Source organism: Rhodanobacter sp. OK091, from assembly GCF_900142825.1.
GTDB lineage: Bacteria > Pseudomonadota > Gammaproteobacteria > Xanthomonadales > Rhodanobacteraceae > Rhodanobacter.
In genome coordinates this window covers 225412-283082 of sequence record NZ_FRCH01000002.1, presented here as the reverse complement: position 1 = coordinate 283082, position 57671 = coordinate 225412, and the positions used below count along the sequence as shown (strand labels likewise).

The 57671-nt window shown below is 63.8% G+C and carries 45 protein-coding genes and 1 tRNA gene (2 of these 46 only partly in view); 19 read left to right on the top strand and 27 right to left on the bottom strand.

Annotation, left to right across the window (positions count from 1 at the left end):
- Together BUA26_RS10855 and BUA26_RS10850 are read left to right on the top strand one after the other, a co-directional pair.
- Positions 1-125: the 3' portion of an efflux RND transporter periplasmic adaptor subunit gene (locus tag BUA26_RS10855; protein WP_072760654.1), read on the top strand. 1072 nt of this gene lie to the left of the window's left edge; only the last 125 of its 1197 coding nucleotides appear in the window; the start codon falls outside the window, past its left edge; the stop codon is at positions 123-125.
- 13 nt (positions 126-138) lie between these two features.
- Positions 139-3315, top strand: a complete 3177-nt coding sequence (locus BUA26_RS10850) for a multidrug efflux RND transporter permease subunit (protein ID WP_072760653.1) — start codon at positions 139-141, stop codon at positions 3313-3315.
- A gap of 186 nt (positions 3316-3501) precedes the next feature.
- Here the strand turns inward: BUA26_RS10850 and BUA26_RS10845 are convergent, their stop codons facing one another.
- Positions 3502-4662: an acyl-CoA dehydrogenase family protein gene (locus BUA26_RS10845; protein WP_072760651.1), complete on the bottom strand. Its 1161-nt coding sequence runs from the start codon at positions 4660-4662 to the stop codon at positions 3502-3504.
- Positions 4663-4794: 132 nt separating this feature from the next.
- On the opposite strand from BUA26_RS10845, the gene BUA26_RS10840 reads away from it, so the two are divergent.
- From BUA26_RS10840 to metH, 3 genes are read left to right on the top strand one after another with little or no spacing between them, the layout of a single operon-like run.
- Positions 4795-5724 carry an ArsR/SmtB family transcription factor gene (locus BUA26_RS10840; RefSeq protein ID WP_072760649.1) on the top strand — a complete coding sequence of 310 codons (930 nt, stop codon included), beginning with the start codon at positions 4795-4797 and terminating at the stop codon, positions 5722-5724.
- Between the two features lie 44 nt (positions 5725-5768).
- Positions 5769-6863: a homocysteine S-methyltransferase family protein gene (locus BUA26_RS10835; protein ID WP_072760648.1), complete on the top strand. Its 1095-nt coding sequence runs from the start codon at positions 5769-5771 to the stop codon at positions 6861-6863.
- Between the two features lies 1 nt (position 6864).
- The gene (gene metH, locus BUA26_RS10830) at positions 6865-9555 is read left to right on the top strand and encodes a methionine synthase (protein ID WP_083572978.1); all 2691 of its coding nucleotides are present in this window, start codon (positions 6865-6867) and stop codon (positions 9553-9555) included.
- Between the two features lie 125 nt (positions 9556-9680).
- Here metH and BUA26_RS10825 read toward each other — a convergent pair whose 3' ends face one another.
- A complete protein-coding gene (locus BUA26_RS10825) occupies positions 9681-10022 on the bottom strand; it encodes a lipid-A-disaccharide synthase N-terminal domain-containing protein (protein ID WP_072760644.1) in 342 nt (113 codons plus the stop codon).
- A gap of 161 nt (positions 10023-10183) precedes the next feature.
- Between BUA26_RS10825 and BUA26_RS10820 the strand changes: the two genes are divergently transcribed.
- Positions 10184-10258 (top strand) — tRNA-Val (locus BUA26_RS10820).
- Positions 10259-10377: 119 nt separating this feature from the next.
- On the opposite strand, the gene BUA26_RS10815 is transcribed toward BUA26_RS10820, so the two are convergent.
- The 3 genes from BUA26_RS10815 to BUA26_RS10805 all read right to left on the bottom strand — a co-directional run bounded on the left by BUA26_RS10815 (position 10378) and on the right by BUA26_RS10805 (position 14223).
- On the bottom strand, positions 10378-12132 hold the full coding sequence (locus BUA26_RS10815; RefSeq protein ID WP_072760642.1) for an ABC transporter ATP-binding protein: 1755 nt from the start codon (positions 12130-12132) through the stop codon (positions 10378-10380).
- Between the two features lie 197 nt (positions 12133-12329).
- Complete coding sequence (locus BUA26_RS10810) at positions 12330-12941, bottom strand: peroxiredoxin (protein ID WP_072760641.1); 612 nt, start codon at positions 12939-12941, stop codon at positions 12330-12332.
- Between the two features lie 259 nt (positions 12942-13200).
- The gene (locus tag BUA26_RS10805; RefSeq protein WP_072760639.1) at positions 13201-14223 is read right to left on the bottom strand and encodes a phosphoenolpyruvate carboxykinase (ATP); all 1023 of its coding nucleotides are present in this window, start codon (positions 14221-14223) and stop codon (positions 13201-13203) included.
- A 344-nt stretch (positions 14224-14567) separates the two neighbouring features.
- On the opposite strand from BUA26_RS10805, the gene BUA26_RS10800 reads away from it, so the two are divergent.
- The 6 genes from BUA26_RS10800 (at position 14568) to BUA26_RS10775 (ending at position 21011) form a co-directional block, all read left to right on the top strand.
- Positions 14568-16082 (top strand): B12-binding domain-containing radical SAM protein, encoded by a 1515-nt coding sequence (locus BUA26_RS10800; RefSeq protein ID WP_072760637.1) that lies wholly within the window; start codon positions 14568-14570, stop codon positions 16080-16082.
- Positions 16057-17280: a nucleotidyltransferase family protein gene (locus tag BUA26_RS10795; protein WP_072760635.1), complete on the top strand. Its 1224-nt coding sequence runs from the start codon at positions 16057-16059 to the stop codon at positions 17278-17280. Before BUA26_RS10800 ends, BUA26_RS10795 begins: the two co-directional genes overlap by 26 nt.
- Before the next feature lie 67 nt (positions 17281-17347).
- A complete protein-coding gene (locus BUA26_RS10790) occupies positions 17348-18277 on the top strand; it encodes a class I SAM-dependent methyltransferase (RefSeq protein WP_255368275.1) in 930 nt (309 codons plus the stop codon).
- Between the two features lie 83 nt (positions 18278-18360).
- The gene (locus BUA26_RS10785; RefSeq protein WP_255368274.1) at positions 18361-19059 is read left to right on the top strand and encodes a class I SAM-dependent methyltransferase; all 699 of its coding nucleotides are present in this window, start codon (positions 18361-18363) and stop codon (positions 19057-19059) included.
- A gap of 1 nt (position 19060) precedes the next feature.
- Positions 19061-19984 (top strand): flavin reductase, encoded by a 924-nt coding sequence (locus tag BUA26_RS10780; RefSeq protein WP_072760631.1) that lies wholly within the window; start codon positions 19061-19063, stop codon positions 19982-19984.
- Between the two features lie 97 nt (positions 19985-20081).
- Complete coding sequence (locus BUA26_RS10775; RefSeq protein ID WP_072760629.1) at positions 20082-21011, top strand: glycosyltransferase family 2 protein; 930 nt, start codon at positions 20082-20084, stop codon at positions 21009-21011.
- A gap of 163 nt (positions 21012-21174) precedes the next feature.
- On the opposite strand, the gene BUA26_RS10770 is transcribed toward BUA26_RS10775, so the two are convergent.
- The 15 genes from BUA26_RS10770 to BUA26_RS10700 all read right to left on the bottom strand — a co-directional run bounded on the left by BUA26_RS10770 (position 21175) and on the right by BUA26_RS10700 (position 36354).
- On the bottom strand, positions 21175-22284 hold the full coding sequence (locus BUA26_RS10770) for a glycosyltransferase family 4 protein (protein ID WP_072760627.1): 1110 nt from the start codon (positions 22282-22284) through the stop codon (positions 21175-21177).
- Positions 22281-23417 (bottom strand): glycosyltransferase family 4 protein, encoded by a 1137-nt coding sequence (locus tag BUA26_RS10765; protein WP_143154255.1) that lies wholly within the window; start codon positions 23415-23417, stop codon positions 22281-22283. The genes BUA26_RS10770 and BUA26_RS10765 overlap by 4 nt, the downstream gene beginning before the upstream one ends.
- Before the next feature lie 2 nt (positions 23418-23419).
- The gene (locus tag BUA26_RS10760; protein WP_255368273.1) at positions 23420-24946 is read right to left on the bottom strand and encodes a B12-binding domain-containing radical SAM protein; all 1527 of its coding nucleotides are present in this window, start codon (positions 24944-24946) and stop codon (positions 23420-23422) included.
- 24 nt (positions 24947-24970) lie between these two features.
- A complete protein-coding gene (locus tag BUA26_RS10755) occupies positions 24971-25669 on the bottom strand; it encodes a class I SAM-dependent methyltransferase (RefSeq protein WP_072760624.1) in 699 nt (232 codons plus the stop codon).
- Complete coding sequence (locus BUA26_RS10750; protein WP_255368373.1) at positions 25669-26874, bottom strand: amidohydrolase family protein; 1206 nt, start codon at positions 26872-26874, stop codon at positions 25669-25671. The genes BUA26_RS10755 and BUA26_RS10750 overlap by 1 nt, the downstream gene beginning before the upstream one ends.
- Before the next feature lie 25 nt (positions 26875-26899).
- The gene (locus BUA26_RS10745; RefSeq protein ID WP_083572977.1) at positions 26900-27784 is read right to left on the bottom strand and encodes a class I SAM-dependent methyltransferase; all 885 of its coding nucleotides are present in this window, start codon (positions 27782-27784) and stop codon (positions 26900-26902) included.
- A 208-nt stretch (positions 27785-27992) separates the two neighbouring features.
- Positions 27993-28835, bottom strand: coding sequence for a Wzz/FepE/Etk N-terminal domain-containing protein (locus BUA26_RS10740; protein ID WP_072760621.1), 843 nt, complete (start codon positions 28833-28835; stop codon positions 27993-27995).
- Positions 28836-28872: 37 nt separating this feature from the next.
- Positions 28873-30036, bottom strand: coding sequence for a hypothetical protein (locus tag BUA26_RS10735; protein ID WP_072760619.1), 1164 nt, complete (start codon positions 30034-30036; stop codon positions 28873-28875).
- On the bottom strand, positions 30033-30983 hold the full coding sequence (locus tag BUA26_RS10730) for a glycosyltransferase family 2 protein (RefSeq protein ID WP_072760617.1): 951 nt from the start codon (positions 30981-30983) through the stop codon (positions 30033-30035). Before BUA26_RS10730 ends, BUA26_RS10735 begins: the two co-directional genes overlap by 4 nt.
- On the bottom strand, positions 30983-32233 hold the full coding sequence (locus tag BUA26_RS10725) for an O-antigen translocase (RefSeq protein ID WP_072760615.1): 1251 nt from the start codon (positions 32231-32233) through the stop codon (positions 30983-30985). The genes BUA26_RS10730 and BUA26_RS10725 overlap by 1 nt, the downstream gene beginning before the upstream one ends.
- A complete protein-coding gene (locus tag BUA26_RS10720) occupies positions 32230-33342 on the bottom strand; it encodes a DegT/DnrJ/EryC1/StrS family aminotransferase (protein WP_143154291.1) in 1113 nt (370 codons plus the stop codon). The genes BUA26_RS10725 and BUA26_RS10720 overlap by 4 nt, the downstream gene beginning before the upstream one ends.
- A gap of 44 nt (positions 33343-33386) precedes the next feature.
- Complete coding sequence (locus tag BUA26_RS10715) at positions 33387-34319, bottom strand: GNAT family N-acetyltransferase (RefSeq protein ID WP_072760611.1); 933 nt, start codon at positions 34317-34319, stop codon at positions 33387-33389.
- Positions 34306-35259: a glycoside hydrolase family protein gene (locus tag BUA26_RS10710; RefSeq protein WP_072760609.1), complete on the bottom strand. Its 954-nt coding sequence runs from the start codon at positions 35257-35259 to the stop codon at positions 34306-34308. Before BUA26_RS10710 ends, BUA26_RS10715 begins: the two co-directional genes overlap by 14 nt.
- 7 nt (positions 35260-35266) lie before the next feature.
- Positions 35267-35932 carry an acetyltransferase gene (locus BUA26_RS10705; protein ID WP_072760607.1) on the bottom strand — a complete coding sequence of 222 codons (666 nt, stop codon included), beginning with the start codon at positions 35930-35932 and terminating at the stop codon, positions 35267-35269.
- On the bottom strand, positions 35917-36354 hold the full coding sequence (locus tag BUA26_RS10700; protein ID WP_072760605.1) for a sugar 3,4-ketoisomerase: 438 nt from the start codon (positions 36352-36354) through the stop codon (positions 35917-35919). The genes BUA26_RS10705 and BUA26_RS10700 overlap by 16 nt, the downstream gene beginning before the upstream one ends.
- 673 nt (positions 36355-37027) lie before the next feature.
- Between BUA26_RS10700 and BUA26_RS10695 the strand changes: the two genes are divergently transcribed.
- The 4 genes from BUA26_RS10695 to BUA26_RS10680 all read left to right on the top strand — a co-directional run bounded on the left by BUA26_RS10695 (position 37028) and on the right by BUA26_RS10680 (position 40573).
- Positions 37028-37921: a TorF family putative porin gene (locus tag BUA26_RS10695; RefSeq protein ID WP_143154254.1), complete on the top strand. Its 894-nt coding sequence runs from the start codon at positions 37028-37030 to the stop codon at positions 37919-37921.
- A gap of 77 nt (positions 37922-37998) precedes the next feature.
- Positions 37999-38586 carry an RNA polymerase sigma factor gene (locus BUA26_RS10690; RefSeq protein WP_072760601.1) on the top strand — a complete coding sequence of 196 codons (588 nt, stop codon included), beginning with the start codon at positions 37999-38001 and terminating at the stop codon, positions 38584-38586.
- Positions 38583-39215: a hypothetical protein gene (locus BUA26_RS10685; protein WP_072760600.1), complete on the top strand. Its 633-nt coding sequence runs from the start codon at positions 38583-38585 to the stop codon at positions 39213-39215. The genes BUA26_RS10690 and BUA26_RS10685 overlap by 4 nt, the downstream gene beginning before the upstream one ends.
- The gene (locus tag BUA26_RS10680) at positions 39212-40573 is read left to right on the top strand and encodes a S8 family serine peptidase (protein WP_072760598.1); all 1362 of its coding nucleotides are present in this window, start codon (positions 39212-39214) and stop codon (positions 40571-40573) included. Before BUA26_RS10685 ends, BUA26_RS10680 begins: the two co-directional genes overlap by 4 nt.
- 15 nt (positions 40574-40588) lie before the next feature.
- Here BUA26_RS10680 and BUA26_RS10675 read toward each other — a convergent pair whose 3' ends face one another.
- The 4 genes from BUA26_RS10675 to BUA26_RS10660 form a co-directional block, all read right to left on the bottom strand.
- Positions 40589-41875: an RNA polymerase sigma factor gene (locus tag BUA26_RS10675; protein ID WP_072760596.1), complete on the bottom strand. Its 1287-nt coding sequence runs from the start codon at positions 41873-41875 to the stop codon at positions 40589-40591.
- A gap of 59 nt (positions 41876-41934) precedes the next feature.
- Positions 41935-42462: an SRPBCC family protein gene (locus BUA26_RS10670; RefSeq protein WP_072760594.1), complete on the bottom strand. Its 528-nt coding sequence runs from the start codon at positions 42460-42462 to the stop codon at positions 41935-41937.
- 77 nt (positions 42463-42539) lie between these two features.
- Complete coding sequence (locus BUA26_RS10665) at positions 42540-42953, bottom strand: VOC family protein (RefSeq protein ID WP_072761537.1); 414 nt, start codon at positions 42951-42953, stop codon at positions 42540-42542.
- Between the two features lie 43 nt (positions 42954-42996).
- Entirely contained in the window at positions 42997-43416 is a 420-nt protein-coding gene (locus BUA26_RS10660; protein ID WP_072760592.1) for a YciI family protein, read from the bottom strand.
- A gap of 167 nt (positions 43417-43583) precedes the next feature.
- Here BUA26_RS10660 and recC point away from each other — a divergent pair, with 167 nt between their 5' ends.
- Genes recC through recD form a run of 3 tightly spaced genes read left to right on the top strand, consistent with a single transcriptional unit; the run spans position 43584 to position 52563 of the window.
- Positions 43584-47033: an exodeoxyribonuclease V subunit gamma gene (recC, locus tag BUA26_RS10655; RefSeq protein WP_072760590.1), complete on the top strand. Its 3450-nt coding sequence runs from the start codon at positions 43584-43586 to the stop codon at positions 47031-47033.
- Positions 47030-50632 (top strand): UvrD-helicase domain-containing protein, encoded by a 3603-nt coding sequence (locus BUA26_RS10650; protein WP_072760588.1) that lies wholly within the window; start codon positions 47030-47032, stop codon positions 50630-50632. Before recC ends, BUA26_RS10650 begins: the two co-directional genes overlap by 4 nt.
- Positions 50629-52563: an exodeoxyribonuclease V subunit alpha gene (gene recD, locus BUA26_RS10645; RefSeq protein ID WP_072760587.1), complete on the top strand. Its 1935-nt coding sequence runs from the start codon at positions 50629-50631 to the stop codon at positions 52561-52563. The genes BUA26_RS10650 and recD overlap by 4 nt, the downstream gene beginning before the upstream one ends.
- A gap of 27 nt (positions 52564-52590) precedes the next feature.
- Here the strand turns inward: recD and BUA26_RS10640 are convergent, their stop codons facing one another.
- The 3 genes from BUA26_RS10640 to BUA26_RS10630 all read right to left on the bottom strand — a co-directional run.
- A complete protein-coding gene (locus tag BUA26_RS10640) occupies positions 52591-53157 on the bottom strand; it encodes a type IV pilin protein (protein ID WP_255368272.1) in 567 nt (188 codons plus the stop codon).
- Positions 53154-57257, bottom strand: a complete 4104-nt coding sequence (locus BUA26_RS10635; RefSeq protein WP_072760585.1) for a pilus assembly protein — start codon at positions 57255-57257, stop codon at positions 53154-53156. The genes BUA26_RS10640 and BUA26_RS10635 overlap by 4 nt, the downstream gene beginning before the upstream one ends.
- A gap of 71 nt (positions 57258-57328) precedes the next feature.
- A protein-coding gene (locus tag BUA26_RS10630) for a pilus assembly PilX family protein (RefSeq protein ID WP_083572976.1) crosses the window boundary here: on the bottom strand, positions 57329-57671 show its 3' portion. It continues 263 nt past the right edge of the window; the window shows 343 of its 606 coding nt (coding positions 264-606); the start codon falls outside the window, past its right edge; it ends in the stop codon at positions 57329-57331.

The following is a 57671-nucleotide window of genomic DNA, read 5'->3' as shown; positions in this document are numbered from 1 at the left end:
GCATCCAGAACGTGAAGGCCGGCACGCCGGCCAAGGCCAGCCCCTGGCATGCCGCGCCCGTCGGCGGATCGTCCTCGGCGAATGCCCCGGGCGCTTCCGCAAGCCCCTCCTCTGGCGGCAAGTAACGGAGCCCAGACCATGCCGAGTTTCTTCATCGATCGCCCGATCTTCGCCTGGGTGGTCGCCATCCTGATCTCGCTGGGTGGCGTACTGGCCATCCTCAACCTGGGCGTGGAGTCGTATCCGACGATCGCCCCGCCGTCGGTGACGGTGTCCGCCAGCTATCCCGGCGCCAGCGCCGACACCACCGAAAAAACCGTCACCCAGGTGATCGAGCAGCAGCTCACCGGCATCGACCATCTGCTGTACTTCAACTCGTCCTCCAGCTCCAACGGCCGCGCCAGCATCACGCTGACCTTCGAGAACGGCACCAATCCCGACATCGCCCAGGTGCAGGTGCAGAACAAGGTCGCCCTGGCCACGCCGCGCCTGCCGTCCGATGTGACCCAGCAAGGCGTGGTGGTGGCCAAGGCCAACGCCGGATTCCTGATGGTGGTGGCGCTGAAATCGGACAACCCGGGCATCGACCGCGACCGCCTCAACGACATCGTCGGCTCGCAGGTGCTCGATCAGATCTCGCGCGTGCCCGGCGTCGGCAGCACCCAGCAGTTCGGTGCCGAATACGCGATGCGGATCTGGTTGAACCCGGACAAGCTGCAAGGTTACGGATTATCGGCCAGCCAGGTGCTGGCCGCGATCCGGGCGCAGAACGTGCAGTTCGCCGCTGGTTCGATGGGCGCCGATCCGGCCCCGGCCGGCCAGGCCTTCAGCGCCACCGTGTCGACCGAGGGCCGCTTCACCACACCCGCACAGTTCGCCGGCATCATCCTGCGCGCGAATGCGGACGGTACCACCGTCACCCTCGGCGACGTGGCGCGGACCAGCTTCGGTCCGAACAACTACGGCTTCGATACCCAGTGGGACGGCAAACCGATCGGCGCATTCGCGATCCAGCTGCTGCCCGGCGCGAATGCGCTGGACGTGGCCACGGCGGTGCGCAGCAAGATGGACGAACTGGCGCCCAGCTTTCCGCAGGGCGTGAGCTGGTTCAGCCCGTACGACAGCACCAGTTTCGTCAAGATCTCGATCAGCGAAGTGGTGCACACGCTGGTCGAGGCGATCATCCTGGTGTTCCTGGTGATGCTGCTGTTCCTGCAGAACATCCGCGCCACCATCATCCCGACCCTGGTGATTCCGGTCGCCCTGCTCGGTACGTTCCTGGGCATGCTGGTGCTCGGCTTCACCATCAACCAGCTGACCTTGTTCGGCATGGTGCTGGCGATCGGCATCGTGGTGGATGACGCGATCGTGGTGATCGAGAACGTCGAACGCATCATGACCGAGGAAAATCTGTCGCCGAAGGAGGCCACCCGCAAGGCGATGGGGCAGATCACCGGTGCGGTGGTGGCGATCACCGTGGTACTGGCGGCGGTATTCGTGCCGTCGTCGCTGCAACCCGGCGCCACCGGCGTGATCTACAAGCAGTTCGCGTTGACCATTGCGGTGTCGATGGGTTTCTCGGCGTTCCTCGCGCTGTCGTTCACGCCGGCGCTGTGCGCCAGCTTCCTGCAGCCGGAGCACGGCAAGAAAAAGAACATCCTGTTCCGCAAGTTCAACGAGCTCTTCACCTGGACCACGCATACCTATACCGGCCACATCGGCAGTGCCGTACGCCATGCACCGCGCTGGATGCTGGCCTTCGTGCTGATCGCGACGCTCGGTGGTTTCCTGTTCACGCGCCTGCCCGGCAGCTTCCTGCCGGAAGAAGACCAGGGTTATGCGCTGTCGGTGATCCAGTTGCCTCCAGGTGCCACCAAACAGCGCACCAGCGCCGTGATGGCCCAGATGCGCGACATCCTCCGCAAGGACAGCGCGGTGGAAGGCGTGCTGCAGGTCACCGGCTTCAGCTTCATCGGCTCGGGCGAGAATGCCGGCATGGCCTTCATCAAGCTCAAGGACTGGGCCGAGCGTGACGTGACCGCCGCGCAGTTCATCCAGCGCGCGAACGGCGAGATGCAGCAGGTGCACGACGCACGCATCTTCGTGGCCAACATCCCCACGGTGCAGGGGCTGGGTCAGTTCGGCGGTTTCGACATGTATCTGCAGGACCGTGGCGGTGCCGGCCGCGACGCACTCACCCAGGCACGCAACACACTGCTGGGCAAGGCTGGCCAGAATACGCTGCTGACCGGCGTACGCCCGAACTCGCTGGAAGATTCGCCGCAGGTGCATCTCGACGTGGATCGTGTGCAAGCGCAGGCGATGGGTCTGCAGGTCGGTGACATCTACAACGCGATCGGCCTGATGCTAGCCCCCATCTACGTCAACGACTTCACCTACGGCGGCCGCGTCAAACGCGTCATCATGCAAGCCGATGCACCTTACCGGTTGGGCCCGGAGGCCTTGCAGCACATCTTCACGCCCGCTCCCTTGGCCAGCGGCAGCACGACGCCGCAGATGATCCCGCTGTCCAACGTGGTGCGCACTAGCTGGAACGTCGCTTCGCCGTCGCTGACCCGCTACAACGGCTACTCGGCGGTCGAAATCGTCGGCTCGCCGGCGCTGGGACACGCCTCGGGCGAAGCAATGAGCCAGATGGAAAAGATCGTCACCAATGACTTGCCGAAAGGTTTCGGTTTCGACTGGACCGGCCAGTCCTATCAGGAAATCCTTTCCGGCAATGCCGCCACGCTGCTGATGGTGCTGTCGATCGTGATCGTGTTCCTGGCTTTGGCGGCGCTCTACGAGAGCTGGTCGATTCCGGTCTCGGTGCTGCTGGTGGTGCCGCTGGGCCTGCTCGGCACGGTGGTGTTCACCTTGCTGCGCGGCCTGCCCGACGACATCTACTTCAAGATCGGCCTGATCACGGTGATCGGCCTGGCCGCCAAGAACGCGATCCTGATCGTTGAGTTCGCCGTGACCGAGCAGAAGGCCGGACGCACTTTGCGCGATGCCACGGTCGATGCAGCTCGACTGCGGTTGCGGCCGATCCTGATGACCTCGCTGGCCTTCATCCTCGGCGTGTTCCCGCTATTCATCTCCAGCGGCGCCGGCGCCAATGCGCGCCATGCAATCGGCACCGGCGTGATCGGCGGCATGCTGTTCGCCACCTTCCTCGGCGTGCTGCTGATCCCGGTGTTCTACGTGGTGGTGCGGCGCCTGCTCGGCGACAAGATGGACGGCGATGTACCGCCGGCCGCGCAAAGCCGCAACGGCATGCAGTCGTTCGATTCGGATCCGCGCCGCGGAGCGTGAAAAAGCAGAAGTGAGTGGAGAGGAGTGAGAAAAGAGAGAAGGCACGCTCCCCTCCACTTCCCTGTGCGACATAAGCAAAAGGCCCCGACGCAAGTCGGGGCCTTTATGTTTTGCTTCACGCTGATGAAGAGGTTCGACGTGCGAGCTGTCTCTCGTTTCTCACTCCTCTCCACTCACTCCTGCTTCTCAGCGTAAACCGGTCTCCGCACGCGCGATAACCAGGCGCTGAATCTCGCTGGTACCTTCGTAGATCTCGGTGATCTTGGCATCGCGGAAGTAGCGCTCCAACGGCATCTCCTTCGAATAGCCCATGCCGCCGTGGATCTGCACGGCCTGGTGGCTGATCCACATCGCCGCTTCCGACGCCGTGAGCTTGGCCACCGCCGCCTCGGTGCCGAAGCGGCCGCCGTGCTTTTCGGTTTCGCCCTTGGTCCACGCAGCGCGCAAGGTCAGCAGGGTCGCCGCATCCAGCTTGCACTTCATGTCGGCGATCTTCGACTGGGTCATCTGGAAGGTGCCGATCGGCGCGCCAAACGCCTTGCGATCGCGCGACCACTGCAGCGTAGCCTCGTACGCGGCGCGGGCGATGCCCACCGCCTGCGAGGCGATACCGATGCGGCCGGCGTCGAGCACGCCCATCGCGATCGAGAAACCCTTGCCTTCCGCGCCCAGCAGGTTTTCCTTCGGCAACACGTATTCGGTGAACTCGATTTCGCAGGTGGCCGAAGCGCGGATGCCCAGCTTCGGCTCGATCTTGCCCGTGTGGAAGCCCGGGAGCTGGGTGTCGACGATGAAGGCCGACACGCCCTTGGCGCCGATGCCCGGCGTAGTGATGGCGAACAGGATGATGTAGCGCGCCACCGGGCCGGAGGTGATCCAGCTCTTCTTGCCGTTGATCACCCAGTCGCCGTCCGCGTTCTTGCTGGCACGGGTATGCATGGCCGAAGCGTCGGAGCCGGACTGCGGTTCGGTCAGCGCATACGCGCCGATCGCTTCGCCGGTCGCGATCGCGCGCACGTACTTCTGCTTCTGCTCCTCGTTGCCATGCTTGAGGATGCCGTTGCAGAACAGCGAGTTGTTCACCGACATGATGGTCGCGGTGGCCGCATCGGCCGCGGCGATCTCGATCATCGCCAGCACGTAGGCGATCGGATCCATGCCGGCGCCGCCGTACTCGTGCGGCACTTCGATGCCCATCAGGCCGAGCTGGCCCATCTCGCGGATGTTGTCCAGCGGAAACTCGCCCCTGGCGTCCAGTTCCGCCGCCACCGGCATGATGCGCTTCTGCGCGAAATCGCGGGCGATCGACTGGATCGACAGCTGGTCTTCGGTGAAACGGAAATCCACGGGATGCTCCTGAAGGCAATCAAGCCGGTAATTTTAGCGGGAAATGGCGCGCAGGCTTGCCGGTGCGCGCTTGACGTGCCGCAAAGGCCGGCCTAGCCTATACATCTTTGTATCGCGATACAGGGATAACCAATGGATCTGGCCACCGCCTCCAGCGTACTCCGGCTGCTGGCCGACCCTACCCGGGTGCGCCTGCTGGCGCTGCTCGAACACGAAGAACTCACCGTGGCCGAGCTTGCCGCGGTGCTGCATCTGGCGCAGCCGCGCGTGTCCACGCACCTGGCCAAGCTGAAGGAAGCCGGTCTGGTGCGCGACCGCCGCGCCGGCGTGTCGGCTTATTACCGCGCCAACAACGAGGGCGACGCCGCCCAGCACAGCCTGCTCGGCTCGCTACGCGAGAGCATCGACGACGCCTTGCTGCGCGAGGACAGCGCACGCCTGCCCGGCGTGCTGGCGAACCGCGCGCGCGAAGAAGGCTGGGCCGATACCGTAGCCGGCGACATGGAGCGCCACTATTCGCCCGGCCGCACCTGGGAGACGCTGGCGCGATCGCTGCTGCAATTGCTGGGCACCGGCGACGTGCTGGATATCGCCTCCGGCGACGGCATCACCGCCGAGCTGCTGGCCCCACACGCGCACTCCATCGTCTGCGTCGATTCAAGCGATCGCGTGGTCGAGGCCGCGACCAAGCGGCTCAAGTCGTTCGCCAACGTGCAGGTGCGTCAGGGCGACATGCATGCATTGGACCTGGGCGAGCAGCGTTTCGACCTGGTGCTGATGCTGCACGCGCTGACCTACGCCGAGCATCCGGCGAAGGCCGTGGCCGAAGCCGCGCGACTGCTGCGCCCCGGTGGCCGCCTGCTCGCGGTGACGCTGGGCAAGCACGACCATCGTGCCGTGGTGGAACCGTTCGATCATCGCAATCTCGGCTTCAGCGGCGAACAGCTCGACGGCTACGCGCGTACCGCCGGCCTCGACGTATTGAGTTGCAACCGGCTCAGCCGCGAACGCAAGGCGCCGCATTTCGAAGTGATCAGCCTGCTGGCGCGCAAGCCTGCTTGAACGCCGCTCTCCCCACGGAGAGATGCTTAACCGAAGGAAGTGAAATGAGTACCCTGCCCTGGCTCCACCCCGAACGCGTCGCCCTGCTGGAACAGGCGCTGCATCGGCGCATCCTGATCCTCGACGGTGGCATGGGCACCATGCTGCAGGCGCATGAGCTGGACGAAGGTGGTTTTCGCGGCGAGCGCTTCGAGCATGGCCACGACGGCCATGCGCAGACCCACGACAACCATGCCCACCCCGGCGGCTGCGACCTCAAGGGCAACAACGACCTGCTCACGCTGACCAAGCCGGAGATCATCCGCGGCGTGCACGATGCTTACCTGGAAGCCGGCGCCGACCTGATCGAGACCAACACGTTCAACTCGACCCGGATCAGCCAGGCCGACTACCAGCTGCAGCATCTGGCGCACGAGTTGAACCTGGAAGGCGCCCGCCTCGCCCGCGCCGCCTGCGACGCGATGACCGCAAAAACTCCGCACCAGCCGCGCTTCGTGATCGGCGTGCTCGGCCCGACCAGCCGCACCGCCTCGCTGTCGCCGGACGTCAACGACCCGGGTTTCCGCAATGTCACGTTCGAGGAGCTGGCGGAGAACTACACCGAATCCGCCAACGGCCTGATCGACGGCGGCGCCGACGTAATCATGGTCGAGACGATCTTCGACACCTTGAATGCCAAGGCCGCACTGTTCGCGCTGAGCGAGCTGTTCCACCAGCGCGGCGCACGGATGCCGGTGATGATCTCCGGCACCATCACCGACCGTTCCGGGCGCACGTTGTCGGGGCAGACCGCCGAGGCGTTCTATTACTCGGTGCGCCATGCGCGGCCGTTGTCGGTGGGTTTCAACTGCGCGCTCGGCGCCGACGATCTGCGTCCGCATATCCAGACGCTGTCGAACCTCGCCGAGAGTTATGTCAGCACCCATCCGAACGCCGGCCTGCCGAATGCGTTCGGCGAATACGACGAGACGCCCGAGCACATGGCCGAGGTGATCAAGGGCTTTGCCCGCGACGGCCTGCTGAACCTGGTCGGTGGTTGCTGCGGTACCACACCGGCACATATCAAGGCGATCGCCGAGGCAGTTCGCCATTTCGCACCGCGTGCGTTGCCATCCGCCGATCAAGCGGAGGCTGCATAACATGGCACGCCACACGCGTCTGTCCGGCCTCGAACCGCTGGTCATCACGCCCGATCTGCTGTTCATCAACGTCGGTGAACGCACCAATGTCACCGGCTCGGCGCAGTTCAAGAAACTGATCAAGGAAGACCGCTACGACGAAGCCGTCGAAGTCGCCCGCCAGCAGGTCGCCAATGGCGCGCAGGTCATCGACATCAACATGGACGAGGGCTTGATCGACTCCGAGGCGGCGATGACCCGCTTCATCAACCTGATCTCGTCCGAACCCGATATCGCCCGCGTGCCGTTCATGATCGACTCGTCCAAGTGGACGGTGATCGAGGCCGGCCTGCGCTGCCTGCAAGGCAAGGGCATCGTCAACTCGATCTCGATGAAGGAAGGCGAAGCCGCGTTCCTCGAGCAGGCGCGCAAGGTGCAGCAATACGGCGCCGCCGCCGTGGTCATGGCGTTCGACGAACAAGGCCAGGCGGATACCTGCGAACGCAAAGTGGAAATCTGCTCGCGCGCGTACGAGTTGCTGACGGAGAAACTCGACTTCCTGCCTGAAGACATCATCTTCGACCCCAACATCTTCGCGATCGCGACCGGCATCGAGGAACACAACAACTACGCGGTGGATTTCATCGAAGCCACCCGCGAGCTGAAAAAGCGCTTTCCCGACTGCCACATCTCCGGCGGCGTCTCCAACGTGTCGTTCTCGTTCCGCGGCAACAACATCGTGCGCGAGGCGATCCACTCGGTATTCCTGTACCACGCGATCCGCGCCGGCATGGACATGGGCATCGTCAACGCAGGCGCGCTGACGATCATGGACGATATCGACCCGCCGCTGCGCGAGCGCGTCGAGGACGTGGTGCTGAATCGCCGCGACGATGCCACCGAGCGCCTGCTGGAGATCGCCGACAACTACAAGGGCAAGCGCGGCGAAGCGGTGGTCGAAACGCTGGCCTGGCGCGAGAAGCCCGTGCGCGAACGACTCAGCCACGCGCTGGTGCATGGCATCGACCAGTATGTGGTCGAGGACACCGAAGAGGCACGCCAGCTGTCGACGCGCCCGCTAGACGTGATCGAAGGCCCGCTGATGGACGGCATGAATGTGGTCGGCGATCTGTTCGGCGCCGGCAAGATGTTCCTGCCGCAGGTGGTGAAATCCGCCCGCGTGATGAAGAAGGCGGTGGCCTACCTGCTGCCGTACATCGAGGCGGAAAAGCTGCGCACCGGCGACACCGGCAAGAACAACGGCAAGATCATCATGGCCACGGTCAAGGGCGATGTGCACGACATCGGCAAGAACATCGTCGGCGTGGTGCTCCGCTGCAACAACTTCGAGGTGATCGACCTGGGCGTGATGGTGCCGGCACAGAAGATCCTGGAAACCGCGATCGCCGAGAAGGCCGACATGATCGGCCTGTCCGGCCTGATCACGCCGTCGCTGGAGGAAATGAGCCAGGTCGCGCGCGAGATGCAGCGGCAGGACTTTCATATCCCGCTGCTGATCGGCGGCGCCACCACGTCGCGCGCGCACACCGCGCTGAAGATCGAGCCGCACTACAAGGCCGGCACGGTGTGGGTGAAGGACGCCTCGCGTGCGGTCGGCGTGGCGCAATCGCTGGTCAGCAAGGATCTGGTCGAGGATTTCCTCGCCAAGGTGCGCGCCGACTACGCCGACGTGCGCGAACGTCATCGCAACCGTGGTCCCGGCAAGCAACTGGTGCCGCTGGAGAAAGCCCGTGCGCAACGCTTCCGCTGCGACTGGGCCGCCTACGAGCCGCCGCAGCCGAACCAGCCCGGCGTCACCGTATTCGACGATTACGACCTCGCCACGATCCGCCCCTACATCGACTGGACACCGTTCTTCCAGGCGTGGGAACTGGCCGGCCACTACCCGGCCATCCTCACCGACGAAGTCGTCGGCACCCAGGCCAGCGAGCTGTTCCGCGATGCCCAGACCATGCTGGACAAGGTCATTGCCGAGAAGTGGTTGACCGCCCGCGCCGTGATCGGCCTGTGGCCGGCGGCCAATGTCGGCGACGACGTGGAGGTATATACCGATACCGCCCGCACGGAACGGCTCGCCGTACTGCACAGCCTGCGCCAGCAAGCCGATAAGCCGATCGAACGGCCGAACCTGTGTCTCGCCGATTTCGTCACGCCCAGCGAGTTCGGCAAGCCCGACTGGATCGGCGGCTTCGCGGTCACCGCCGGCATCGGCATCGAGGAGCACCTGGCCCGCTTCCAAGCCGACTACGACGACTACTCCTCGATCATTCTCAAGGCTTTGGCCGACCGCCTCGCCGAGGCGTTCGCCGAACACATGCACGAACGCGTGCGCCGCGAGCTCTGGGGCTTCGTGCCGGACGAAGTGCTGGGCAACGACGAGCTGATCGCCGAAAAATACCGCGGTATCCGCCCTGCGCCCGGCTATCCCGCCTGCCCCGACCACACCGAGAAAACCACCTTGTTCGCCCTGCTCGACGCCACCCGCAACACCGGCATCGAACTCACCGAGGGTTTCTCGATGTACCCCGCCGCGGCCGTCTCCGGTTGGTACTACTCGCATCCGGACAGCCAGTACTTCGTGGTTGGCCGACTCGGCAAGGAACAGGTCGAGGACTACGCCAGACGCAAGGGCTGGACCCTGGCCGAAGCCGAACGTTGGCTGGCGTCCAACCTCGACTACGAGCCTGAATAACCGCGCATAAAACCCGTACGCACAAACCCTGTAGGAGCCCGCTGGCGGACGATGCCCTGGTTCTGATGGTTGGACAGATTCAGAGCAGCAACATCGCCCACCAGCGGGCTCCTACAATCATCTGCTCACGCAATCGTGTCGCCGGTGACGCTGTTCTTGTGATGGCGCAGATGCACGATCAGGTTGTAGACCGAGACGAAGGCCGGAAAGAAATTCGAGATGATGCCCACCGAATCGTTCTTGCCGACGGTGAAATAAGCCAACAACAATGCACTGCCCAGCACCGACAGCCACCAGAACGACAGTGGCATCACCACCCGCTTATGCTTGCGCGTGTAGTACAGCTGCACGAACCAGCGGCTGGTGAACATCACCGAGCCGAGCAGGCCCACGATCTTCCACGGTGTCAGCTGGAAATTCTGCAGCGCATGCAGGATGTGGGCGAATTGGGTGCTGAGAAAGTCCATGGTCGGGCGCTTTGGCGTTAGAAGAGCGGCGAGTTTACAACCCTTCACACGCACCACCATCCGCCAGCTGGCGACCCGTCGGTGCGCCCTGCCCATAGGGGCAAGCCCGTGTCAGCCATTGACCCGCCCCGCTTCTCCCCCTAGAATCTCGCGCTCACGGCGGGCGGTTAGCTCAGCGGTAGAGCACTGCCTTCACACGGCAGGTGTCACAAGTTCGATCCTTGTACCGCCCACCAACGACATACCAAGTCAGAAGCCATCCTCAGGGGTGGCTTCTTTCTTTTGCGTCTGAACAACGTTCACGCATGCCCCCTTCGTGCGCACGCCATGCATCCAGCCGGAAGCAAAAGCCGGCCTAGGACTTGGCCCGATCCGGTACGCCGAACAAAGGTGCCACGCGTCGAGGGTCAGCGTTCCCCGCAATCGTCGTGACGAGGTTGTTGCCGATGTTCAGGCATTGGTCCGCGATCGCTGCCACGCCGGCTCGGTGCGACACCACGATCAGGATCGTCTGCGGAAGGCGGCGCTTCAGCGCCGTGAGAACCATGATCTCGGAGGCGGCATCAAGCGCGCTGGTCGCCTCGTCCAGCAAGGCGAGGAAAGGCTGCCGCAGGATGACCTGGGCCAGCAGCAGCCGCTGCAACTCGCCGCCGGAAAGCCGACTCGAAGAGCTGTGCAGTGTCGTGTCGAGTCCGTGTTGCGACCCGGCCAGCCGCTTGTCCAGGCCGACGTCGGCCAGCACGCTTTGCAACATCTCATCCGTGGCTTCGGGCGCGGCCCACAACAGGCACTCGCGTACCGAATGCTGCCAGGGCCGGATATTCTGGCTGACGTAGGCGCCGTGCCGCACGAGCTCGCGGTACTCGTCAAAACTGATAGATCGCTCGCCTGCGCGTGCCGCAAAAGCCTCGGGCGTCATCATGCCCGCCAGAACATCGACCAGGCTGCTCTTGCCGATGCCGGAGTCACCGGAAACCAAGGTCAGCTCACCGGGCACCAGAACCAGGTCGCCGACATCGAGACCGCAGGCTGGCGGCATCAGCCGCATCCGCTCGATATGCAGCGCACCGCCAGAAATCGCTGCGTGCGATGGTTCCGCGGATGACCGGGCCGAATCCAGTTGCATGTAGCGCTGCCACAGTTCGAAGGCCGGCGCGGCCGAACGCAGCTGCTGAAAACTTTGCCGGGTCGACATCAGATAAGGCAGCAGGCGCCCTAGCAACAGGCACACCGCAATCAGCGACGACTGGTCGATGCCGCGCCAGCGATGGGCGAGCACGAACAGCGCCGCGATCCCCGCCGCCGCCAGCAGCTCCAGCATCAGCCGTCCGGAAGCCACCAGCTCCAGTTGACGCCGGTAGCCGTGGCACAGCCGGGCGGAAATGGCGGCGTAACTGGCTTTCTCCACGTCCTCTTTCTCGAACGAGCGGATATGGCGCAGGCGCCGAGGAAAATCTTCGCTATGCCAGAACAGTCGCGTCATGTCCGCGACGTACTGGCGAGCGACCAGCGATTGCTCACGCCCATAGGCACGTGACGCCAGCAGTCCAAGACCTGCGAGCAGCGGCGCCGCCAGCATCAAGGGTGGCGATACCCAGAACGCGAAACCGAGACTGACGGCAGCAGTGACGCCGGCGATCAGCAATTGCTGCAGGGCGTTGAAACCCTGCACGATGAGCTCGACGGTATGGATGAGGACATTGGCGATTTCCGCGGACGTCGAATTCGCCAGCGACCTCAACGGAGCGTCGACCAGGCGCGCATGCACCCGGCGGCGCAGGCTCATGCCGTAACGACCTACCAGGCGCGCTCCCAAGCGTGCTGCCTGCCAACGCAACAGAGCGAAGGCAACCATCGCGGCGGCGAAGATGGCCGCCTGCATTTCGACGCTGCGGCCTGCGTCGAACAGCACACTGCCAAACGGCAGCGTGTGCCCCGGCTGCACCAGCGGCACCAGTAGCACCGTCGCGAGACTGCCGGAAAACGCTACTGCAAGCGACAGCACCACATACAGCGCCGTTTCGGCCAGCTCGACGCGCGTAAGCGTGCGCACCAGCGAACGCAGCAGATCGTGGGTTCGATCAGGCGCTGGCGACGGCTCGCCCGACATCTTCACGGACTCGCGTTGCTGGCCGGCAGCATGGGCCGCGGCTTCGATGACACGTCATGGCGATTCAGAACGGCGTTACTCCCGGGCCGGATTTCCCATGCCGGTAAGTGCGGCCGGCACAGGAAAAGGTTGCGCGACGCTGCGCAGCTTCGCCCGCTCCCCGGAGCGAAGCAGGCCCGGGGACACGGAGCACCGGGTTACGGCGTCTTGCCTTCCTTCAGGCCTTGCACGATGGCCAACGACCGTTTTACATGCTCGTCCGGGCGAAGATGATCCGACTCCGAGGAAAGCGTAGCGACGATCTTGCCGTTGCTGGCGATGACGAAGGTCGTGCGCGGGATAAAGGCATGGTCGATCGCCACACCACGCACATCGTTCATGCCCGGCTGTGCTGCGACGGCTTTCAGATCATAGGAGAGCGCGACCTTGACGTCGGCATCGGAGGCTACCGGAAACTTGCCGGCGCAGTACTTCGGGTCCGATGAAAAGGCATTGAGTCGCTCGATGCTGTCGGCCGACACACCGATGATGGTCGCGCCTGCCGCATCGAATTTGTCCCGATTGACCGCAAAAGTGTGCGCTTCGAGATCGCAGCCTCCTGTATAGGCCGAGGGGTAGAAGTACACCACCACGGGCCCTTTCTTGAGGGCATCGGCAAGAGAGAAAGTGAAACCCTTACCTGCCAGGCTTGCCTTGGCCGTGAATACGGGGGCCGCGACACCTGGTCCGAGTGCGGCAAAAGCCGGCACCGCCGAAGCCAGCGCCACCAGCGCACCCAGTGCGATCGATCCTGCAAGACGCTTTTTCATTTTCTGTGACCCTCATGGAAGAGCATCGACCCGGCATGGAATACATCCGTGCTTCGGTCCGCTGCCCGTTTGACGTTGAACTGCCCCGGATTTTCCGGGGATCCCGACACTTGCGAAATCATGGAGCGCCCACGAAAAATGTAAAGCGCCGGCGACCACGCCACTGGCTCCGATGCTCCCGGCTTATTCGCCGCAGACATGCCCAGCGTTACCTGCCCGATACAGTGCAGCCCTGTGACGTGGCGACCGACCAGCCACATCAGTCGAGAAGCCGGCGCAGCGCGTCGACGGAATCCCGTGGGTGACGCCCGCGGCACAACTGGTAGGCACCCGCCAGCATCAGCCGCTGCTCGAAGCGATGCCAGCCCGGCTGCGTGGTCGCATACGACTGACTGGCAGACAGCCGTGCGGCGAATTCGTCGCCGGAGACGGGACTCAACAGAACATCGGGATCGTCGGCCGCCTGCCTGGAAACAAACACCACGCCGACCAGTTCCAGGGGACCGGCCGCGAGCCCGCCATGGTGCTGTCGCAAATCGGCCTCGAACTTCTCCACACCGCTGCGGCGACGGATGATGGGAGCCTGGCTGATCCAGCGCCGGGTTTCATCGTCGTCGACGAAATGCAGCGCATCGGGCCGCACGTGCAGGTAATTGGCGACGCCGGTGGCGAGCAGGCTTTCGGGCTGCACGAAGACCGCGTCCTCGGCGAGAAAGTCCAGACCTTGCAACAGGCTTTGCAGGACCAGAGTCGATTTGCCTGAGCCGCTGGCCCCCAGCAACAAGATGCCGCGCCCCTGCCTGCCGATGCAGGCGCCATGCAACGGGATCAGGCCCAGTCCGCGCGTCGCCAGGGTGAAGACGGCAAATTCGATGAGTTCATAGCGCAGATGGTAAGGGTGGCTGAGCATGTCCTCCGAAGCCACCACCAGGGCCCGGTGCTGCTCCGGCGCAAGGACCACGTAGTTCGAGGCATCCATGACGCCGCAAAGCAGGCCGGCACCCGACTGGGTCTGCACGGGCGGCGGTTCGGCGACACACGGCGATGCCTGACGGGGCACGAGGCGCAGCTCGACGCGGAACTCCGGCACGGCCATCGGCAGCCGGTGCGGCGGCAGTCCGGCATAGGCGACCTCGACCAGATGCAGCAGCGCCTCGCTGCTGCTTTCGAACCGAAAGCGTCCGCCCAAGATATCCCTGCACACGGAAAAATGATGGCCGGACTGCTCGCAAAAGGGGTCCGCACCGGCGTTTTGAACGCCCGCGCCATCGTCTTCGATCAAAAGTTTCAGCCGTCTTGATGGCACAGCATACGCCGCAGGAATCCCCGTAGGTTGGCCCGTGGGTGCGGTCCAGACAGGAAAAGGTTGCGTCGACTCATCCCGGACAAACGTTCGCGGCGCAGGCGATTCGGAGAATCTGTCGGATGTCGCTGCAGCGCGTCGACAGGCACCTGCGGACGGCTCCCGCGCCGTACGACATCCAAATATTTTGCCGCAGGAGGCAACCGAAGATGCGTGCCGTGGCACTCACGCCCCGGCAGCATGGAATGTCGGAGTCGGCACGCCGGCAATACCGACGCCGATGCGCTGCCGCTTGTCTCCACGGCTTACGAGGCCTCTTCGAGATGCTTAAGATTCAGGTCGGCCACTCCTATTTTCTGAGTTACGACCCGAAACAGTGGGAGCGCGGCAAGCCCTATCCGCCGCTGGCCACCATCCAGATTGCGGCGCTCCTGAGGCAGATGGGGCATGAGGTCGCACTGTTCGACGCGATGCTTGCCGACGGCGTCGAGGACTATCAAGCGTCGCTGCAGGCCGCACGACCGGACGTGGTGGTCATCTACGAGGACAACTTCAACTACCTGACCAAGATGTGCCTGGGCCGCATGCGCGAAGCGGCCTGCCAGATGATCGCCGAGGCACGCGCCGGCGGCGCGCGCGTGATCGTCGCGGGCTCCGACGCTTCCGACCACCCGGATGCCTTTCTCGCGGCAGGCGCCGATGCCGTGCTGATCGGCGAAGGCATTGCGGCGCTGGTCGCATTGATCGGACGGCTGGAACGGGATTCGAATATCGACGCGCAGGACTGGGTATCCGGCATCGCCGGCGTCGCCACGACAATGAACGGGCAAACGCAACTGACCCGAGTCGGCGTGATGCCGCCGGATCCACGGACGATGGGCCGCCCTGCCTGGGATCTGGTCGACATCGAACGCTATCGGACGATGTGGCATGAGCGGCACGGCTATTTCAGCCTCAACATGGCGGCGTCGCGAGGCTGCCCGTTCCGCTGCAACTGGTGCGCCAAACCGATCTGGGGCAACCACTACAACCAGCGCAGTGCCGAAGACGTCGCGGCCGAGATGACCTACCTGAAGCAGATGTTCAAGCCCGATCACATCTGGCTGGCGGACGACATCTTCGGCTTCCACGTCGACTGGGTGACGGAGTTCGGTGCGCACCTTCGCGCCGCCGACGGGCCGATCCCGTTCACCATCCAGACCCGCGCCGACCTGATCAGCGAGCGGATGGCCACCGCCCTGGAACACGCCGGATGCGCGGAGGCCTGGCTTGGCGCGGAGAGCGGCAGCCAGCGCGTGCTGGACGCGATGAACAAGGGCACCAAAGTCGCGGACCTTATCGCGGCCCGCGCGCGGCTGGGCGAGCACGGCATCCGCGTGGGCTTCTTCATCCAGCTGGGCTATCTGGGCGAGCAGCTGGCCGATCTGCTGGCGACTCGCGAACTGATCGCGCAAGCCGTTCCGGATGACATCGGCGTCAGCGTTTCCTATCCGCTGCCGGGCACGAAATTCTACGAACAGGTCAAGACGCAGCTTGGCGCGAAGACGCATTGGCAGGACAGCGGCGACCTGGCCATGATGTTCCGCGGCGCCTACGACTCGGACTTCTACCGTCACGTGCGGGATCTGCTGCACGAGCAGGTCACGCTGCAGCAATCGAAGGCTGCCGAATCGTCGGCGCATCACAGCGAAGTCGCTGCGGCGCTCGATGCGCGATGGGATGCGCTGATCGCCAACGAACATGCGCATCGCAACGAAGACGCGACCACGTTGCCACCTGCGACCACCCCAGCCAATGTAGCGACGGCCCGCCATGTTGCCACCGCTCAAAATCGTTAAGGCCGGCTTGCGCCGCACTACCGAAGCGCTGGCGGTGGAACTGGCGCTGGGGCGGCCGGGGGGATCGACGCCGGAATGGAGCGATCTCGAATGGCAGCTGGCATCGGCCGCCGCCGCCGCACACGGCGTGTCGCCGTTGCTGAGCCGATTTTCCACCTGGCAGAACCCGGAGTGGCAGTTGTTTCTCGCGAGTCAGCACGAGCATGTCGAGCTTCGCCATCGACGCATTGCGTCGCTGCTGAAGCGCATCGACGCCGGTGCACGCGCCGCCGGGCTGGCCATCGTTCCGCTGAAGGGTTCCGCATTGCACGCTCTGGGAGTTTACGCGCCGGGCGACCGGCCGATGGCCGACATCGATCTGCTGGTTCGCGAAAACGATGCCGAGCCCGCGATCAAGCTGCTGCTGGGACTCGGCTATGTGGAGTCGTTCGCGCAGTGGAAGCATCGGGTCTTCAAGCCGGCAGAGGGCGCGCCCGTCGCGGGTCTCGGCGAGCACCGCGACACGCCGGTCAATATCGAGTTGCACACCCGCATCCAGGAACGGCTGCCGGTCTCCACCGTCGACATCACCGAACGGATCTATCCGCGGGAGCCGCGACCGGGTTTGAATGACTACCCGTCCACCGGCGCCTTGATGAATCATCTGCTGCTGCATACCGCAGGCAACATCTGCAACCGCAGCCTGCGACTGCTGCACCTGCATGACATCTCGTTGCTGGCGACGCGCATGGTCGCCAGCGACTGGGACGTCTTGTGGGACGAGCATGCAACTGCTCCCCCTTGGTGGGCGCTGCCGCCGCTGCGCCTGCTTGCGCGCTATTACAGGAATGCCGTTCCCGAAGCTGTGTTCGAGCGGATCGAGCGCGACTGCCCTCCCCTGTTGCGGACCATGTCGCACCGCCAGACCCTGACCCAACTTTCGTGTTCCGAACTGTGGCTTCACGCACTCTCCGGCATCGAATGGTCCCGCTCCGTCCGCGAAGCCGGGCGCTACGTCAGGAATCGTGTCAGGCCGTCGAAAGAAGCCATCCAGGAACGCGCCGACATGGTGCGGACGCAGTTGTGGCTGCAGGGACAAAGCTGGGTCAAACAGAACCAGGGCCGACGCATCCTGACCTTGCTCACCCGACAGGTTCCGCGGATGGACACTTTGTACGTGGTGCGCGCGGCGTTGGAAGTTCCGGCTTCCGCGACTTAGCACCCGCCGGCAAATAATTCGGCACGCATCGGGAGAGAGACGGGCGATGGGCGCGCAGCACACTGGCATGGCCGCCGACAATTTATCGCTGTCAGGCATCCGGCTGCGGTGCCCTCGGTGCGGAACCGGTATCGACGCCGTGGATTGCCCGGCTTGCAAGTTCTCCATCGTGATCAACGACGGTATCGCCCATGCGCTGCCGCCGGAGTCGATCGCGCACCATGCCCGCTTCATGGAGGATTACGAGCGGATAAGAGAGTCGGAAGGCCGCGGCAGCGAAAGCGAAGACTTCTATCTCGAACTCCCCTACCGGGATACGTCGGGAAGGCACCGCGAGCAGTGGCAAATCAGGGCCCGCAGCTACGATTACCTCGTTCGACATCTGCTGGATGGCACCGATCGCGGCAGCCGGATTCTGGACCTCGGTGCGGGCAATGGCTGGATGAGCTTTCGCCTGGCGCTGGCAGGGTATCGGCCTTATGCGGTGGATCTGCTGGCCAATGATCACGACGGACTGGGGGCTGCCCGGCATTATCAGACGCGCCTGCCGAACCTCTTTCCGCGTTTCCAGGCTGAGATTCGCCGTCTTCCCTTCGCGGACGGACAGTTCGACGCGGCCATATTCAATGCTTCCTTTCACTACGCCGAAGACTACGAGGCAAGCCTGCGCGAAGCGATGCGCTGTGTGAGAGCGGGCGGCGTGGTGATCATCAGCGATACGCCGTGGTACGCACGGGAGGAAAGCGGAAAGCAGATGCTCGCCGAGCGTCGCGCGGCTTTCCAGCGAACTCATGGCGTAGCTGCCGATTCCATCGCCGCTCTTGGATACCTTACCGACAAACGTTTGCGCAGGATGGAAGACGCGCTATCGATCCATTGGGACGTGCATCGTCCGTGGTATGGGCTGAGATGGGCCATGCGCCCTCTTGTGGCGACATTACGTGGCCGGCGAGAACCTTCGAAGTTTCGACTGTACGTCGCTCGCAAAGGCGCGTGATCGCGGTGAAGGCAGCGAAATGAAGCGTGCCTTTACCTGATCAGCATCTTCAGATGGATACCGGAAAATTGTGCAGTTGAGTAATGACCCGACACCGGGGATTCGGTGGTAGAACATCAGACAGCGAGTCTGTCAGCAAGGTGGTCGACGACGTGCATACCGGAGAGCAGTACCACAAATTCATTCTGGCCTCGCCGCGGGACCGGGTGGTGCGCGACAGGTTTCAGAAGATGGCGCTGGATCTTTTGCCCGCGGGAGCAGACGTGCTCGATTTTGGTGCTGGAACCGGCATCGATGCAAAGGCCTATGCCGCTAGCGGACACCCGACTTTCGTGTATGAACCTGCGGAAGCGATGCGCGAGTATCTGCTGCAGTACTGCCGCGACGAAATCGCCCGCGGAACCCTGATCGCGGTGGCGTCGCCGCTCACCTGCAAGGTGCAGGCAGTCACGGCGAACTTTGCGGTCCTGAATCATTTCGCGGATCACGCATTGCTGTTTGAAGAGTTGTCGCAAGTGGTCCACCAGGGCGGTTTTGTCCTGGCCAACATGCTCAATCCCTATTACCTCGGCGATGCGCGTTACGGCTGGTGGCGGGCGAACGTCATGAATCTTGTGCGCCGTGGTCATTACGCCATCGTCAGCGAAAGCAGCATCCATCGCTTCGCGCCACGTGTCGTGGTGCGAGCGGCAGCACCGTATTTCCGGCTGGAACGCCTCATTCCGCGTGGCTTCGGATGGGCTACCGATCTCTACATGTTTTTGCTATTTCGGCGGATCTGAGATGTGGAAGAATTTGATAAGGCCGTACGTGCGTCCACTGCCGCAATGGTCCACGGTTGCCGTGGCTCCCCCGCAGCAGGCGGTCACCGCCACCTTGCATTGGGATGGCAAATCGGAAGATGTCACGGCGGATCACACCGTGGCTTCGCTCGTGCCACTCGTGATCGCGACCAGTCTCGATGCTGGCCAACATCCTGTACTCGAGTATCGCGATAGTGCTACGGGAAGGCTTCTCGGCGTTTTGCATCTGGTGAAGACGGCGTCCATCGCCACCGAAAAGACATCGCTCACGCTCTACGACGTCGCGGCGGGCGAACACCGCTGTCTCGGCTGGCCGCTGCGCCCGTGGAACGCGTGGCTGCAGAACCGCCTCATGCTGAAAAATCGCTCGCCGCACCACTTCGCTCCGGAGCCTGTCGCGGTACAGCAGCTCATGATCGCCTATCTATGTCCGCGACCGGTCGTCCTGGTCTCCGTCGACACGCCAGACCACCGAAATATCTTTCCGATGGATTTGATCGGCCCGCTGGAACGAAGCGGATTTTTTTCGTTGGCGCTACGGAGCACCAATGTGTCCCTACCGGTCATGCGCGAAACGCGCCGGGTCGCACTGTCCGACATGCCGGCGACAATGAAGGAGGTGGTTTACAAACTTGCCGAGCATCACCGGCAGCCGCTCAAGGACTGGACTGCGCTTCCGTTTCTTGTTCGACCATCGCAGACATTCGAGATTCCGGTGGTGACGGCGGCCCTGCGTATCCAGGAGCTTGCCATCGAGCACAGCCAGGAGATCGGTTCGCACGTTTTTTTCCTGTGTCGTGTCGTCTCCGAAGAAAATCTTGCCGAGAGTGACCAACTGCATCACACGGCAGGCTTTCATCAGGCTTATCGCCGCAGGCGAGGAACGCCGTTTGCGGAAATGTAATGCTCCGGTTCATCACCGACTTCACTGCAGAACAGACTTGGCTGGCAAGGGGCACTATGCGCGAGCGGAATCACGCGGATCATCGACGACGGAAGCCATGAACGAGCGCTCGATTGGAGGAACGCCGGTGGTTTCGGTCGTCCTGCCGACCTACAACCGATTGCCGCTGCTGCGCCAGGCTATTGCATCGGTAGTCGGACAAACATTCGGCGACTGGGAGCTCATCGTCGCAGACGACGGTTCCACCGACGACACGCGTGGTTATCTCGAAGCGATCGATGATCCACGCGTCCGGCCACTCTGGATGGAGCACCGCGGCGATCTCACTTCAGCACGCAGCGCCGGCCTCAAGCACGCGCGCAGCGAGTGGGTGGCATTTCTTGATTCGGACGACTTGTGGCTGCCCGGAAAACTGGAATTGCAACTGCATCGGCTCGCCGCGCAGCCTGAATGCAGGTGGAGCTACACGGGATACTCGCTGATTGACACGGAAGGGACCTCGCTGCCGGAGCGGTCGGACCTTCTGCCTCGGCCGATTTCCGGGTACATCCTCGAACCATTGCTTCGGTTAGATGTCTCGACACCGGTCCCGACCATGCTCGTGCAGCGATCGCTGATCGAGGAGATCGGCGGGTTCGACGAAACCATCCCCATCCATTCCGACTACGACTTCGCGCTGCGACTCGCTGCACGTAGCGAAGTCCTCGCGTTACCCGATATCTTGACTCTGGTTCGCGAGCACCCGGACAGAACCACCGCGCGCTTGCGCCTCGCGGAACTTTACGCCGATCAGGAGCGCGTATTCCGCAAAGCCGCGGCGGCCACGGCGGACCGGAAAATACAGGTGCTGTGCCTGCACCAGTGCGCGATGCAACTGGCGGGACAGGCGGCGGCATTGTCGCGGGAAAGGTCACACGGAGCCGCGTTCGCGGCACTGGTCCGCGCCGGTCGCATCGCACCCTTCAAAGGAGCGGTCTGGAGAACTGCAGTGGGATGCGCATTGCGGGCGTTGGGAGTGTTCACATAAAGACGTGAATCACGATCAGGCTGGGTGCCGCATCGCCGCCCGGTGCAACGCACCGGCAGGCGTGTGGATCATGCGGGGCGATATGCTGGCGCCGCCCTTCGCGGACGACACGTTCGACCTAGTGGGTCGTCAATGCCTGCCAGTCGGGTTCGACATGCTCGCTTCACCGTGCCGCGAGAGAGGTGTGCTGAGGATACAAAGCCTGGAACGCCTGAACGGTGCAATCGGCGTCCTCCAGCATCGCGCGACGCTGCGCTGCCCTGGCCAGTCGGAGCCGCAGTTCCTCATCGGCAAGCATTCGATGGATGGCGTTCGCCAATGCATCCCAGTCTCTGACGGGCACGGCCAGAGCCGCCGAAGGCGACCACTCCGCGAAATGCCCGACCGCGGTACCGACCGCAGGCACGCCTGCGACCGCGGCTTCCAGCAGAACCAGCGGGCCAGCCTCGTGCAACGAGGACATCACCAGTAGATCGGCCGACTCCATGATCGGGCGCAATTCGCGCTGTGTCTTGAATCCATGAAACCGCACATGGTGTTCCAGTCCAAGCTGGCGAGCCAGCCGTTGCATCTCGCCCTGCAACGTGTCCTCGCCGACGATGTCCATCTCAAAATCCAGCCCCATGTCGACCAGGGCTGCCAGCGCCCGCAGCAGCGTCGGCTGATCCTTGACGCGGTTGAGGCTGGCGACGTGGAGCAGCCGTGCCTGCTTGGCACTTCGTTCGCGCGGCGCAAGCGGTGGCCATGCCCGCAGATCGACACCCAGCGGCACGCGCTGCGCCTCGACGCCGAGCGCCTGAAGCGAATCGATGATCGGCGCACTGGCCGCCGTGATGACATCGGCACCGCGCAGCACTACTGCCTCGCGCAGTCGCCCTTTCCATTTCCGTCGCCCGCCGTAATCGATCTCGTGCAACGCCACCAGCTCGCCGCCGGCGACATGCACCAGGCTCGGCAGCCGCAGCAGCTTTGCCGCGGCGACAGCGACCAGGCTGCAGGAACCGGAGAAGATGGCATGGACCAGATCGAACGGTGCGCGACGATGCTCGGTGCGGATCGTCGCTATCGCGCGCAGCCGGGTCCAGCCGTGGCCGATGTTGTGCACGGTGGCGCCCGCTAGCTGCCAGCGGTCTGCTGCCGCTTCCTGGTGCAGCGCGAAGACATGCACTTCGTGCTTCCGCGCCAGCCGCTCGATCAGCGCCAGCAGCACCGGGATCACGCGAAACTCGCCGGTGCGATCCACACCGCCTGGGACCACCAGCGCGAGCTTCACGATACCTTCCGCCGCCGGTCGTCGCGGACCTGCGCATACGCGTCAGCCCACTGGCGGCCAACGGCTGCGAACGACAGCTTGGCGTCGAAGTGCGCACGCACCTGCGTCGACGACAGCCGGCTGGCCGCGGCATCGACCAGCGCCTCGGCCAGCCGCTCCGCGTCGCCGCACGGCCACAAGCGGCCGACACGACTGTCGCCGATCAGCGCGCGGAAAGATGGGATATCCGTGACCACCGGCGTTACGCCGCAAGCCAGCGCCTCCAGCACGACGTAGCCGCAGCTCTCGGCGACGCTGCCCGAGACGAACAGGTCCGCAGCGCGCATCAGTGTCTCGACGCGCGCATGCGTAACTTTGCCCAGCAGGTGCACGCGCCCGGCGAGCTGCGGATCGCGCGCGATGCGAGCTCGCACCTCGTCGAGCAGCGGCGCGCTGCCGAAGGCACACCACAGCTGCGTGCCAGGCAGGTGCAGCGCCGCCCGGGCCACGCCGTCGAGCACGGTCATCGGCTCTTTGCCGGGGCTGAGATGCCCCACCCACAATACGCAGGGATCGCCGTGAAGCCCCGTCTCCGCGCGGGCATCGGCGCGACTGCCCGCGGTGAAGCGACTGCTGGATTCGGGAATCGCAAAGAGCCGCGCGTGCGGCCCGAACAAACCTGCATGGGTGAACGGTCGCGCCAGCTCGGGTGCGGTGAAGGCGACACCGGAAATGGCCGCGTACCAGCGCCGCCACTGCGGCCGTCGCCACCAGCGCGGCGGCCGGTCGGCGTGGTCCTGGGCAAGAATCGGCAACTGTGGCAGGCATTGCGAGACGGCGAAGGCATCTTCGATAAAGCCCAGGCCATGCGCATGCACCACGTCGGCCTTGATGTCGGCGAGCAGGCTGGCGAAACGGCGGCCCCGGTTCTTCGCCACTTCCAATCCTCTGATATCGATGAAGTGGTAGTCGATGCCGTTGCGCGTAATCAGGTCTTCGCGCGCCGCCGCCTGGATCACCGAAACCCGGGTTCCGGAACTGGCCGCCACCTCCGCGATGTCCACCAGCGAGTGCCATTGCTCGAGAACCTGCTCATGCGCGAGGCCTGCGGGTGCAGGAAGGAAGTTGATCTGCGCGACGTGCAAGGTCGCCATCGCTACGCTCCCGTGATTTGCGGCTTGCGCAGTTGCACGAACCGATTGGCGATGTCGAGTTCCCACGGATGGTCGTAGCGCCGGTGGCGATATCGCCACGACGCCATCGCGCTCAAGCTGCGCTTGGCCCAGCGGGGCGAGCGCATGTCCTGCACCGTGGGATAGCGGCAGCGCAGTACGGTGACGAAGTCGTAGATGCGCTGGCGCAGCTTGTCCGTAAGCCAGGGAGCATCGGCATGGCAGGCATAGTCCACCCAGCGACGCTGCGTCCACTCGTCCGGCGTGGAGGGAAAGACCACCGGATTCCCGTGAATGTCGAGCAATGGCGCGGAAGGATGCTTGCCGCGATCCTTTTCGTGCTTGCTGCCCTCCGGCAGCGGCGTGTAGATGTAGGTGATGATTTCCGAAGCCGGGTTGATACGCTTCAGCTCGCGGATGAACTCGAACGTCAGCTCGGTTTCCTCTTCGGTATTCACCGGCGGCGCGAGCATGAACGAGAACTCCGGAATGACACCATGGCGCTGGCACAGCTTGGCCACAGCCAGTGTCTGATCCGGACGCGTGCCCTTGCGGATTTCCTTGAGCATCGCGCCGCTTGGTGACTCGGCGCCTATATAAGCCATCCGCAGTTTGCTTTTCCGCACCAACTCCCAGGTGCTTTCGGAAAGCTTGAGCAGGGCATCGGCGCGCGCGAAGCACCACCAGGGCATTTCGAGCCTGGCCATGATCTCGAGCATCGGGATCATGTCCTGTTCGCGGTCGAAGAAGTTGTGATCGTAGAAAAGGATGGAGTCGGCACCCAGTTCGTACTTGAGGTAGCCCAGTTCGCGCTCCAGGCGTTCGGTCGGCGGCAGCGACGTCGCCCCGCCGAACATGGCGGCCACCCCGCAGAACGTGCAGCGGAAGCGGCATCCGATCGATGCCTGGTGCACGGCAGTACGGCGCCCGAGAAAGGTGCTCGCCAGGTACTTGTCCGGATCGCCCAGCTTTTCATAAGGCAGCACCAGCGCGGGATCGCCGCGCTGAAAGCTGCGATTGGGGTTGTGCACGATCTCGCCGTCGCGACGCCAGGACAAACCGCCGATCCTGGCCAACGCCTCGCGATCGCCACCACGGCCCAGCACCGAGACCAGCTCGGCCAGGCTTTCCTCGCCCTGCCCCCGCACCGCGTAGTCCACATAGGGCGCCGCCAGCGTGGTATCGGTATAGAGCGTGGGAAAGTAACCGCCCCAGATGATCGGCATCGACGGGTAATGCTGGCGAATCGCCTTGGACACGGCAATCGCCGGCGCCACCTGCGGGCCACCCATGATGCCGATGCCGACGGCGTCGTAGTGCTGTTTCTCTGCGGCCGCCAGGGTCGCGGCCACGAGATCCCGATCGATGTTGCCGTCCACGATGTGGCTGTCCCCGAAGCGATCCAGCGCCGCGGCCAGATTCAGCAGCGACAGCGGAAAGCGCGGACGCGTGGTAACGGTCGGGTTGACCAGCAGCGTACTGGGACGATGAGGCATGGGACGGTGAGTCATGGGACGTCTTCAGGTAGACATGGATCAGGCCAGGCGCCGCAGCTGGAACACCAGCGCGACGGGAACCTCCAGCGCCGTGCGGTCGAAGTGCGCGCTGTCGGGAATGCCGGTCGGATCGAGCATCGGCTCCACCACCTGCTCGATGCGCAACCCAAGCGTCTGGCAGGCCGCGTGCCAGTGGCTATAGAGGTGCTGCGTATGCCGCACGGCGTAATGCCGGTCGCCGGATTTGAAATCGCGCAGCCAACCCAGCGCATGCCCGATCGGATGCACGTCGCTGCACAACAGTGTGCCGCCGGGCCGGGTCACCCGGCGCAGCTCGGCCAGCGGCTGTTCCAGGTTCTCGAGATGCCCGATGACCAGACCGCAGATCGTCAGATTCGCCCACCCATCCGGCACCGGCAGCGCCGTCAGGCTGCCCTGTATGAGGTCGACTTCGGCGCCGGATTGGAACGTGGCCAGCTCGGAGCCCGCGCGCTCCAGCATCTGCGGCGAAATATCCACGCCGATAACCCGCGCCGCGCCGCGTCGCAGCGCATGCAACATGTAGCGTCCGCTACCGCAGCCGGCGTCGAGTACCGCCTGCCCCTGCAGCCCGGAGGGCATCAGCGCCAGCATGGCGCGCTCCTCGGCCTGCATGACCGGATTATGGGCATGCGCGGGATAACTGGATGCCCACAATGCATAAGCCTCTGCAGGCATGAGAATCGGGGGGCGCGACATCACTGGCATCGGGCCTCCATGATGAGATCGCGCTCATTCAGATCGGCGACCAGTTCGAGTCCGGGTTCGAGCGCGACCAGCGCCGGTTCGGCCAGCGGCTTGGCCAGCAGCTTCGGTTTGCCGTCCAATGTCACCGGCACCGCTTCCATGCCGGCGACCGCAAACCATTCGGCGAAATCCGGATCGGCGATACGGGGAACGCCATTGCGCGCCACGGCACGGATCTGGCTGCGCTCGATGCCCACCAGGCCGCACCTCTCATCGCCGCCGCGGTCCTCGACAATCACCAGATCCGCCGGCGCTCCCGACGCAAGGCTGCCACCGGCGGGCAGCCGCAGAATGCGTGCGGCCTGGGTCGTGACCAGCCCCAGCAGTTGCCTGGGATTGAGCTCGCGGCGAGCGGCGATGCCGCGCATTTCCTCGAGCAGATCGCGCGCGCCGCTGAGCCGCGAGTCGCTGCCCAGGGCAAGCCGGCCGGCCGCGCAAAGGCGCCGCGGATCCAGCGACTTCCCTAGCAAGGCGTGGTTGCTGCTGGGACACCAGACCACCGCCGCGCCGCTGGCGATCACCCGATCGATGTCCCGCTCGCGCAGGCCCACGCCATGGATCAGCACGCTGTTCGCGGCCAGGCATCCGAGCTGTTCGAGCTGGACCAACTCCGACTGCGCCGTCGCATCGGTACCCTCGGCCAGATGGATCAGCCAGGGCCGGTCGGTGGGCGTGGCGGCAAAGCTCTGCTGCGCCGGCGGCCCGTAACCGGGCCAGCCCAGCGCGTAACTCCAGCCGTAATCGCGCAGCAACGTGACTGGAAAATTCGTCGCGTCCAGCGCCGGATGCCAGGGATCGTGATGCACCACGCAGGTGGTGCCGGCAAGCAGATTCTTCAGCGCCCCGTGCTGCAGCCGCAATTCCTTCGGCACCTGCAGCGCGGCGATGACGGCGGGCTCCTCGAAATGGGCCTGAAACGCCGCAATCCAGGCGTAGCTGTTGGGAAAGGGCGCAGCGGCTTTCAGCGGCGGAACGGTGTTGACGTGCAGGTGCTCGTGCGCGTTGATCATGCCGGGAAAGATCAGATGGTCGCGCAGATCGACCCGGTACGCCCGCGCGGCCAGCGACGAGCCGATCCGCCCTGCCCGGATCGGCAGCGGTAAACGCGAGCTGGCTTCCGTCGTGACCGAGACCGCACGGCACAAGCTGACGTCCATCGCTGCCTGGAGAATGTCCATGAGCTCAGCGCCGCCGCATCACGATCAGGAAGTGGTCGCCCATGTCGCGCAGCAGCGGCGTGGCGCCCAGGCGGTCGTCGAGCCGGCCCAGCCGCTCGCACCAGCGGCGGCGACGGCGGTAGTAGTCCACCAGGTAAGGCGGCGGCATGAACAGGCTCAGCGCGCGATAGCTCTGCAGCGAAAAGTGTTCCGCGAAGGCACGGTAGAACTCGCGCGGCAGGTAGTAATAAGTCCAGATCGTGTGATGGTTCATCCCCACCGCGGTCGCGCCTCGCGCGGCGCGCACGCCGGCCCGCTTGAAGCGGCCCCGCAGCGCGTAATGCACCAGCTCCCATGGGCAGATTCGTCCCATTACCGAAAAAACCAAGGTGCCGCCGGGACGAAGCAGGCGCGCGCATTCGGCCGCGACGGCGCGAAGGTCCGGCGCGCAGTTCAACGGGCCGAAGTTCGAATAGATGCCATCGAACTCGCCTTCGAGCTGGTCGAGCTGCTGCACGCCGAGGTGCACCGCCGTTGCGCGGGACTGCAGCCCCGCAGCGGCGACGCGCGTCCGCGTACGCTCGACCATCTGTGGCGACCAGTCGGTGGCGACGACATGGAAACCGCGCCGCACGAACTCGACCGTGTCGATGCCGGTGCCGCAGCCCAGGTCGAGCAGGCGGGCGTCGGCCGGCACCTCGCTGTGCACGGTGTCCCACAAGGTCAGCCGCATGCGCTGGATCAGCTCGTTGTTGCCGCGCGGCCCGTCATAGTCGGCGGCGACGCTATCGAAGGCGCGCTGCGTTTCGAGCAGCTGCGCGTCGTCCAGGGGCGCATTCCGTGGGCGTTGACGAACGCTGGCGTCGGATACCGCCTGGCGCACGATTTCAAGCTTGGGTTGCCCACTCATATCGATCTCCGTTCCACCGGCAGACCGTCCATGATTCGCAACGGCATCCAGGGCGAACCTCCGGTCGATCCGTGGCATCAGCCTCGGCATTTTTCACTGATCTGCATCGTGAGTGCCTGTATTGGCCGTTTTGGTTGAATGCAGCCGGCCCATATGGATACGTGGCTTCCGGGCGAGCTGCATTTCCATGACCATGAGGGCGACAGCACTATCTGTGCACTCGGCGCCGCACAGCGTTTCTGGCCAAGGCGACCAATCCGCCCAGGAACCCCCCCAGCAAGATGCCAGCACCCCATATCAACACCAAATTCGGAGATGCCCTGTTTTTGGGAACATAGATGGAGCCCAGCAGCGATGTTTCGTACGTATACGTGGCACTGAGGCGATCGAGGAGATCGCTTCTGGCCAGCTGCAAGTTGCGAATCTCCGCGTTTTTGCTGGTCAGCAACACACTGGCGAGCAACGGGTTCTGGATGCTTTTGCTGCCCGTGTCGTCCTTGCTTCCGGGCGCGACGGCCTGCTGCAATCGATCCCGCTCGGCTTGCGCATTGCGCAAATCGGCCTGGATTTCTTCGAGCCGTGCGTTGGCCAGCTGCAACGGCGTCGTTTCGAGGTGCTGATGGATCGCCCGCAGCTGATTGACCGTCGCCAGGGCGAATTGACGGGCCTGTTGCGGCGAATACGCCCGCAAGGTCATCCGGATAAGTGGGCCGGCGTAAGGCAACGGATCCAGCTTGATGCTTTTGCGATAAAGGCCGGCTTCGGGTGAGTCAGGCGAAAAGCCGAGGCTGTTCATCACCTCGTTTTCGAAAGGCACCATTTGCAGGCGCTCGACAACCCTAGCCAACGACTCGGTCTTCGGATCCTGGCCCGACGGCACCTGCCCGACCTGCCCGATCTGGATCCAGGCGGTCGCCTCCCACTGGTTCTTTGCCCGATGCGCAAACGCATACGTACAGACCAGTGCCACGACCAGCACTGCCACAAACCATTTCCACTCGCGGGAGAATATCCGCCAGAGATCGATCAGATAGATTTCGTCTTGTTCCATGGTTCTGTACTCGCTGGAAAGATGGTGGAGACATGATTTACACGGCTGTCGCGGAGGCCTCTCCCTGCCCGTCGCCTATCGGTTTCTGCAACCTCCTGTTCGGCAGCCATGCGACGAGAACCTGCATGGAAAGACACAGGCCGATGAAACCGGCATTCGTCCACGTGAAGGCCTGTGGCGCGAAGGGCGACATCACGCACACGTAGGAAACACGCAGAAAAATCAGCAGGGAAAACAGCGGTACGGTCGGGCGAAGGCGCCGCACGCTCCACAGCAGCAAGCCGTACAGCACGAAGATGGCAGCCACCGCGCCAACCGGACCCAGCGCCATGAGGAACGGAAAGAACTCCGTACCCACGTTGATGGTCGGCGCGTCCAGCGGGATGTCCGTCCCGGCGGTCACGACGGATCCCTTCAGGGGAACCACCTGATTGATGAGAAAGTTGGCGTTGGAGTAATGCTTGGTCAGGATGGCGCTGAAGTTGTAGGGGCCGGCGCTGCCGTAAAGCAGCAGCCACTTGATGCCCAGCGGAGCAGCCCGGTACATGGCACTGAAAGGCAGCGTGATGTTTTCCAGTGGCCCGGATCGCAGGATGCCGAGGACCGAGAAAACGCTGCTGCCTGCGATCGCCAGAAAACCGACACTTTTCCACGGCAGCGGCCTTGCCTCGTCACGTCGCAACATGATGACGAGCGCAAACGAAAACACGCTAGCGAAGAGCCTGTTCCGGTCGATCACCAGCACCGGGAACAGAAAGCCGATGACGATGAGCATGTTGCGCAGCCACTTGCTCCTGGCACAGAGCAGCCCGATCGGCGGAAGCACCCAGCACATATCCGAAATGTGCCGGACATGTTCGCGGCCACCTTCCATCAAGGCATACGACGAGGGCTTGTCGAGCAGCGGAATCGGGAACAGCGTGAGATCAATCAGGCAGAAAAAAGCGATCAGCCCCGCAAAAGCCAGCGCGACGAACGAGTCGCGAGTACCGGCGTAATGACGCGCACGGAATCGCACGGGCTCGGGAATCCTTACGCCCGCATATACGTCGAACAACACGATGACCGATGCGCTCGCTGCCAGCAGAAGCAGGCCTCGCAGGTAATCGACGGAGAGATCGTAAGTAAGCCAGGTAAGCCCGCACGCAAGCAGGATCGGCAGCCCGAGATACGTCGAGGGAAGACACAGCAAGCGTTTCATGTCGCCTCCGCACCGTGGTTTGCGGAGGGGAACCTGACCTTCGACAGGATCATCAGCGATAGATACGCCAGCATGTGCAGCGCCAGCGCCCCCCACTGCCTCTGCAGGAACGAAATCTTGGCGCCGATGTAATGCGACTGCGCCCTGAGCAAAGTTCTGTAGGGTTCACCGAACAGACACGCCCGACGTATCGCGACCTGTCTCGACTCGACCAGGTTGATGACCCGGGTCGCCGCATGCCGCGTCTTGCTGAGGTTGCTGCTGTGAATGCGGTAGGCGCAGACGCTGACGTCGATGAAGCCAAGCGCATCACGGGCCGCCAGGCGAAGAAAGAGATCCCAGTCTTCGATGCGCAGGCCTTCGCTCCAGCGGTCGACGGTGTCCAGCGCGCTCCTTCTCATCAAGGCGACCGGACCGCCGATGGCCCACTGGCTGATGACGGCGCGGCGTATGCCGTCGTCCGACCGATAGAGGCTCTTGTCGGCGCCGTGAAGATCGCGCATGCCGCTGTCATGGAGTTTGTTCCCATCCTGATCGATGACGATCGAATCTCCGATCACCGCCCCCTTGTCCGGATGCGAGAGCAGGTAGCGGACCTGCGCAGCGAGACCTCCTGGCAACAGGTAGTCGTCGCTGGCGCCCGGACGCAGGAACTCTCCGCTCGCTCGCGCCACCAGTTCGTTCAAGGTCGCTGCGATGCCCCTGTTGTCCCGACGCACATACTCGATCGGAAGATCCATGCAATGCGTCGCCACCCAATCGGCGATCCTTTCGCCGGTTTTGTCGGTCGACCCATCGTCGATGATGATGAGCTCCTTGGCCGGATAAGGATCTTCCAGCACGCTATCCAGACAGCGCTGCACGAAACGCTCGTGGTTGAACGCGGGGATGAGCACGGAGACCAGCGGCATGGCCGCCGTGTCTTTCGATGCATCAAAGGCCGACATCACATCCCTCCCAGGTAGCGTCGTACCACCAGCACGTTGAACGCGAGATAGAGCAGATAGTTGATGGTGAACGCGTACATCGCGCCGACCAGGCCGAAGTGCGCGGTAAACACATAGACCAGCGCCAGATAGCTCGCGGCAAACACGAACTCGGATATCACGAACAGCCGTGTCATGGCCTTGGCCAGCATGACGTAGGAGAGAATGAAGGATGCGATCTTGACGACATCGCCCATCAGCTGCGGTCCGTACAATGCGTTGGCGGACGCGAAGTCCGCGCTGAACAGCAACCGTGTCACCCAGCCTCTCATGACATAGACCACGGCCGCCAGCGCGACGACCGCAGGCAGCAGGTAGCGGTAGGCGTTACGCAGTTCAAGCAACAGGGATGCGCGCTCGTGCGTCGATGCCAGCTTGGGCAGGTAGTAGATGTTGATGGCCGTGGTGAGGAACAGCAGGTAGGCGTCCGACACCTTGCTCACGGCCTGCCAGTAGCCGACCTGCTCCCAGCCGAACCGGACAGCGAGGTGATCGCGTACCGCTATATTGATCAAGGGCGGCAGCAAGGCGGAGCTGAGCGTCATCACCGAAAAGGCGGCGAGCCGCCGAGTCATTTCGCGATCGAAATGCATCCTCAGCATGCTGGGCTGGAAGTAGGGGCTTCGCCGCCACGCGGGCAAGCCGATGGCCAGGCACAGTACCTGGCCTGTGACCAGTGCCAGCAGCGCGCCGTACAGATGCAGCCAGCGCGACAGCCCGACCACCAGCACGATGCTGAGAGCCGACCCCAGCACCTGGATGAAAGCCAGCCGACGCACGTCCATGAAACCGTTGATCACGGCCAGAATGTAGTTGACCAGTGCGATGCCGAGCTGGGCCACGGCGAGTACGCGGATCAGGCTCGCGTAACCCGGATCGCCCAGCAGCCAGAGCGCGATCTGCCGACTGAACAGTAGCGTGACACCGCCCATCACGCAGGATGCGCAGAGCGCGTACCAGAGCGCAGCGGCTAGGAGGCGCGACAATTTCTGCGTATCGTGGCGGTACTCGGCGACGTATTTGACGATGCCGGCGCTGATGCCGCCACCGGCCAGCACGGCCAGCAACGACATGAGGCTCATGAACTGGCCCAGCTTGCCCACACCCACGGGCCCGGCAAACCAGGCCACCAGCTTGATCACGACCAGACCCGCAAGCAGCCGAGCAGCGGTAGCCAGGGTGGTATAGAAGCCGGTGCGTACGATGTTCATACCGGGCACTCAAACGCCTGGCAGGCTTCGATCACCCTGTCCGCGGCGTCCTCGCTCTGCGTCGGTCCCATCGGAAGACTCAGCACTTCATCGTGCAATCGTTCCGTCAACGGCAGATGAGAGTCCCGCAAGGCGGCATAGGCCGGCTGCCGGTGCGGCGGCACCGGATAGTGCACCTGGGTCTGTATGCCATGCGCTTGCAGATGCCGCTGCAAGGCATCGCGGTGAGCGCAGCGAACCACGAAAAGATGCCAGACGTGCTGTTCCTCCCGTGCCACCACCGGCAACTGGATATGCGCATGACGGATGCCCTCGCGATAGCGGCGTGCCACCCGGCGGCGCCACGCGATGTCCTCGTCGAGGTATTTCAGCTTTACCCGCAGCATGGCGGCCTGCATTTCGTCAAGCCGCGAATTGAGGCCCTGGAAAAGATGGTGGTACTTCACATCGGAACCGTAGTTGCGCAAGGCAGCGATCCGCTGCGCCAGCGCGGTATCGCCGGTCACCACGGCGCCACCATCGCCCAGTGCGCCAAGATTCTTGGTGGGAAAAAAACTGAAGGCCGCTGCATCGCCAAACGCACCGGCCTTGCGTCCGCCGCTGATCGCCCCGTGCGCCTGCGCCGCGTCTTCGATCAGCAGCAATTTGTGCCGTCGGGCCAACGCCGTCAAAGCCGACATATCTGCCAACTGGCCATACAGATGTACCGCCATGATGGCGCGTGTGCGTGGCCCGATGGCGGCCTCCACGCCAGCCGGATCCAGGTTGAACGTCGCCGGATCGGGCTCCACGGGAACCGGCACGAGCCTGTTTTCGGTAATGGCGAGAAAGCTGGCAATGAAGGTATTGCCCGGCACGATGACCTCGTCGCCTTCTTCGATGACACCGAGTTCCTTGTAACCGCGCAGGATCAGCGAAAGTGCATCGAGCCCGTTCCCCACCCCCACGGCGTGGCTCGCGCCGCAATACGCGGCGAACTCGCGCTCGAAGGACACCACTTCATCGCCGAGCACATACCAACCTGAATCGATAACCCGCGCAGCAGCAGCCTTCAGCTCGTCGGCGTATCGCGCGTTGACGTCCTTGAGGCTGAGGAACGGGATATCCATCGGAGTCGCCTCCATCGGAACGGTCTTCATCGGGTCGACTTTCATCACAGCCGCCACTCGTAAAAATCGTGCACGACAGCCCGCGCGCCGAAATATTCCTTCTGCGCGATCAGGCCGCCGTTGAGCACTCGCCCTTCCTGTTCGGTCGAAATGCCGAAGCTGAAATACGCCCTGTCCGTGTAGATGCCGACTATCAATTCTGCCAGCAGAAAACTGAGCGCATCCATGCGGCGTCCCTCCTCCGAGGCAGCCATGTACTGGGTGTGCACGACCCTGCCGAAATCATAGACAAGAACGCCCGCCAGCAAGACGTCCTCGCGGCGTGCCTCGTGCAACACGATCCGCTGCGGAAAACGCGCCTGCAGCATGCGTAGCTCCTGCAGGCTGTGGGTCGGCTGGGTATCGTGCTTGCCCAGCACTTCCGAAAGCAGCTCGTGAAAAGCCGCCGGATCGGCGCTGGCCTGCACTCGGAGGCCCGCCTTTCTTGCCTTGTCGATCGCGTGCCTACGCCCCTGCGTGAAGTGAAATGTTTCCCGCAACGGGATGACCGAGGAAAGATCGCGACGCTTCAGCCGCGCTCCCAGCCGATCCAGCGCATACAGATCCTCTTCGGCCGGATAGGCGTGAAACACATGCGGTACCGCCTTGTAGATGACGCTTTCCACGCCGAGCGCGCGATAGTGGTTGCCGATCTGCTCGAATACGGCAAGCGTCGATTCGGCGCGCAAGGCTTGCGTCGATATAAGTCCGGCATAGGTAAGGCCGCCGTGACTTGTCACCAGGTTATCGCGGATGTTCGCGGGAAAAACGGCCACGGCTTCGCCGTTCCGCTCGACGATCAATGACCGGTCGACGAAACGATCGGCGTGGTAATCCATGTAGCCGCGCCGATGCAGAAGATTGCCGTTGCGGGAATGCTCGACCAGCGCATCCCAGACGTTCGCGTCGGCCTGGGCGTAGGGCCTAACCGTGAACATCCGCACCACCGTCGAAGTGGGCGCTCTCGGCCTCAGCCACGCCGAATCCATCCACCCCCATGTCGTTGCCGTTGTAGAACATCAGCAGCTTGTCCCGCTGCGGGATCAGCGCGGGATAGCAGATGACCAGCGAATCCCAGCCGCTGGTGGACAGCGTCATGCCCAGTTCCTCGTCGCGGCGTTCCCAGCGGACGCCGTCATCGCTGTACGCAACCCCGGGAAAGTATTCGCCGCCGAGATTGCCCCGCGTGAAGTACATGACGTATTTGCCGCCGAGCCGATATACACGCGGCCGGCCGATGCGGTACTCGCTGCCGCGGGGCAGCAGGCAGACCTGATCTTCGCGCGGTATGGACCTCAGATCATCCGTCTCCACATAGCGAATGTGGTAACGCGGAAAGGGTTGGCCGCCGATAATTTCCCAGTCGTCGCCGACGGCATACCACAGGCGCCAGCGGCCGTTTTCGTGGATGACCGAGTGCACCGCGCCGATGGTGCTTCGGCCGGGCGCGCGACCCAGGATCGGTGTCTCCTGCACGCGCCGGAAATGGTCGCCGCCATCTGTGGAAACCGCCAGGCCGGTAAAGGCCAGGAACTTGGCCTTGGCCACGCGCTGAAAGCCGACATAGAACATGTGCAGGCCGCCCGGGGCATCGACGATATCGCCCAGGATCACGCCATTGTCGTCGAAGCAGCCGTCCCGACCGATGTCGAGTGCGGGCTCGGTACTGACGCGCATGATGGTCGCCGGATCGTCTGCCAGCACGTCGACGAAGCCGATGCGGCTGACGCCATCGGCATCGCGAAACCCCGCGTAGACGCGGATGCGGTCATCGCCGATGCGATATGGGGTCGGCGTAAGCGCCGAGTGACACATCCAGCCGCCCACGCCATGCCGCGCGGTTTCGAACACCAGCCCTTTCTTGGCCCATTCGGACATGTGCGCTTCAAAGCCTCACGTCGAGGCTGGACTTGCCGGGCACCGCACGGGCCGGCGACCCGACGTAGATCCGCCCCGGCTCCGTATCGCGCGTGACCAGCGCACCGGCGCCGATCACATTGTCCGGCGCAACTTTCACGTGATCGTTGAAAGTGGAGTTCACGCCGATGAAGCTGTTCTCGCCGATCTCGCAATAACCTGAAATGACCGCATGCGAGGCGACGAACACGTTGTCGCACACGACGGTGCGATGTCCCACGTGATTGCCGCTCCAGAGAATGCAGTTGTTGCCGATGCGCACGAAAGGCTGGATCACGTTGCCTTCGAAGATGAAGCTGTTCTCTCCCACTTCGGCATTGCGCCACACGAAGGCGCGCGTGCTGACATACGTGGCGAGTGGATAGCCCTTGCGCTTCACATCCTGGTAGAAACGCGTGCGCAGGCGATTGAGCTGGCTGGACGGAATAGCGACAAACACGTCGACGTCCGCCGGCGGGTAATGCGTTTCCAGCGTTTCGTAGGCCACCACGGGACGACCGGCCAGCACCGGTTGCGCGAGATATTCGCGTTCGACGCTGAAAGCCACCACGTCATAGTCGCTGTCGTATTCGAAGTATTCGCAGGCGATCTGCGCGAATTCGCCCGCGCCGACCAGGACTAGCGGCCTTGACATGCCACCATGTCCTCCGGGTATACGGAGCCGCCGACCTCGCGCAGAAAATCGGCGTAGTCGGTGATGTAATCGCTCTGGTCGTACAACTGGTCGGCCAGCACCATCAATACGCAATCCTCGCTGAAGTCGTACAGCTCGCGCCACACCATGCGACCGAGCATCAGGCCATGCGAGGGATCGTCGAGCACGACCTCGACGGGCCCGCTGCCGTCGTCAAGCAGAAAGGTGACGGAGCCACGCACCGCCACTGCCAGTTGATGAAGATGACGATGCGCGTGCCGGCCCCGGTGCACGTCGCTCTTCGTGGCGAATATGTAATACACGCGCCGTATCACGAAGGGTACGTTTCGATCCTCCTCCAGTGCGATGAGCATGCCGCTGTTGTCGCCGTGCTTCTGCAACTGGATTCGTTCGATTTCCATGTTCTGGACCCGGCTGTAAATTCATTGAAGACGACTCACTTGCTTGAGTGCCACTTGGCCGATGAAAGGTTGCTCGTCGTCCTGGCGGGTAAGCCGAAGGCGCCGACTTCTGTTTCGGAAGGCCGGATGCAACCTTTCAAAGCCCGGCAGGCACTCATGCCTGCAAAGCCACTCGCGGCCTGTATGTCGGGCAAAGCCGGCCGCCCATTAGGTATGTGGAGAACGGCTTGATGACGGCGGTGTGCAGAGGCATTCCGCAGAGGCATTTCGGGGATAGGATTGAAGAACAAAAACCCTGCCCAACGAGAGGGCACTGGCGGCAAACCCACTGGCCTGGATACCGGAAAAGCTTCATGGCCATTTGTCGCTATCGGCAAAACAGGCCAATCCCGCTATCAAAATGAAACACGCCGGCCTTGTCTGCCCCAAGGTCTGGACGATCTCGTTTCACACTTCGGCACCATCCCCAAATGACGTTACCTGATGGCCGCAGATCGACTAGTATCTGCCGTGCCATCACGCCCGGGATGGCAGGAACGCCGATGGTGCCAAACGGGCCATCCAAAGAATGAACCGTCGTACATGACGATTCTCTGGTTGGTGTTTGTTGGGTGCCTCACCCCGTGGCTTGCGAGTTTCCATGGAGTTAGGACCCAATGCGCCTAATTCGCTCATGACGGACTATCGCCTTTCTTGCGCAGCGATGGGGTGGCGTCATTGCCCTGCCCGCTCCCGGCCCAGTCATGCCATCCGACTTGGCGCGGCTATCCGCAAGGGCCTTGGCTTCGCTTTGCTTGCCATGGGCGCATGCCTCTCCCCGGCACTTCAGGCCCAATCGACGACCTTCAACGGCACCGTGGCACTCAGCTCGCAACTGGTCGACCGCGGCCAGGTGATTACCGGCGATACGCCCATCGTGCAAGGCGCCGCCGCCTGGACTTTCCCCACCGAGGGCGCGGCCTCCCAGACTCTTCCATCAGGTTGGTCGCTGGGCCTGTCGGGAAGTACGAAAGTACGCTCGCCTGGCCGCCTCGTGGAAGCCCTTGTCCAGGCATCCCGCTACTGGTCTCTTTCCAGCGACTGGCAGATGCAGCTGAGCCTGCTCTATTACAGATATCCCGGCATGACCGGATCGAAAGCCTTTGACCGAGCCGAAATGGGAGCCAGCTGGAGCTACCGGGACGTGCTGAGCTTCGGATTGTCGGCCATTCACGTCATCGGCGCGAAGAACCGGCAGCTGCGTGGTGCCGCCGACATCAATCTCCATTGGCCATTGACGCCGCACTTCTCTCTTTCCGCCGGTGCGGGCATCACCCAATCCCTCATGGCGCCCTACGTCCACCACCGTCACGTTTACGCGGACTCCGACGGCTACGAGTACGTCTACACGAGCCACTACTCGTACCCCGTCCCCGCAAACCACTACAGCTATGGCCACTTGGGTCTATTGTGGAGCAACGGGCCCTGGCGGATAGAACTCGACCGCATCGTAGCCGCGCCGGAAACACAGCAATGGGCCAAGCTGAACGCCTCGGCCTGGGTCGCGACGATTTCACGGTCCTTTTGACCCGGGAGCAACCTTTTCGCGTTGATACGGTACTTACGCAACGAACCAGCCATAGTCCAATGACCTCCATCGAGCCCATGAACGACGACGATATCGACGCTGACGTCACCGACCGCATGCTGCTTCAACGCATGTCGGCGGGTGATCGTGTCGCTCTGGGCGTGCTGTATCGCAGTTATCACGGCAGGTTGTGCCGTTTCCTTTCCCGGTTGACGCGGCGCCCCGATGTCATCGAGGAAGTCATCAACGACTGCATGTGGATCGCCTGGCAGAAAGCGGGCAACTTCCACGGCGATTCGCGCGTTTCGACGTGGCTCATGGGCATCGCCTATCGTTGTGGACTGAAGGCGCTGCGGCAACACGGCGACGAGCCGGTCGAAGGCGATACCATGTCGGAGCAACGCACCTCTGCCCATGACATGGATGATGAGGATCGCGAGTTGCGCGACTGGCTGAGCAAGGGGCTCGATCATTTATCCGTGGATCAACGCGTCGTGATCGAACTGGTTTATGGCGTGGGCCATACCTTGGACGATGTTGCCGTCATCATGCAGTGCCCCGTGGGCACCGTGAAGGCGCGCCTGTTCCACGCGCGGGTCAAGCTGCGCAACGTGCTTCCGGCGCTGGCTGGAGAATCGCCCAGGCATCAGGGGAACGTGCCATGACGTTCCTGAGACATTCCGGCGGGGACTGCGTCCGCGCATGGGACACGATGCCCTGGGTACTGCAGAACAGTGCCACGCAAGAGCAAGGCGAGTGGCTGGAGGATCATCTGGCGCACTGCGAATCGTGCCGGACGGAATTCGCGCAACAGAGTCGCTTGCGGCATGCCATGTCGCTGCCCACGGATATTTCGATCGACGCGAATGCCGGATTGAGGCGCTTGCTGGGTCGCCTTGATATGCCTGATGCTCAGGAAGCGCCTTATCGTTCACGGCCGCGGCATGGATTCAGCCGGGCGCTGGTTGCCGTGGTGCTAGTCCAGGCCCTCAGTATCGGCGTCCTTGGCGTGAAGTTGTGGTCGGCGAGCGGCAGCCCGCTGTATCGAACACTCAGCCAGGAGTCCGTGCCCGCGGCCCCCGGGACGATCCGTGTCGTGCCTGATGCGACCATGACGCTAGCCGACTGGAACGCGCTGCTTCACGCCCTCCGGTTGCAGGTCGTGGGTGGCCCCAACGATATGGGTGCCTATACGGTCGCACCAACGAACGCCACTTCGACAGCTCAGGCATTGCAGCAACTGCGCGCCACTCGAGGCATCCGCCTGGCAGAGCCCGTCGCTGTCAGCCCATGAAACACGGCTTCCTCATGCTTGTCGCATTCGCGGCGTTGAGCGCATGCGCGTCCTCGCGCCCCATGGCGCCCGCGGACAATCACGCCAATCCCAGCCGTGCATCGGTCGCCAGCGTGTCCTCCATGGACAGCCAGCGCGACATCGTGCTGGCTGTTGCCAACCCACTTGAGTCACCCTCCACGAACGCCGGCTCCAGTTTGCTGGGTTATCCCGCCTCAAGGTATTACGGCGCCGGCCAGCGCGCGGCCTCCACGCTGGCGGCGCTGAAGAAGAATTACGGATTGCGCGAGGTCACCGGCTGGCCGATCAAGGCCCTCGACGTGTACTGCGTCGTGTTCGAGCCACCTCCCGGCATGACCCAGGAGGCCTTGCTCAAAGCACTCGCCAAGGACGATAGAGTGCAACTCGCGCAACCGTTGCACGACTTTGCCGTCTATGCGGAGAAATCCGGGGACGCACGCCAGTACAACGACCCCTACGTCAATCTTCAACGCGGTTTCGTGGAAACCGATGCCGCCCTCGCGCACAACCTCAGTCAAGGCAACGAAGTCCATATCGCGATCGTCGATACAGGCGTCGACGTAACGCATCTCGATCTTCAGGGACGCATTCGCGATGTGCACAACCTGGTCGATGACGATGCGGCGGCGTTCGATCACGACAGCCACGGCACTGAAGTCGCGGGTGTCATCGCCGCAGACGCCGACAATCGCCAAGGGATTGTGGGGATGGCGCCCAAAGCCCTGCTCAGCGTCTACAAGGCATGCTGGTATTCGCCGACGCCGCATGCCGGCGCACACTGCAACTCCTTCACGCTGGCCAAAGCCCTGGCGGCGATCATCGATACGGATACCCGTATCATCAATCTGAGCTTGGGTGGGCCTGCCGATCCGCTGCTCAACAGGCTGTTAGCCCGGCTGCTCCTCCAGGGCCGTATCGTGATCGCCGCAATGCCGCCGGATGGGACCATCGATGGATTCCCCGCCAGTGCGCCGGGAGTCATTGTCGTTCGTGCCAGTGCGGCGGAGGCAGCCGCCTCTACCGGCGTTTTGAGCGCCGGCGTTCTGAGTGCTCCGGGAAACGACATTCTGACGACTCAGCCCGGCGGTGGATATGACTTCACCTCAGGGTCCTCCATGGCTGCCGCGCACGTGAGCGGCATTGCCGGTTTATTGCTGTATCTCGCACCGGGGCTGGACGCGCGCACAGTCCACGATCTTTTTCTACGGAGCAGCAAAGTCTCCAACGGAACGCTTCAAGTGAACGCCGCATCCGCGGTGGAAGCACTCAGCAGCACACAGAAGGCTACCCCCTCAGCCGATGATTCGCGTCGAATGACTCGGCCTGCCGGGCCATGATGCTTGCCGTTTTCCCTATCGCTGGGACGAAGGTGCCGTTTCATCCGCGCATGCGCGCGCGCGCGCCAGCAGCAGTTCGCGCTCGCGCTCGTTTTGCGTGAGACCGGCGGCCCGCTGGAACTCCGCGAGGGCCTCGCCAGGTCGGCCCAGCTTGACCAGCAAATCACCGCGCACGGTCGGCAGCAGGTGATAGTTCGCCAGAGCCGGTTCGGCGGCCAGCGCGTCGACGAGCTCAAGACCGGCGGCAGGACCGAGTGCCATGGCAACGGCTACCGCACGATTCAGCTCCACGATGGGAGAGGGAGCGACCTGCGCGAGCACCCCGTACAGCGCTGCGATGCGGCCCCAGTCCGTGTCTTCCGCTGCCAGTGCGCGTGCGTGACAGGCGGCGATCGCCGCTTGCAGCGCGTAAGGGCCGTTTGCGCCGCCAAGCTTTTCCGCATGTTCGAGTGCCACAAAGCCACGGCGTATCAGCAGCCGATCCCACTGCGCCCGGTTCTGCTCGAGCAGCAGGATCGGCTCCCCTTTGCCATTGATGCGGGCGCGCGAACGTGAGGCCTGGATTTCCATCAGCGCGACCAGGCCGTGTACCTCCGGTTCGCGTGGCGCAAGCCCGGCCAGCACGCGGCCGAGTCGCAACGCTTCCTCACACAATGCAGGCCGCATCCAGTCGCCGCCGGCAGTCGCCGAATAGCCTTCGTTGAACACGAGATAGATCACCTCGAGTACCGACGACAGGCGCGCCGCCAGCTCTTCGGCACGTGGCACCTCGAACGGCACCTCGGCCTTGGCCAGGCTGCGCTTGGCCCGCACGATGCGCTGCGCGATTGTCGGCTCCGGCACCAGAAAGGCACGTGCGATCTCCTCGGTGGTCAGCCCTCCGAGGAGACGCAAGGTAAGCGCCACACGCGCCTCGACCGACAACACCGGATGACAGGCGGTAAAGATCAGCCGCAGCAGATCGTCGCCGATCGGATCATCCAGAGCTGCCTCTACCTGCGACACCGCGTGCTCCTGTTCGCTCTCGAGCTCGTGCATCAGCTCCACATGCTTGCGCTCGAGCAGTTTGCTGCGGCGCAGGCGATCGATCGCGCGGCGCTTGGCGGTGGTCATCAGCCACGCGCCGGGATTGTCCGGCACGCCCGACTGCGGCCACTGCTCGAGTGCGATGACCAGCGCATCCTGCGCCAGCTCCTCGGCCAGTCCCACATCGCGCACCATGCGCGCGAGGCCGGCGATAAGCCGGGCTGATTCGATCCGCCAGACGGCATCGATGGTGCGGTGGGTATCGGTCACGCTCATGGTGGCCGATCACACCATCTGCCTCCCGCCGGCGCAAGAGCGAATCAGTTTCGAGCGGATCAGTTTTCCTCGGCCGCCGCCTTCAGGTTGGCCAGCCCGCGCTCGAAATCGCCGCCGACCAGCCTGTCCATGTTGAAGAACAAGTGCATGAGCTTCGCCAGGTAAGGGTTCGGGCCATGCATCGTCCACGTGACCAAGGTCGAACCGCCCCGCGAGGCCAACGTAAAATCGGCGATGTTGTGAGCTTCGAACGGTTTGATGAAATCCAGCTTGATCGTGGTTGCGGACGGCGACGACGCCATGATCTCCATGCGACCCTGGCCGACTTTGCTGTTGCCGTGCCACCCGTAGACGGCACCCAGGCCGCTTGCCGAGCCGCTGTAGCTGCGTTTGAGCGCAGGATCGAGCCTCTCCCACGGCGACCAGACGACCCACTGTCTGAAATCGTTGATGAGCGCGAGGATCCTTTCGGGTGGAGCCTTGATCGTCGCCGCACGCTCAACCTTGAACGTGCCGGGTCGGGTCGTTGCAAATGCAAGCACCAAGACGATCAGGACGACAACGACGATGAGGATGATCTTGAACATGAGCTGCTCCGATCAGTGCGTTGAAACGCCACGGCGCCACCGGCCGCCGAGGGTCCCCGGCGGCAGGAAGCGCATGGCTACTGGTCTTTTTCGCAATTGACCATCCACGGCACGCCGAACTTGTCGACCAACATGCCGAAACGCGCGGCCCAGAAGGTCTTTTCATAAGGCATCTGCACCGTGCCGCCTTCTTTGAGTGCATTGAAGATGCGCTCCCCTTCCGCCTTGGTGTCGACCTGGATCGACACCGAGCAGCCCTTGATGCCGTCGTAGGGACGGTCGGGCGGGCAGTCGGAAGCCATCAGCACCTGGTCGCCGATCTCCAGCCGCACATGGATGAGCAAGTCACGGGTTTCCGCCGGCATCTGCTCGCAGCCGGGCGCTTCGCCGAAGCGCATCATCGTCGTGATCTTGCCGCGCAGGCACTGCGCGTAGAACGTGAAAGCCGCTTCGGCGGTATCTCTGAATATGAGGTAGTTGGTCAGTTGCATGAGCATGCTCCGTTGGTTTTCCGGTGAGAGGCTGGATCCCGGCTCACGATTTGGCGGCGATCTGTGCCCGCAGGCGCTCTTCCTGCTCGCGCAGCTCGGGCGTGAATTCGGCGCCGAAATCCTCTGCCTCGAACACCTGGCGCAACTCGATCTCGGTGCCGCCATCGAACGGTGCGCGCTTGAGCCATTCGATCGCCTCGTCCTTCGACTTCACCTGCCACAGCCAGAAGCCAGCGATCAGTTCCTTGGTTTCGGCAAACGGCCCATCGGTCACCGTGCGCTGATGGCCGGAGAATTTCACCCGTACGCCCTTCGAGCTGGGTTGCAAGCCCTCGCCCACCAGCATGATGCCGGCCTTCACCAGCTCTTCGTTGAACTTGCCCATCTCGGTCAGCAACTGCTCGCTCGGCATCACACCGGCTTCCGAGTCCTTGTCCGCTTTCACTATCACCATGAATCGCATCGTCGTGTCTCCCAAGGATCGTGGGTTGGAAAAACTCCTGCTCTGACCAGACGACGAACGGGCCATCGCCAGATCGACATCTTCCGCGTCAATATCGGGAAATATTCTCAGGCTGTGGGACGCTGCCTCGGTATGCTGTGTCCATGGCGTCATCAGGGCAGGAAAGGATGAAGGAACACCCAGGCGGACTGATCGTCCATCGCGGCAGCCGCACCGAGCGGCTGGCCGACGCGCTGGCACAGCTGCTCGAGGCGCAGCGGCCGGCCAATCCGCTAGCCCGGCAAACGGTGGTGGTGGCGCATCCGGGCCTGCAGCGGTGGCTGCTCGGTCGTTTCGCGCAGCGCAGCGGCCCGCATGGCAGCCACGGCATCGCCGCCAACTACGAGATGATCCTGCCCTGGCAATGGTTCGAGCGCACCGCCCGCCGCGTGCTGGGCGACGAAGCCTTGATCGGCGGCGCGTATCGGCATGAGGTGCTGCGCTGGCGTTTGCTGATGGCGCTGCCGGCCCTGAAGGCATCGGAGGTCACCGCCTACCTGGCCGGCGACGATGCCGCACGGCGCGGCTTCCAGCTGGCCGAGCACCTGGCCGGCCTGTACACGCAATACCTGATCTATCGGCCGGACTGGATCCTGGACTGGGAGCAGCATCCCGGCCAGCACGGTCGCGACTGGCAGGCCGCGCTATGGCGGCAATTGCAGACCTCCATCAACCGTCCGCACCGCGCCCAGCGCAGCGCCGCACTGCTCGACGCACTGCGTACGGGACATGACTCGGCAAACGACGCTCCGCTGCATGTGTTCGGTGTCAGTCATCTGCCACCGGATGTACTCCAGGCGCTGCAGGCCACGGCCTTGCACGCGCCCGTGCATCTGTATTTTCCCGACCCGTGCCGCGAGCACTGGGTCTACCTGCGCAAGCAGCGCTTCCTGCTGACGCACGCCGACGATCCGCAGGCGCTGTATTACGAAGTCGGCCATCCGTTGCTGGTGGCTCTGGGTCGCATCGCGCAGGATTTCTGCCTCACCCTGGACGAATGCGACGCGATCGACGAGCGCGATCCGCTCGACGATGCCGAGCCGCTGCCCGGCGAAACCTCGCTGCTGGCACAACTGCAATCCAGCATCCGCTGCCTGCAGCCCGAACTGGTCGGCGCGACGCTGCGCGAGGAAGTCGCCGATGGCGCCAGCGCGGAAGAACTCCTGCCCGCTCTGCGCAACGATCCCAGCCTGCGCGTGCACGCCTGCCATACCCGTCTGCGCGAACTGGAAGTATTGAAGAACACCTTGCTGCGCTGCCTCGCCGACGATCCGATGCTGCAACATCGCGACATCGTGGTGATGGCACCGGACATCAGCGCATATGCGCCGTACCTCGCAGCGGTGTTCGGCGAGCCGGCGCAATACCGCAGCGATCCGCTGCACATCCCCTGGCATCTGGCCGACGTCGGACTGGCGCGCGCCCACCCTTTGATGAGCGCCTTTGCGCAAGTGCTGGATCTGGCGGAAAGCCGCTTCACGGTCAGCGAAGTACTGGATTTCCTCGATGTTCCGGCAGTGGCGCGGCGCTTCGCGATCGACACCAGCGGCCGCGATGCGCTGGAGCGCTGGCTGCGCCGCGCCCGCGTGGCATGGGGACTGGATGCTGCCATGAAGGCCGAAGTCGGCGCAGCGGCGGCCGACGCGAACTCGTGGCAGTTCGGCTTCGATCGGATGTACGCGGGGCTGATCGTCGGGCAGGACGACGACAGCGAACTGCCGGACGGTCACCTTCTAGATGGAATCCTGCCGCTGGATGGCGTCTCCGGCAGCGCCGTCGAGGCGCTGGGCCAGTTCGATCGCCTGCTGGGCGAACTGCGCCGGGCACGCAGCGAATTTGCCGGTGCGCGGCCGCTCGCTGCATGGAGCCAATGGCTGCTGGAACTGATCGACGCACTGTTCCTCGCCGACCCGCGCGACACCACCGAAAACAACGCGCTCGACACGCTGCGCCGACTCGCCGCCGGCCTCGGCAGCCAGGCCGCGGAAGTCGGCATCCAGACACCGCTGCCGTGGAGCGTGGTGCGCGAAGCCGTGCGCGGTGCGCTCGACGCGGTACCGGAGCGCCAGGCCTTCCTGCTCGGCGGGGTGACCTTCTGCGGACTGGTGCCGCAGCGGTCGATTCCGTTCCGCGTGGTCTGCCTGCTCGGCATGAACGAGGGTGAGTTCCCCCGTCCCGGCAACGACGCAGGCCTCAACAAGATTCTCAGCCAGCCGCGCCGCGGCGACCGCGACACCCGCAGCGAGGATCGCTACCTGTTTCTCGAAGCGATGATGTCGGCGCGCGATGTGCTGCACATCAGCTATGTCGGTGAAGGCGTGCATGACGGTAAGCCGCGCAATCCGGCCGCGCCGCTGGCCGAACTGCTGCAGTTTCTCGATGAGCAGCACACGATCGCCGACAACGAAGAAGCCGACCGCCCCTGGCGCATCCGCCACCCGTTGCAGCCGTTCGACGCGCGCTACTACGAGCGCGACGCGCACGGCCAGCCGAGACACGATCCCCGGCTGTTCTCATATGACCCTGCGTTCGTCGCTACGCCGTCCAGCACCCATGTGCCGCGCTTTCTCGGTGAAACCTTCGGCGCACCGAAGGCCGCCGCCTCGCCCGAAGGCGAAATCACACTCGGTGCCCTCAAACGCTACTGGCGCGATCCGGCCAAGGACGCGCTGCTGCGCGGTCACGGTATCAGTCTGCAGGCGCTCGACGACATCGGCTGGCCCGATCGCGAGCCGCTGGAAACCGGAGTCGACCGTATCGAACGGGTCGATCGCCGGCTGTTGTTCGAAACGCTGGCCGCCGGCCGCCGCGAGCTGCCCGCCGAACCGCCGGCATGGCTGGCGCGTTCCGGCATGCTGGCCGGCGGTGCCATCGGCGCCGAGACCTACGCGGAGCTGCGCGACTCGCTGCATGGCCTGCTCGACAAGGCACAGCCCTTGTTCGCCGACGGTATCGCCCGATCGCTGGCACAGGCGATCGACCTGGACCTCGGCGACGGATTGCGCCTGACCGGCGTGGTCGATCGGATCTTTCATGGCGCCGACGGCGGCTTGCTGCTGTTCGATGCGCAACCGGGCCGGGCCGCCGGCCTCAGGGAGATGTTGGCCTTCTACATCGACTGGGCCGCGCTGCGGCTGACCCATGCCGGCACCGTACACGGCGACTACCTGGAACCGACATCCAACAACCACAAGGCGCGCAGTTCGGGACTGCTCGATCCCATCCGTGCGCAGGATGCTGCCCAGCTTCGGCAAGGACTGCGCGGCCTGGTCGAAGGCTATCGATCCGCCGAGCAACAACCGCTGCTGTTCTTTCCACGCACTGCCCAAGCTTATGCCGCCAGCGAGCCCGAGGCGCGTCTCGGCAAAGCCGCAGCTGCATGGGCAGGCGACGATTTCAATGGCGGCGAGCGTGACTACGCGCCCGGCTATGTCGCCCTGCTGAGTCGCGGACTGGAGCTGTTCGACCTGGATAGTCCAGCACATCACGCTTTCGTCGCTGCCACCGAACTGGTCTGCACGGTGCTCGATCCGCAGCACACGATGCTGTTGAAAGCATCGGAGACATTCCGCCCATGACCGCCGTCGATACCGCAGCCCTACCCGCGCTCGACTGGCGCCGGATGCCGTTGCAAGGCCGCATCCTGATCGAAGCCAGTGCCGGTACCGGCAAGACCTGGAACATCGGCCTGATCTACCTGCGACTGCTGCTGGAACGCGACTTGCGGGTGGAACAAATCCTGGTGACCACCTTCACCGATGCCGCCGCGCAGGAGTTGCACGAGCGTTTGCGGCGGCGGCTGGTCGAAGCCGAAAGGCTGCTCGAATTCACTCCCATCGAGCGAGCCGGCGACAACTCGCTGGAAAGCTATCTGGCGATGCTCTGCCCCGACGCGGATAGCCGTCGTCACGCGTTGCGCAAGATCCAGCTGGCCCGCACCGATCTGGACCGCGCGCCGGTTTCGACCATCCACGCGCTGTGCCAGCGCATCCAACGCGACTACCCGCTGGAAAGCGGTGCCGCGTTCGCCAACGACAAGCTGTTCGACGAGCAGCAGCTGCAGCGCGAATGCGTGGAGGATTTCTGGCGCCGTCGCTATCTCGCCGGCGAGGTAGACCCGCGCGAGGCAGCGCTGCTGCTGAGGGATGGTCCGGAAGGCCTGCTGCGCGATCTGGGCGGTCTGGCGAACAGCACCGACGCACAGATCGAAGCCGGCGGCCTGGGCGGACTCGAACGCCAGATCGCGGTTTTGCGCACAGCGGCCACCATCGCCGAGTTGCAGCGACTGGCCGGCGACAAGTCGCTGTACGGCTCACGCAAGACGGCGCTGGCGAACCGGCTCAACAAAGTCGTCGCAGCACTCCGGGATGACGACGAAGAACAACTGGCGGCTGCACTCGACAAGACGTTCGAGCCGGACAACGTACTCGAACAGGAAGCCCCCGAAAGCGCCGGCACGCTGAACGACCATCCACTGATCCGGGCACTGCAGGCCCTGCGCCCGTTGCTGCAATCGCGCGCCGTCTTCACCCGCGGCGCCGTGCTGGCCGAGGCCGCGCAAGCCTGTCGCGAAGAGATGCCGCGACGCGCACGCCAGCGCCGCGTACTGACGTTCTCGATGCTGATCGACGCGGTCTACGAGAGGTTGTGTGGTGGCGATGCCAACGGCCAGCCGGCCGATGATGTGCTGGCCGACCGGTTGTTCGAGGCATTCCCGGTCGCATTGATCGATGAATTCCAGGATACCGACCAGCGCCAGTTCGCGATCTTCGACAGGATCTATCGCGGGCGCGGCACCCTGGTGATGATCGGCGACCCCAAGCAGGCCATCTACAGTTTCCGCGGCGGCGACATCGCCGCCTATCTGCGAGCCGGCGAACAGGCCGGCCAGCGTTTTTCGCTGGGTAGCAATCACCGCTCCGGCCGCGCGCTGGTCGAGGCCTTGAACGCCTGGTACGGCCAGACAGAAGGTGGCTTCGGCCACCCGCAGATCCGCTATCAGCAAGTCGTCGCCGCCGGCAAAGCCGACGACGAGCCCTACACCATCGACGGCGAACCTGCGGCTCAGCCACTGGTCATCCACCCATTCCGCGGCGATGCGAAAGACAAGGGCGGCAATCCGTTGAAGGCGCTCGGCGAGCTGGAAGCGCTGGCGCTGGACGACTGTGCCAACCGCATCGCCGAACTGCTCAACGATCCGCGACAACAGATCGGCGGCCAGCGCGTGACGCCTGGCGACATCGCCGTGCTGCTGTCGACCAACAACCAGATCATGGCGTTGCGCACGCGCCTGATCGCCCGCGGCGTGCCTTGCGTCGGCAGCGGTCGCGGCAACATCTTTGCCGGCGAAGTCGCCCGCGAGCTGGCGCTGGTCCTGTACGCCGTGCTGCATCCCGACGACGATCAGGCGGTGCGCGGCGCGCTGGCCACCTGCCTGCTCGGGGCAATGCTGGAGCAATTCAGCGCGTGGCAAGCCCGGCCGGCGGCGTTCGAGCGCGAGCTGGAACGCTTCGAGTCATGGCGCACCTTGGCGCGCACCCGCGGCGTGCTGGCGCTGATCGACTCTCTGCTGGCCGTACGCGCCACCGCGCTGCTGGCGCTGCCTGAAGGTGAGCGCGTGCTCACCGACCTGCGTCATCTGGGCGAGCTGCTGGCGGCGGAAGAAGGTTCGCGCCAAGGACTGGACGGCTTGTACGCATGGCTGCTCGACATGCGCCAGGAAGGCGGCGACGGCGATGCCGAGGCGGCCGACGAACGCCAGCTGCGCATCGAGAGCGATGCGCGCCGGGTGCAATTGCTTACCATCCATGCCAGCAAGGGACTGGAGTTTCCGATCGTGTTCCTGCCGCTGGTCTGGCGCATCGGCGATCGCACCGGTGTGCGCTCGCCGAAGCTGTTGCGCTATCACGACGCCAGCGGCCGGCGCTGCGTCGATCTGGGATCGATGGATTTCATCGAACATCGCGGCCGGCACTTCCGCGAAGAGCTCGAAGAACGCCTGCGCCTGCTCTACGTCGCACTGACCCGGGCGGTGCATGCGGTGCACGTGTACTGGGTGGATCGCGGTCCGCTGCCTGGCGGGGATGCGCTGGCGTGGGAGTGGGCGGCGATCGACCTGCTGATCCTGCAAGCGCAAAGGAAGCTGGGCCTTGCCGAAGGCGAAGCCTCGCTCGAGGCCATGGCCGAGGCACTCGGAGGCATCCGGTTGTCCGCACCCTTTGCTGACAACGTCATCCGCTATCAGGCACCGATCGAGGCGCCATCGCCGCGCGCCACACAGACCCCGTTGCCCGTTCCGCGGTCATTCCAGTGGCTGCACAGTTTCAGCGGGCTGACCCGCTATGCAGCCGCGGCAGTAGTGATCGACGACGGTGGTGCCGCTGATGAGACCGGTATGGCTGAGCCTGCCATTGCCGATGAACCCGTCGAAGCTGCCGAAGACACTCGCTTGCTGAGCTTGTATCCCTTGCGCGGTCCGCGCTTTGGCGATGCCGTGCATCAGGTACTGGAACTGGCCGGACCAGGCCCGGTATGGCCCGAGCAGCGCCAGCTGCTGCACAACCAACTCACCGCGCAAGCGGTCACGGCCAACAGCGAAGCGCTGGAGCGGGTCGGCAAGATGATCGATCGTGCACGCCAGGCCGATCTCGGCGATGGCTTGCGGCTAATCGATGTTTCCGCCGAGCATCGCATCGTCGAATTCGAGTTCCAGTTTCCCGTACAGCAGGTGCCGTTGGCACGGCTGCGCCAACTCTGCATTGCCCACGGCCAGCCCGACGCGGTGCCGGCCAGCCTCGACGCGATGACACTCAACGGCATGCTGACCGGTTTTGCCGACCTGATCGTCGCATGGGACGGCCGTTTCCACGTGCTCGACTACAAGACCAACTGGCTCGGTGCGCGGCTTCACGACTACCAAGGCAGTTCGCTCGACGCCGCGATGGCCGAACATCATTACCCATTGCAGGCACTGCTCTACACCGTGGCCCTGCATCGTTACCTGCGTCAGCGACTGGACGGCTATACGGCCGAACGCCAACTCGGCGATAGCTGGTACCTGTTTGCCCGTGCGCTGGGGCTGGCTCCTGGTCTCGGCGTGTGGCGTCATCGCTGGCCGGTAGCGCTGATCGAGGCGCTGGACGACGCATTCGCCGGTGTGCAGGAGGCTACGGCATGAATCGACCATTGCCGCCAACTGCACCAGCCGACGAGCGTGCGATCGACCAGACCCTGGCGCAATGGGTGTTCCAGCGCACGGGCTCGACCCTGCTCGCCACCGCCGTACGTGCGGTCAGCAACGCCGAAGGCCGCGGCCACTCCTGCGCGTGGCTGACCGACCCGTACACCGACGCCGGCTTCGACACCGAGGCGCTGGCGGCATTGCGCCAGCACGCATGGGTTGGCGATGGGGCGCACTTCAACCCGTTCGTGCTCGATGCACGGAACCGTTTTTATCTGTGGCGCAACTGGCAGCACGAAGCGAAGCTGGCCGCGGCGATCCTGCAGCGCTGCCAACAACGGACGCTGCCGATTCCTGCCGATACGCTGGCCGACGATGTGGATGTCCTGTTTGCGGGCATGCCGCCAGGGACCGCCGACTGGCAACGCGCCGCGGTAGCCGCCGTGCCTGGCGCACGCTTCTTCGTGCTCACCGGCGGTCCCGGCACCGGCAAGACCACGACGGTCGTGCGCATGCTGCTGATGCTGCTGCGTCATGCCCGCGCCTGCGGACTGCCGGCGCAGCCATCGATTGCGCTGGCTGCGCCCACCGGCAAGGCCGCACAGCGACTGGTGCAAGCCATCGCCAGGGGCAAGGCCGAGCTGCAGGTTTCGCTATCCCAGCGTGGGAGCGACTTCAGTCGCGATTCCCACACTCAGCCGAAGCTGTCGCGACTGAAGTCGCTCCCACAAGATCTCCCACTGGAAGATCGCGCACTGGATCTGCAGGAGCACCTACACCATATCCCGCACGCCGATGCGCGCACGCTGCACCGCCTGCTCGGCTATCGGCCGATGGACAACACCTTCAGCCACGGTCCACGCAACCCGCTGGCCGAAGATATCGTGGTAGTCGATGAAGCATCGATGGTGGATCTGGCCATGATGCGTCAGCTGCTGGAGGCACTGCGTCCCGATGCCGTACTGATACTGCTCGGCGATCCCGGCCAGCTCGCCTCGGTCGATGCCGGCTCGGTACTCGCCGACATCGTCGCCAGCGCGCCGCAGAACCAGTTGCCATCGGCCATGGCCGGACTGCTCGCGCCATGGCTGCAGAACGCGCCGGGGACGGCGACGGATGATACGGCGCTGGCCGGCCATGTGCTGACGCTCACCCACAGCTGGCGCGCCGGCAGCGGCCTGCAGCGCGGCATCGAGGCGTTGCGTGACACACCCGACCCGGCGTGGCTGGACACGCTGTTGAGAGAGCGCGCGGACGGCGACCTGCACCTGCGCCATTGCTCCAACCCACAGGCTCTGCGCGCCTGCGTCGACGGCTGGATCGATCGGCATGCCGAACTGCTGCAGACGCTGCTGACCTCGCCCATAGACGCCAGCGCCGCGCTGCAAAGCCTGCATCAGTTGCAGATCCTGTGCGCGCTGCGTGATGGCCCGTTCGGTGCGCACGGCCTCAACGAACTCATCGCGCGCCGGCTCGCCGCCCGTTTCGGCATCGACAGCGATCACGCCTGGTACCACGGCCGGCCGCTGATCATCACCCGCAACGACTACGCCCGCGGCCTGTTCAACGGCGACGTCGGTATCGCACTGCAAGGCGCGGAGGGACTGCGCGTGTGGTTCGAGCTCAGCGACCGCGACGGCAACGCCGGCCTGCGCAGCTTCTCGCCACGCGCCCTGCCCGCCCACGAAAGCGCCTGGGCCATCACCATCCACCGCAGCCAGGGCTCGGAATACCGCGACGTGGCCGTGGTGCTGCCACCGGACGAAGGCAACCGCGTACTCACCCGCGAACTGGTCTACACCGCCATCTCACGCGCGAGAAGCCACGCCGAGATCTGGGCCACCGACGAATCGCTGCGCACTGCCCTGGCGCGGCCGATTCAGCGTGAAGGTGGTTTGCGTGATCGACTGGTTTTCGGAAAAACGTGACTGACGATAATCAGCCGGGCCATATCCTCACCAGCATTGATCCAAAGTACCGGTACCGGATGCGGTGCGCTTGCCAGCTTGGTTCAGCGTGAGCGTGCCGCACAAGGTGTCCCTTTTCGCCTGTGCGCTCCCAGAAATGGGCACGGCCTGGATGGTGTAGGTTGAAACACTCGCCGCACCACTCGGGAAGCTATAACCATAGTCGTTGCCGGTTCGCTGAGGTGTCGCGCAATCCAGCCCCGCCAGAGTGAGCGAATTCTGGACAGGAGTGGTCTGCGTATCCTGGTCGTAACGCAGGTTGGTGGTGTAGTACCGCTCCATGTAGTTGGCGTACTCCGACAAGCACCCTTTCGCTGCAGTCCTGCGAGTCTTGGTGATGTAGCTGGTGTACGTGGGCAGCGCGATCGCCGCCAGGACGGCGATGATCGCCACCACAATCATCAATTCGACAAGGGTGAAGCCGGCGCTTCGCAACTGGTGTCCGCTGTAACGGGCCTGCCGGACTCCGCCCGGACAGCCGGCTGCCTGGAACGGCGGCTCCGCCATCATGTCATTGGCCATCGGCCTGCATGGATTCATTTCAACACTTCTCATGGGTTCACCAGTTCCTGCCAGGACACGCGCGTTGTGGCGCCAGTCGAACCCGAGGTGTTGAGGCTGGCGGTGGTGCCGTTGTCGAAGCTCGTCAGCATGTCGCCGCCCACGAAGATCGGGTTGTTGGGCAGCGAGCTGAAGCCCACGCCCGCCGCCGCCGCAGTCCCGGTCACGACCGTGCCATTGGACGACGTGTACGTGTACGTGACCATGCCACCACCACCAGCGCCCAGGAAGAAGCCGGCCGTCGGGTTGGTGCCGGTGAACGGATTGACCGCCATCACCCAGCCGCTGCCGGAGGGGTTGCAGATGTCAGTGACCACCGGGATGCGCGTGGTGCCCAGCAGCAGGTTGCCCTGGAACTGGTTGGGAGTGACCATGCGTTCACCCTGGGCAACCAGCGCGCCGTTGGTACCTGTCGGCGCCTCGAGGTTCATCCACCAGCCAAGCTTGCCGCTCATGTCGCTAGTTGTCGGCAAGGGCGTCACCACGCGCACGCCCAAGGTCGGCGGCGTGGCGCTGGGATTGCCGTCCTGCTCGTAGATGATCGAGCGCTGCACCAGGCTGCTGACCGTCGCATTCGAGGTCGGAGTGGACGAACCACCGGGTTGGGCGATCACGCCATACCAGCTCTCCACCTGATGATTGCTCAGATCCGAGGAGCTCAGGTACTGCCCGGTGCCGAAGAACAGCCAGACGTTGCTGGTCGTCGGATCACTACCCGCCAGCATGCCAGCCGTGATCGGCTGCGGAACGTTGGCCGTACCGTTACTGACCAGGGGGGTGGAGAAAACGACGGTGCCGGTCGCGCTCACACCACCCAGAGTGCTCGGATCGGTCTGATAATTGTTGCCTTGGGTTTTACCCAGCGGGAACCGCCACACCTGCCCATGCAGGTCGCCCGCATAGGCTTCCGTGCTGATGCCGTTGGTGGGGGTGTCCATCCAGGTCACCGGCGCGGCAAGGCCATTGCCGGTAGTAACGCCAGAGCGGCTGGTTGTCGTGTGCACACTTAGCGTGCCGGTGGCGATGTCGAACTCCAGCAACGCCGCCGTGCCGCTGGCACTGTTATAACCGTTGCCGATCAACACCTGCCAGTCGGAACTGGTGCCATCCTGCACCTTGGCGATCACCGGCTTGCCCACCATCTGGCCGATGTACGTACTGTTGCTGTCGCTTGTGTTGCCGTCGTTCGCAGAGCGCTCCCATAGCGGCGTGATACTGGCGGGATTGGTGATGTCCAACGCATACACGGCCTCGGCCGGGCCGCGGCCGGTGGTACCCACCAGGACGGTATGCCATGTCGAATTGAAGAAGGCGTCCGCAATGGTCAGCTCGCCGTCGTTGTAATACTGATGCGGCACGGTGGTCGAGCCGTAACTGCTGTTCGCCAGGTCGGCTAGGTTCGCGGTGATCACCGCGCCGGGCAGGTAGGCATAGACCTCGGCGCCAGTGCTGGCGTTGAACGCGTGCAGCATTCCGTCGTTGGCCGCCACGAACACCAGCGGCGTGCGGGTGGAGGCGGCGCTGGCCACGGGATTGCCGCTGCTGTTGGTCGTGCCCACCGCCCAAGTCTGGAACGAGTTGTCGGTTGTCGACGAGGTGGCGGTGATGCCGGTGAACGCCTGGTTCTCGAACTCGTTCGGATTCGGCGCGCCGGAATACACCGGCTGCGAATCCACAATATCGCCCAGCGGCGTGTCGCGGTCACGGTAGTTTCCGCTGTTCTTCTGCTCCAGCGTGTTGTCGCCGCGCAGGTAACTCACCATCGTCATCTGTGCGGCAGCGGTGCTGCCCAACGCCGTCAATTCGTTGTTGGACAAGACCGGCGGCGCACTGCTGCTGTTCTGGAAAGCCACGAAGGTCCCGCTGCCCGTGGTCGAAGCTGGCGGCACGTATGTCACGATGTTACGGTTGTCGTACGTGAGGACGCTGCTGTTGGTGCTGCTGACCGTGGCAATGGCAGTCAACGCCGTGGCGGCCGTCCAGGTGGGCGTGGTGCTGATCGCGCCCGTACTCGAATCGATCGCAAACGCCTTCAGGTCACCCTTCCACTTGGCTGTGTAGTAGTTCGCCTGGTAGGCGACCGTACCATTGGTAAGCTGGGTGGAGTTGGCCGCCAGGCTGGCGCCCGTACCCACGCGCTCGGAAGCACGCGTCAGGGCATCCGTCAGGCCACTGACAAACGTCGACGGGCTGGTAGCCGAATAGAAACCGCCATGACCGTTCACCGCCGCGTGGGCAAGATCGGCGATGTTGTTGATCGAGTTCGACGCAGGCGTAGGCCAACTGAAGTTGCTGAGAGTAAGGCCGCCGTTGGCCGCACTGAAGATATCGCTGATGGTGGGTGGCGAATCGCCGTTCGATGCCTTGCCAGCAATACCGCTCGGGGTAAAGCCCAAGCCCATGGTGAACGTGGTCATGTGCTGCCAGAACGCAGGGTCCTCCGTGCTGGGCGGCACTTCGTTGGGGAAAGGAGAAGTTGGCGTGTCGGGTTGCAGGTCGTTTTCCCAGTAATACATGGCTACATCGGCCAGGGAGGGACCCGATGACGCACTGCCACCGGAGTAAGGCGCTGCCGGCGAGCTGCCGGATACCTTCGGCCACGTCTGGCCATTCGGTCCGGTCACCGTTGGCCATGCGGCGCTACTGGCGCCACTCTCGGCCGACGACGAGTAACTGTCGTTCCAGAAACCATCCGTGGTCAAAATAGTGTAGGCCTGCCGGCAGGCAATATTGGAAGGTTGATTGGCCGTTCCGTAGTTGGGGTCGGTTGACATCGTCGTCCAAGGCTGCGATGTCTTGTAGTACCGGCCGACCTTATCCAACGCGCTGCGCAAAGGCGTGCCGTTGCCTGCGCTCTCACCAATGATCCAGTTCCAGAACGCCGCCTTCTGGGTCGTCCCGAACGGTTGCACTTCGGCCAAGAGATTATTGCTGTTGCCAGTGCCGTAGCCAGCAGAATCGTCGAATGGATACTGCGGCGATGGAATGCCGTCCGTAAAGTTGCCGTTGATCGAGCCGAAGCCCACCCGGAACGTCGGGTCCACTACGGAAAAAGCCACCATCAGACCGCTCTTGGCCATCAGGATGCGGGTGTGGTAGTAGGAGTACCAGTTGGCAACGTTCTTCTGCGTACTGGCCCTTTCGTCGCAGTTGCTTGATGTCATCCCGGCCGATGCTGCCAGCAGGCAGGTGCCGCTCAGGCCCACATAATGACTCGTGAAGCTGCCGTCCGTGTTTTTCACCGTATAGGTGAAGAATGAATACGTACTCGCTGTTCCCTGCGGCGTGCAAAGGTTCGCGGCCGGATCATAGGTGTCCGAACTGCTGTTGCAGGTCGGCGGCGTAGTCACCACTGGATTCGGCGTGCACAGAAAGGTTGTCGAACTGTAGGTGTCCGTGCCCTGGCAAGTAGGAGTCGCGGTTTTACTTTGGTTAGTGTTCTTAACACATTTGCCCGCATTCTTGCCGCTGGTTTGCAGTGTGTAATTGAAAGGGCAACTGGCAGGATAGGGCTGCTCCATGCATTGCCCATTGGTCTGGATCGAATATCCGGACGGGCAATTTGTCGGAGTATAGGGCGTGCCAGACGAAGCTACGGTAAACGATTGCGTATATCCGATGTTGCTCGAATTAGTGCCCTGTTGGCTCGTATCGGACGAACCATCGTAGGTCGTCAGATTCACGGTGCCGTTGCCCGTATGGAAACCGTCGATCCACGCCGCGGTAAAGGTCGCCGCGTTATAGAGGGTGCCATCAGCCTGGTTCGGCGGGGAGTAAGTGATATTCGGGTTGTAATAGAGGCCATTGACGCTGGAACTGGTCAATTCGCTCGCGGTAGGCGAACCTGGAGTCGCGCCGACATACCCATAGTCGGGCATGACGTCCCAGGCCATCGAACCCGAATCGTCGAGCATCAGAACCACGTTGGGCGGAATCGTAGGTTGCAGGGTCAGCGGCTGCTGGGCGACGGCAACAGCGGTGGCAGCAAGCGAAGGTGTATAGACGGCGCCCAGCAGCCAGACGCCCAGCATGGAAGCCAGCATCCTGCCGACAACATGTCCTAGACGACGGCGTGGTTGCAAAGTCTTGTTCATGACGGTTCCGCCCTGGAATGTGGCTGCATTGATCGACCGGTGGGCCGTAATTACGGGATTCGCTTGCACGATCAACCCTGCTTGACCACGGCCTGCAGGACCACCATCGCGCGGTCGCCCACCGTGGCAGGATCGCCGCTGCGGGCCGTGATGCGGTAGTACACCGTGGTACCGGAAGCGCCCTGCACACCGTAGTTGCGCGAATTAGCAGTCTGGCCAAAACCGGTGCTGGTCTTCTGGTCGACCCAGTTGCCCATGTTCTCCACCACGTATTGCGGTTGGCTTGCTGCGACCTTGCTGCGGGTGAAACCGCCCACCGCGGTGCCGGTGGCCACGGTGTGGATGCTGCCCGCGGGTAGGGTCGAATCGTTGAACGGGTTGGGCAGGCAGGTCACACCACCGGCCTGGCAGTTG

What these genes read in the sequence shown, in the direction of transcription:
- BUA26_RS10850 (WP_072760653.1), top strand. Translation starts at nt 139, where the DNA reads ATGCCGAGTTTCTTCATCGATCGCCCGATCTTCGCCTGGGTGGTCGCC.
- BUA26_RS10840 (WP_072760649.1), top strand. Translation starts at nt 4,795, where the DNA reads ATGGATCTGGCCACCGCCTCCAGCGTACTCCGGCTGCTGGCCGACCCT.
- BUA26_RS10835 (WP_072760648.1), top strand. Translation starts at nt 5,769, where the DNA reads ATGAGTACCCTGCCCTGGCTCCACCCCGAACGCGTCGCCCTGCTGGAA.
- metH (WP_083572978.1), top strand. Translation starts at nt 6,865, where the DNA reads ATGGCACGCCACACGCGTCTGTCCGGCCTCGAACCGCTGGTCATCACG.
- BUA26_RS10825 (WP_072760644.1), bottom strand. Translation starts at nt 10,022, where the DNA reads ATGGACTTTCTCAGCACCCAATTCGCCCACATCCTGCATGCGCTGCAG.
- BUA26_RS10815 (WP_072760642.1), bottom strand. Translation starts at nt 12,132, where the DNA reads ATGTCGGGCGAGCCGTCGCCAGCGCCTGATCGAACCCACGATCTGCTG.
- BUA26_RS10810 (WP_072760641.1), bottom strand. Translation starts at nt 12,941, where the DNA reads ATGAAAAAGCGTCTTGCAGGATCGATCGCACTGGGTGCGCTGGTGGCG.
- BUA26_RS10800 (WP_072760637.1), top strand. Translation starts at nt 14,568, where the DNA reads ATGCTTAAGATTCAGGTCGGCCACTCCTATTTTCTGAGTTACGACCCG.
- BUA26_RS10795 (WP_072760635.1), top strand. Translation starts at nt 16,057, where the DNA reads ATGTTGCCACCGCTCAAAATCGTTAAGGCCGGCTTGCGCCGCACTACC.
- BUA26_RS10790 (WP_255368275.1), top strand. Translation starts at nt 17,348, where the DNA reads ATGGCCGCCGACAATTTATCGCTGTCAGGCATCCGGCTGCGGTGCCCT.
- BUA26_RS10785 (WP_255368274.1), top strand. Translation starts at nt 18,361, where the DNA reads ATGACCCGACACCGGGGATTCGGTGGTAGAACATCAGACAGCGAGTCT.
- BUA26_RS10780 (WP_072760631.1), top strand. Translation starts at nt 19,061, where the DNA reads ATGTGGAAGAATTTGATAAGGCCGTACGTGCGTCCACTGCCGCAATGG.
- BUA26_RS10775 (WP_072760629.1), top strand. Translation starts at nt 20,082, where the DNA reads ATGAACGAGCGCTCGATTGGAGGAACGCCGGTGGTTTCGGTCGTCCTG.
- BUA26_RS10765 (WP_143154255.1), bottom strand. Translation starts at nt 23,417, where the DNA reads ATGGCGACCTTGCACGTCGCGCAGATCAACTTCCTTCCTGCACCCGCA.
- BUA26_RS10760 (WP_255368273.1), bottom strand. Translation starts at nt 24,946, where the DNA reads ATGACTCACCGTCCCATGCCTCATCGTCCCAGTACGCTGCTGGTCAAC.
- BUA26_RS10755 (WP_072760624.1), bottom strand. Translation starts at nt 25,669, where the DNA reads ATGTCGCGCCCCCCGATTCTCATGCCTGCAGAGGCTTATGCATTGTGG.
- BUA26_RS10750 (WP_255368373.1), bottom strand. Translation starts at nt 26,874, where the DNA reads ATGGACGTCAGCTTGTGCCGTGCGGTCTCGGTCACGACGGAAGCCAGC.
- BUA26_RS10745 (WP_083572977.1), bottom strand. Translation starts at nt 27,784, where the DNA reads ATGAGTGGGCAACCCAAGCTTGAAATCGTGCGCCAGGCGGTATCCGAC.
- BUA26_RS10740 (WP_072760621.1), bottom strand. Translation starts at nt 28,835, where the DNA reads ATGGAACAAGACGAAATCTATCTGATCGATCTCTGGCGGATATTCTCC.
- BUA26_RS10735 (WP_072760619.1), bottom strand. Translation starts at nt 30,036, where the DNA reads ATGAAACGCTTGCTGTGTCTTCCCTCGACGTATCTCGGGCTGCCGATC.
- BUA26_RS10730 (WP_072760617.1), bottom strand. Translation starts at nt 30,983, where the DNA reads ATGTCGGCCTTTGATGCATCGAAAGACACGGCGGCCATGCCGCTGGTC.
- BUA26_RS10725 (WP_072760615.1), bottom strand. Translation starts at nt 32,233, where the DNA reads ATGAACATCGTACGCACCGGCTTCTATACCACCCTGGCTACCGCTGCT.
- BUA26_RS10720 (WP_143154291.1), bottom strand. Translation starts at nt 33,342, where the DNA reads ATGGATATCCCGTTCCTCAGCCTCAAGGACGTCAACGCGCGATACGCC.
- BUA26_RS10715 (WP_072760611.1), bottom strand. Translation starts at nt 34,319, where the DNA reads ATGTTCACGGTTAGGCCCTACGCCCAGGCCGACGCGAACGTCTGGGAT.
- BUA26_RS10710 (WP_072760609.1), bottom strand. Translation starts at nt 35,259, where the DNA reads ATGTCCGAATGGGCCAAGAAAGGGCTGGTGTTCGAAACCGCGCGGCAT.
- BUA26_RS10705 (WP_072760607.1), bottom strand. Translation starts at nt 35,932, where the DNA reads ATGTCAAGGCCGCTAGTCCTGGTCGGCGCGGGCGAATTCGCGCAGATC.
- BUA26_RS10700 (WP_072760605.1), bottom strand. Translation starts at nt 36,354, where the DNA reads ATGGAAATCGAACGAATCCAGTTGCAGAAGCACGGCGACAACAGCGGC.
- BUA26_RS10695 (WP_143154254.1), top strand. Translation starts at nt 37,028, where the DNA reads ATGACGGACTATCGCCTTTCTTGCGCAGCGATGGGGTGGCGTCATTGC.
- BUA26_RS10690 (WP_072760601.1), top strand. Translation starts at nt 37,999, where the DNA reads ATGAACGACGACGATATCGACGCTGACGTCACCGACCGCATGCTGCTT.
- BUA26_RS10685 (WP_072760600.1), top strand. Translation starts at nt 38,583, where the DNA reads ATGACGTTCCTGAGACATTCCGGCGGGGACTGCGTCCGCGCATGGGAC.
- BUA26_RS10680 (WP_072760598.1), top strand. Translation starts at nt 39,212, where the DNA reads ATGAAACACGGCTTCCTCATGCTTGTCGCATTCGCGGCGTTGAGCGCA.
- BUA26_RS10675 (WP_072760596.1), bottom strand. Translation starts at nt 41,875, where the DNA reads ATGAGCGTGACCGATACCCACCGCACCATCGATGCCGTCTGGCGGATC.
- BUA26_RS10670 (WP_072760594.1), bottom strand. Translation starts at nt 42,462, where the DNA reads ATGTTCAAGATCATCCTCATCGTCGTTGTCGTCCTGATCGTCTTGGTG.
- BUA26_RS10665 (WP_072761537.1), bottom strand. Translation starts at nt 42,953, where the DNA reads ATGCAACTGACCAACTACCTCATATTCAGAGATACCGCCGAAGCGGCT.
- BUA26_RS10660 (WP_072760592.1), bottom strand. Translation starts at nt 43,416, where the DNA reads ATGCGATTCATGGTGATAGTGAAAGCGGACAAGGACTCGGAAGCCGGT.
- recC (WP_072760590.1), top strand. Translation starts at nt 43,584, where the DNA reads ATGAAGGAACACCCAGGCGGACTGATCGTCCATCGCGGCAGCCGCACC.
- BUA26_RS10650 (WP_072760588.1), top strand. Translation starts at nt 47,030, where the DNA reads ATGACCGCCGTCGATACCGCAGCCCTACCCGCGCTCGACTGGCGCCGG.
- recD (WP_072760587.1), top strand. Translation starts at nt 50,629, where the DNA reads ATGAATCGACCATTGCCGCCAACTGCACCAGCCGACGAGCGTGCGATC.
- BUA26_RS10640 (WP_255368272.1), bottom strand. Translation starts at nt 53,157, where the DNA reads ATGAGAAGTGTTGAAATGAATCCATGCAGGCCGATGGCCAATGACATG.
- BUA26_RS10635 (WP_072760585.1), bottom strand. Translation starts at nt 57,257, where the DNA reads ATGAACAAGACTTTGCAACCACGCCGTCGTCTAGGACATGTTGTCGGC.